Source organism: Streptomyces sp. NPDC104761, from assembly GCF_055583445.1.
In genome coordinates, this window is the sequence record NZ_JBVJNZ010000013.1 from 146,119 (window position 1) to 202,217 (window position 56,099).

A 56,099-nucleotide genomic window follows, 5' to 3' on the forward strand; every position below is an offset into this window, starting at 1 on the left:
GGCACCCACATATACAAGTAGGCCCGCCTCCCCCTACCCACTCGAAACCACACCCCCCCCCCCCCCCCCCCCCCCCCCTTCCCCCCCCCCCCCCCTCCCCCCCCCCCCCCCCCCCCCCCCCCCCCCCCAGCCCCCACGCAGCCGCAGCCGACCGACGCGGCCTGCCGCGGCACTAGAGAGCGGTCAGCTTCTTCGGCTCGGGTGATTGCCGGGGGAGCAGGGTCGGGTCCAGGGCCAGGACCGCTGCCACCGGGTGTTCGTCGTCCGGTTCGACGACCGGGGCCGGCTGCGGCACGCGGGTCAGCAGGACCACGCCCCAGGACGCCAGGCCCGCGCCCGTCAGGGCGAGCAGGATGCCCCAGGCGCCGTCCTGGAGGCCCTGGCCCAGCAGGGTCAGGCCGATGACCGCCGCGGCCACCGGGTTGGACAGGGTGACGACCGCGAGCGGGGCGCCGAGGCCGCCGCGGTAGGCCGTCTGGGAGAGCAGCAGGCCGCCCACCGCGAACGCGGCGACCAGCAGGGCGACCACGACCACCTCGACGCTCAGAGCCGGGCCGGAGCGGTCGGTCGCCGCCACCGTCACCGTCTGGGTGAGGGCCGAGGCGACGCCCGAGGCGAAGCCGGACGCGGTCGCGTGCCGCAGGCCGGGGCGGGCGCCGGGACGGGACAGGACGCCGATCAGGGCAGCCGTCGTACCGGCGACCGCGAGGGCCTCGGTGAGGCTCAGCACCTGGTGGGGTGCGGGTCCTGAGGCCGTGACCAGGAGGGCGCCGAGGCCCAGCAGGGTCAGCGCGGTGCCCCGCCACTCGGTGGCGGTGACCCGGCGGCCGGCCGCCCGGGCGCCCATCGGCACGGCCGCCACGAGGGTCAGTGCGCCGAGCGGCTGTACGAGGGTCAGCGGGCCGTACTTCAGGGCGACGACGTGGAGCAGGGCGGCGCCGGCGTTCAGGCCCACCGCCGCCCACCAGGCACCGGAGCCGAGCAGCCGCAGCAGGCCCGCGCCGGCGGTCTTCGCGGCGAGGCGCTCCTGGGCGACGGCGGCGGCCGCGTAGGCGACGGCCGAGACCTGGGAGAGGATGACGGCGACCACGGCCGCGGCGCTCATCGGCCCGCCCCCACCAGTGCGGGCTCCTCGGAGGCGAGCTGCCGGGTGCCGCGCCCGGCCGTGCCGGCCGTGCGGTGCGGCGAGCGAAGCGAGACGGGGGTCCCCCCGGACGAGCTCTGGGGGCGGATGAGGGCGAGGGCGGCGCCGAGCATCGTGGTGGCGATGATCGCGTCCAGCCAGTAGTGGTTCGCGGTGCCGACGATCACGAAGAGGGTGATCGCGGGGTGCAGCAGCCACAGCCAGCGCCAGCGGGAGCGGGTGGCGACGATCAGGCCGATCGCCACCATCAGGGCCCAGCCGAAGTGCAGCGAGGGCATCGCCGCGAACTGGTTGGAGAGGTGGTCGCTGGAGGGCGGGCCGTAGACCGAGGGGCCGTAGACCCGGGCGGTGTCGATGAGGCCGCTCGCGGCCAGCATCCGGGGCGGTGCCAGCGGGAACGTGAACGGCAGCACCAGGGCCGCCGCGGTCACCAGGGCGAGGACCCGGCGGGCCCAGACGTAGTGCGCGGGCCGCTTCAGGTAGAGCCAGACCAGGAAGGCCACCGTGGCCGGGAAATGAACGGTGGCGTAGTAGGTGTTGGCCAGGTGGACGAGGGTGTCGCCGTGCAGCAGTGCGGACTGCACGTCGACCTCCGAGGGCAGGTGCAGCGTCCGTTCCAGGTCCCAGATCCGGTGGGCGTTGTGCAGGGCCTCGGCGGTATGGCCGGTGGCCAGCTGCCGCCCGAACTTGTAGACGAGGAAGAGCCCCGCGACGAGCAGGAACTCACGGACGAGCGGCGGCCGGGCTATCGCGCCCGGCTCCGCTGAAGCAGGCTCGGACTGGGATCTCATCCCAGGCCCCCTCACTGACGGTGGTGCTGTGCGAGTCCCGGACGGTGGCCCGAACTCTTCGATACGGAAGCGTACCGATACGCCACTGTACCGATACGGTCGAGTACCGGTACAGTGGCGTATCGATAGACGTAGGCCACACTGGTTGTAGGTTTCCGCGCCGGCCGAACGGCGGGCGGGGCGGAAGTGATCCGCACGTGAGGAACGAGTGAGGAGCAGGGCACATGACGTCGCAGGCCGCGGACGGACCGGACATGGTCGCCGCCTCGCGCCGCTCCAAGATCACGCCGGAGCGTGAGCGGGAGTTCTTCGACGCCGTGCTCGAACAGATCCGCGAGTGTGGCTACGACTCCGTCTCCATGGAGGGCGTCGCCGCCAGCACCCGCTGCAGCAAGTCCACGCTCTACCGCCAGTGGAAGACGAAGCCGCAGTTCGTCGCGGCCGCGCTGCGGGCCAACCGTGAGGTGCGCTTCGCCGGCGTCGACACCGGGTCACTCGCCCAGGACCTGCGCGAGGTCGCGCGGGCCGCGGGCGACTGGTCGCGCAAGGACACCAAGCTGCTCTCCGCGCTGGGGCACGCCGTGCACTCGGACGAGGCACTGGCGCAGGCGCTGCGCGAGGCGCTCGTGGAACCCGAGATCGCCGCGCTCCAGCAGATCCTGCGCCGCGGGGTCGAGCGGGGCGAGGTGCCCGAGGGGCATCCCGCGCTGGACTACGTGCCCGCCATGATGTTCGGCGTGCTGCGGGTGCGGCCCGTGCTCACCGGCGAGTACGCCGACGCCGACTATCTCGTCCGTTTCGTGGAGGCCGTCGCGCTGCCCGCACTCGGACTGACCTAGGACCCAGGCCGCCGTCCACGGGATGACTGGACGGCGACCTGCTCGCGCCGCACCGTGGGGACGGGGGCGGCGCGCACCCCCCGGCCGGGTGGGGTGCCCCTTTGAGCGGAGGGGCGCTCCACCCGGCCGACTGCTGTTCCGGGCCGGAAGGGTCAGACGTTCGAACCGTTGCCGCTGCCCGAGGACACCTTGATGCCGCTGGTGATCGTGTCGATGATCGACTCCTTCTGGCCGACGTCGACGCCGAACCGGACCACCACGATCTGCTGGGCGTTCGCGGGCGACGGGAAGGCCAGCGACTCGACGTAGCCGTCGGCGCCCTTGCTGGTGATCGCCTTCCAGCGGACCAGGTACCCCTTCTGCCCGGCCACCGTGACCGCCTTGGAGGCCAGCACCTCGTGCGAGGTGATCGAGCCGTAACCCTTCCCGTACGAGTCCTGGGCGCTGGCCGAGATGTCCGCCTTGGCGACCTCCTCGGCCGTGTCCCCCTTGGTGCCCAGCACCACCGCGGGCGCCGAGTAGGCACCGCCGGCGGTGCAGCTCTGCGAGGTGTCGCCCGGGCACTTGTAGGCGTCGTCGGAGCTGACGGCGGCACCGTATTCCGTCGCCTGCCCGGTCCAGCCCTCCGGCACCGGGATGCTGATGGCGTTGATCGAGTCCGACACCGTGCCGCCGCCCTTGACCTTCGGCGCCTCGGACTGGCCCGGCGACGGCGACGCGCCGCCGTCGGTGCCACCGGAACCCGAGCCGCCGCCCGACCCGCCGAACGGGAAGCCCTGGCCGCCGCTCTGCCCGCCGCCCTGACCGCCGTTCTGCCCCTCGGGGCCACCCTGGCCGAACCCGCCCTGACCGCCCGACCCCTGCTGCGAGGCCTGCTGGCCACCGCCGCTGCCGTTGTCGGTCAGCGCCCACGCGCCGACCCCGATCGCGGCGAGGACCGCCACGGCGACGCCGACCGCGATGCCGGTACGCAGCCCGCGCCTGGCGGGGGCCGGCGGCTGCGCCGGGTACCCCGGATAGCCCGGGTACGCGGGGTAGGCCTCGCCGGCCGGATACGCCGGGTAGGCCGGCTGCGCCCCGTCGGCCGGCGGCTGCGGCGGGGGACCCCAGTCGGCGGCCGTCCCGGCGGGCCGGGTCTGCTCCGTCCAGGCCTTGCCGTCCCACCAGCGTTCGGTGGCCGGACCGTCACTTGTCTGCCCGGGATCGGGATACCACCCGGGGGGAGTCACCTGCGTCATGCTCCTACCGTATGAGGCATCGGTGAAAGTCGGATGAGAGGATCCGGCGATGTTCGCACGAGGCGTTCCGGCACACCTCATCCGAGCCGCAGCCGGACCGGTGGCGCCGCTGCCGGCGGGGGCAGACGCAGGCCGTTGCGTCCCGGGGTGAGCGAGCCCAGGACGCTCGGGTGGCGGGCGCCGGTGGCGGCCGGGGCCGTTCCCGCGAGACCGTGTGCGGTGAGGAAGCCGAGGACCGCGAAGGCGTACGCCTCCTTCGCCGCCGCGGGCAGCCCGAGTTCGTCCGAGAGGCGCACCGGGATCTCCGGGAGCAGGTCGCGCAGCGTCCGCATCAGCACCGGGTTGCGGGTGCCGCCGCCCGACGCGACCACCTCCGTCGCCGCCACGCCGCGCACCGCGTCCGCCACCGTCCGGGCGGTGAGACGGGTGAGGGTCGCCAGCGCGTCCTCGGCCGACAGGCCCTCGGGCGCCCGCCAGTACCCGGCGTGGAACAGCTCCTTGCCGGTCGTCTTCGGCGCGGGCAGCGCGTAGTACGGCTCCGTCAGCAGCTCCTCGAGCAGCGGCCCGTGCGGACGGCCGCGCGCCGCCAGCGCCCCGTCCACGTCGTACGTCAGCCGGCCGCCGGTGAACTCACGGACCGCCGCGTCCAGCAGCGCGCACCCGGGTCCGGTGTCGAAGGCCGTGCCGTCGGGCGCGGTGAGGTTGGCGATCCCGCCGAGGTTCAGTGCCACCGGCCTCCCCGGCCGCCCGCGCAGCCACAGCAGGTCGACCAGGCTGACCAGCGGAGCACCCTGCCCCCCGGCTGCCACGTCCCGCGACCTGAGGTCGGCGACGACCGGCAGCCCCGTCGCCTCCGCGATCCACGCCGGCTGGCCGAGCTGCAACGTGCCGTGCACCCGGCCGCCGTCCACCCAGTGGTAGACCGTCTGCCCGTGCGAGGACACCAACTCGGCCCGCCCTCCGCACAGTTCACGATCGGCCCGGACCGCGGCCGCCGCGAACGCCTGCCCGATCCGGGTGTCGAGCAGACACACCCGCGCCAGCGGCACGGCGGACGGCGGCAGCGCCCCCGCGAGCGCCTCCCGCAGCTCCTCGTCGTACGGCGTGCTCACCATCCCCAGCGGCTTCAGCAGCAGGGTGCCGTCCAGCAGCCGCAGTTCGGCCGCCGCCGCGTCCACCGCGTCGTACGACGTCCCGGACATCAGGCCGATCACCAGCATGGTCCCAACCCGCCTCTCGCCCCGCCTCTCAACCGGCCTTCGTCCGCGGCGGCCCGAGCAGCGCGAGCACGCTGACCGCGCAGGTCGCCGCCGCGTAGTAGCCGGGAACGTCGAGGTTCCCGGTGCGCCGTACCGCCTCCGTGATGATGAGGCCCGCACAGCCCGAGAACACGGCATTGGACAGGGCGTAGGCGAGTCCGAGGCCCGTGCAGCGGGCCCGCGCCGGGAACATCTCGGCCAGCAGCGCGGGCCCCGGCCCGGCCATCAGCCCCACCACCGCGCCCGCTCCGCACAGCGCCGCGCCCTTCACGGCGGCCGGGGTCCCCGGGTCCCGCAGGAGGTGGAGCAGGGGCAGCGCCAGCAGCACCACGAGCCCGGCGCCCGCCAGCATCACCGGCCGCCGCCCCGTCCGGTCGCTGAGCAGCCCCGCCGGCAGGATCGCCGCCGCGAACCCCAGGTTCGCCACCACGGTCGCCAGCAGCGCGGTGCGGAAGCCGGTGTGCAGGGCCGACTGGAGGTACGACGGCAGCACCACCAGGAAGGTGTAGCCGGCGGCCGACCAGCCCATCACCCGGGCGACGGCCGGCGCGATCGCCCGCACCGGCACCGGCACCCGCACCGGCACCCGCACCGCGCCGGCGGCGTCCGCGGCCGGCTCCCGGAACTCCGGTGTCTCGTCGAGACCGATCCGCAGCCACAGCGCCAGCGCACCGAGCGGCACCGCCAGCAGGAACGGCAATCGCCACCCCCAGGAGCCGAACTGATCTGCCGTCAGCAACACGGACAGCCCCACCGCCACCCCCGCCCCGCCCAGCAGCCCCAGCGCCACGGTGAACGACTGCCACGCCCCGTACAGCCCCCGCCGCCTCGGCGGCGCGAACTCGGTCAGCATCGCCACCGCCCCGCCGAACTCACCGCCCGCCGACAGTCCCTGAACCACCCTCAGGAACGTCAGCAGCCACGGCGCGAGCGCACCGGCCTGCGCGTACGTCGGCAGCACGCCGATCAGCGCCGTCGCGCCCGTCATCAGCGCCACCACCAGGATCAGCACCGGCCGCCTGCCCAGCCGGTCCGCCAGCCGGCCGAACAGCGCCGCGCCCAGCGGACGGAAGAAGAACGCCAGCCCGAACGAGGCGTAGGTGCGCACCAGACCCTCGGCCGCGCTGCCGCCCGCCGGGGTGAAGAACCGATCGGCGACGACGGTCGCGACATAGCCGTAGACACCGAACTCGTACCACTCGATGAAGTTCCCCACCGAGCCCGCCGCCAGCGCCCGGAGGGGCCGGTTCCGCTCGCGCACTGCACGGTCTTCGAAAGTCAGCCTCATGTTCCTGCCCGTTGACGGTCCGTTCGCTGCACAGCGGCAGGTCGGGACCGTCCCGCGTCGTCCGGCCGCACCCGCTTTCACCCGTCACGGCCACAGCTGCCCGGACCCGCCTCCGGACAGCCAACAGGACGGCTACGCTCGTGGTCTGTACGTCGTTCGGGCGACTTGGGGAGGTAGCAGGATGACGGAGGAGCAGTCCCCGGGAGGCGTCCGGGGTCCCCTCTGGGAGCGCGAGGAGGAGATCGCCGCCGTCACCGAGGCCCTCGAGCTCCTGTGCGCCGACCGGTCCACCGCCGGGAACCTGCTGGTGATCCGCGGTGAGGCCGGGCTCGGCAAGACCGCGCTGCTGGCCGAGACCCGCCGCATCGCCGAACGCCGTGGCTGCACCGTCTGGTCCACCCGCGGCGTGGAGACGCTGCGCAGCGTCCCCTTCCACGTGGTACGGCAGCTCCTCCAGCCCGCCCTGGTCTCCCTGCTGCCCGAGGAGGCCCGGGAGTACCTGGGTGACTGGTACGAGATCGCCGGCCCCGCCCTCGGCATCACCGACCCCGGCGACCGCCAGGCCGACCCGCAGGGCGTCTGCGACGGCCTGGTCGCCGCCGTCCGCCGGCTCGCCAAACGCGACTGGCCGCTGGTCCTGCTGATCGACGACGCGCACTGGGCCGACCAGGAGACGCTGGCCTGGCTGGCCGCCTTCGTCGAGCGCCTCGACGACCTGTCCGTCCTGGTCCTGGTGGCCCGGCGCCCCGGCGAGGTCAGCGGCGACGGCGCCCGCCACCTGGACGCCGTGGCCGCCGCGGCCGGCCGCCCCGTCCGCACCATCAGCGCCCTCACCCCGGACGCCGCCGCCGGCCTCACCCGAGCCACCCTCGGCGAGCACGCCGACGCCCCGTTCTGCCGCGAGGTCTGGGCCGTCACCGGCGGCAACCCCTACGAGACCGTGGAACTCCTCGCCAAGGTCCAGGACAGCGAACTCGAACCCGTCGAGGCCCGGGCCGGTGAACTGCGCGCCCTCAACCGGTCGGCCAGGGGCGGCGGACTCGTCACCCGCCTCGAAGGCCTCGGCGTCGACGCCACCCGGTTCGCCTGGGCCGCCGCCATCCTCGGCACCGGCATCTCCGTCGACCTCGTCGCCCAGCTCGCCAGCATGGCCGTGGACGACGCCGAGCGGTGCGCCGAACTCCTGCGCACCGCCCGTATCCTCACCGCGCCCGACCCGGCCGGCTCCCGGCCCCGCAGCGGTGACCTGGAGTTCGTCCACCCGCTGATCGCCACCGCCGTCTACAACTCCATCCCGCCCGCGATGTGCACCGCCATGCACGGCATCGCCGCCCAGATCGTCCTGGACGACGGCCGCGGCATCGCCGAGGCCTCCCGCCACCTGCTGAAGGTGCACCCGGACGACGACGAGGAACTCGTCGAACAGCTGCGGGACGCGGCCAAGGAACACCTCGCCGTCGGCGCCCCGGACGCGGCCCGCCGCTGTCTCGAACGCGCCCTGCGCGAACCGCCCCTCCCCGACGTCCACGCCCGCGTGCTCTACGAGCTGGGCTGCGCGACCCTGCTCACCAACCCCGCCGTCACCATCGGCCATCTGCAGAGCGCTCTCGGCATGCCCGGCCTCTCCGGTCCCGAACGCGTGGACGCCGTCTTCCGGCTCTCCCAGGCCCTCCTCCACAACGACCAGCTGGAGGAAGCCGTCCGCACGGTCGAGGCGGAGGCCGCCCGGCACGAGGAAGGACCCGCCAGGCTCCGGCTCCAGGCCGTCCAGTTCATGTGGGAGGGCATCGCCGGCGAGGCCGTCTCCGCACGCCGCTCCGAACGGCTCGCCGACCTGGCCGCCACCTGCACCGGCCGCGACAACTCCGAGCGCGCCCTGCTGATGCTGCGCGGCTTCGACCTGCTGATACAGGGCGAGAGCGCCGAGGAGGTCGTCGAGCTGTGCGACCGCGCCCTCGTCAACGGCCGGCTCGCGCCCGGTCTCGGCTGGACCGACACCGAGTGGGGCATCGAGCTCCTGCTGATGCTCGCCAACTCCTACGTCTACACCGACCGGCTCGACCGCGCGGAGAGCCTGTACAACGAAGCCCTGCGCGCCTACGAGTCCTCCGGCTGGAGCGGCGGCCACCTCGCCCTCGCCCATGCCTACGTCGGGCTCGGCCACCGCAGGCGCGGCCGGCTGCGGGACGCGGAGATCTCGCTGCGGGAGTCCCTGCGGATCGCCGAGCGGGTCGGCCGCCGGCTGCCCCTGTACTGGACCGCCACCTGCAACCTCGTCGACACGCTGCTCGCCCGCGGCCACGTCCAGCAGGCCTGGGAGACCGCCGAACAGTACGGCTTCGCGCCGCCGTACCCCTCCACGATCGTCATGCCGGACCCGCGGTCGGTGCGCGGCCGGCTGCTGCTCGCCGTCGGGCGCACGGAGGAGGCCGTGAACGAACTGGAGGCGGCGGAGAAGGCATCCGCCGCGCGCGGCCACTTCAACCCCGTGGTCGTGCCCTGGGCGCTCGACCTCGCCCGGGCCCTCGCGAACGAGGACCCGGCGCGGGCGGCGCACCTCGCGAGTGACGCGCGGCGGCAGGCCGAGCGATTCGGCACGGACACGGCGATCGGCGAGGCGCTGCGGTGCGCCGCCGCGCTGGAGACCGGGCAGCGGCAGGTGCGGCTGGCCTCGCAGGCCGTTGCCTATCTGGAGGCGTCGCCGTGCCAGTACGAGCATGCGGCGGCTCGGGTGGAGTACGGGATCGCCGCGCGGTCGGTGGCGGAGTTGAACCGGGGGCTGGCGCTGGCCCGGTCGTGTGGAGCCGATGGGTTGGTTGCGCAGGCTCGGGAGGTGCTGGATACGGGAAGGGGGCTGCGGTGACAGGTGCGTTGCGGGGTGCGGGTGTGGGGGCTGATCGCGCAGTTCCTCCCCCAGCCTTCGGCCGGGGGTACCCCCAGCGCCCCTTAGCGGCGCGCTACAGCGCGAGGAGTTGATCAGTCACCGCTGACAGGCGTTTCTGTACCTCTCGGCTGTATGTCGCCTCGTGTGCCCGCGCCCTGTTCGTGCCGTCGAAGTAGCCGCCCGTTCCCAAGTCCTGGGTGGCCAGGGCCAGGACGCCCGGGGCGCCGTCGGCCACCGTGCTCCAGGGCGCCACACCGCCCTCCCGCACCATCGCGGTGTCCATGAAGGTCGCCGGGTGCAGGACGTTCACCGAGACGCCCGTGTCCGCCAACTCCTCCGCCAGCGCGAAGGTGTGGGCCGCCAGCGCGAACTTGGCCCGGCAGTAGGCGGCGAAGCCCTGGTAGCCGCGGGTGAATTCGGGGTCGTCGAAGTCGAGGGGCTCCTGGCCCGCCGAGCCGACGTTCACGATGCGGGCGGGGGTGTGCGTGCGCAGCACCGGGAGCAGAGCGTGCGTCAGGGCGACCGGGGCCAGATAGTTGACGGCGAGACGCAGTTCGTGGCCGTCGGCACTCAGCTCGCGGCCCGAGCCGGGCGTACCGGCGCCGACACCCGCGTTGTTGACCAGGACGTCCAGGTCGGGATGTGCCTCGGCGACCCGCGCGCCCAGTTCGCGGACCTGCGCCAGCGAGGCCAGGTCCGCGACGAACGCCTCGGCTTCACCCTCGGTGCGCAGTTCCCCGACCAGTCGCTCGGTACGGCCGGGGTCGCGGCCGTGCGCCAGGACGACATGGCCCGCGCGGACCAGTTCGAACGCGACGTACCGGCCGAGCCCGGAGGTGGCACCTGTGATCAGGATGGTCGACATGCCCCCACCGTAGGCACAGGGCCCCCTCCTGTGCCTGTCCCCGGCAGGGTCACCCTTCCTCTTCCGCCAGCACCCGCTGGGCCGTCGCGAACGCCGAGTTCGCCGCCGGGACCCCGCAGTACACGGCGGTCTGCAGCAGCACCGCGCCGATCTCCTCCGGCGTCAGCCCGTTGCGCCGGGCCGCCCGCACGTGCATGGCCAGCTCGTCGTAGTGGCCGTGGGCGACCAGCGCGGTGAGCGTGATCATGCTGCGTTCGCGGCGGGAGAGCGTGGGGTCGGTCCAGATCTCGCCCCACGCGTAGCGCGAGATGAAGTCCTGGAAGCGGGCCGTGAAGGGGGTCTGCCGGGACTGGGCACCGTCCACGTGGGCGTCGCCCAGCACCTCGCGGCGCACCGCCATGCCGCGCCTGGCGCCCCCGTCGAGGTGGGAGCGGAGCGCGGTCAGGACGGCCTCGGGGCACTGTGCGGGCGCCAGATGGGCGGCGCCCGGCAGCTCGACCAGCGTGGCCGCGGCGACCGCGTCCGCGATCTCCCGCAGGTGCGGCGGCGGGGTCGCGGTGTCCTGACGGCCGGCGATCAGCAGGGTGCGCACGGCGATCTCGCCGAGCCGGTCCCGCAGGTCGAAGGCGGCCAGCGCGTCGCAGCAGGCGGCGTACGCCTCCGGGTCGGCCGCCCGCTGGTCCTCGACCAGCCGGGGCACCGTGAAGCCGGGGGTGAACCAGCGGCCGGGGGCGTTCTCCGCCAGCCACTCCACGCCCTGCCGGCGCACCCGCTCGGCCCGCTCCTCCCAGGCCCTGGAGCCGCCGAAGTGGGCCGAGGAGCAGATCGCCGCGAGGCTCTCCACCCGGTCCGGGTGGTGGACGGCCAGGTGCAGCCCCACGGCACCGCCCAGCGACACCCCCGCGTACGCGAACCGCCCGATGCCGAGCGAGTCGGCGAGCGTGAGCACCAGCTCGGCGAGGTCGCCCACGGTCGCCCCCGCCTTGATCAGGCCGGGTGCCGAACCGCCGTGCCCCGGCAGGTCCCAGCGCACCACCCGGTGCGCGCCGGACAGTTCGGGCGCCACGGCGTCCCACAGGGCGTACGAGGTGCCGAGCGACGGCCCCAGGAGCAGCGGAGGAGCCGAAGCGGGGCCCTCGACACGGTGGTTGAGGAGGTTCTCGGTCAACGTCGCTCCAGAGCACGGTCGGTGAGCACACCGGCGGAGCCGGTGTAGCGGGCGGGATCGGTCAGGCTGTCGAGATCGACGTCCTTCAGGCCGGGTTCTCCGGCGAGGAGTTCACGCAGCGTCCGGTGCTCGGTGTGGGTGCGGCGGGCCAGCTCGGTGAGCAGCTCCTTGGCGCGGGCCCGGCCGAGCACGGGGGCCAGCTCGGCGGAGAGCCGCTCCGAGACGATCAGCCCACCTGTGCGGCCGAGGTTCCGGCGCATCGCCTCCGGGTGCACCCGCAGCCCCTCCGCCAGCTCCGCCGCGTCCCGCGCCGCACCCCCCACGGTCCGCAGCAGATCCCGCACCGGCTCCCACTCGGCGTGCCAGGCACCGGCCGGCCGCTCGTCCTCCGCGGCCATCGAGCCGTACAGGACGGCCGAGAGCTGCGGGGCCCGCCGCGCGGCCGCCGCGACCAGCGTGGCGCGCACCGGGTTGGCCTTGTGCGGCAACGCCGAGGAACCGCCCCCGCTGCCCTCGGAGACCTCGCCGATCTCGGTACGGGACAGGACCAGCACGTCCGCAGAGATCTTCCCCAGCGCCCCGGCCGTGAAGGCGAGGCACCCGGCGAGGTCCGCGACCGGTGCGCGCAGGGTGTGCCACGGCAACAGGGGTGCGGCCAGGCCCAGTTCACGGGCGTACGCCGCGGGCAGCTCCTCGGCGTGCGCCGCGCCGTACGCCCCGAAGGCGGCCAGCGTGCCTGCCGCGCCGCCCAGCTGGGCGGGCAGCGAGTCCCGGACCGGGACCACGCGGTCCCGGGCGTCGAGAACCAGCGAACGCCAGCCGGCCGCCTTCAGCCCGAACGTCGTCGGTACGGCGTGCTGGGTGAGCGTCCGGCCCGGCATCGGCGTGTCGCGGTGTTCGGCGGCCAGCCGGGCCAGGGCCTGTGCGGTGCGGTCCAGGTCGGCGAGCACGAGGTCCAGGGTGCGGGCGGCGACCAGCATGGCCGCGGTGTCCATGATGTCCTGGCTGGTCGCTCCGCGGTGCACGTACGGCCCGTACTCGGCGCCCACCGCCTTCGTCAGGTCGGCGACCAGGGGGATCACCGGGTTGCCGCCGGCGCGGGCACGCTCGGCCAGGGCACCGACGTCGAAACGGCCGGGGTCGGCCGCCTCGGTCACCGCCGTCGCGGCCCCGTCCGGGACGAGGCCCAGAGCGGCCTGGGCGCGGGCGAGGGCCGCCTCCGCGTCGAGCAGCGCCCGCAGGCAGGCGCCGTCGCTCGTCGCGGCCGCGGCGGCCGAACCGGACCACCCGGGACCGAGCAGCCCTGCGTCACCGCCGTGATCCACCGAACTCACTGGAACTCCAGGAAGACCGTCTCGCCCTCGCCCTGAAGGCGGATGTCGAAACGGTAGGTCCCCCGGCCCTCGTCGGCGGCGATCAGCGTGTCGCGTCGCTCGCCCACCCGGGTGAGCAGCGGGTCGGCGGCGAGCGCCGCGTCGTCGCCCGGCAGGTAGATCCGGGTGAACAGGTGCACCAGCAGCCCGCGCGCGAACACGCACACGCTGAGGTAGGGCGCGCTGCCGCCGCGGGCGCCGGGCCGCAGCGTCCGCGCGTACCAGTGGCCGTCGGTGTCCGTCTGGATCCGGCCCCAGCCGGTGAACTCCACGCCGTTGCGGCCGAGGTAGTCACCGGTCGCCGGGTCGCGGCGGATCGACCCGTCGGTCGTGGACACGTTCCCGTCCGGGTCGGCGCCCCACAGCTCGATGAGCGCGTCGGGCAGCGGGGTGCCCTCCCCGTCGTAGACGTACCCGTGGACCGTGACCGTGTCCGGGTGCCCCAGCGGTGCGATGTCCTCACCGCCGCGGAACGGCAGCGCGTAGCCGTAGAACGGGCCGACCGTGTGCGACGGGGTGGGCAGCACGTTCCCCTGGCTGCTCGTGTCGATCTTCGTCATGGCAGGTCAGCGTCCTTCTTCGATCCAGGTGGCGTGCGGGCCGTCCAGCACGATGTCCCAGTGGTAGCCCATCGAGAACTCCGGCACGGACAGGCTGTGGTCGTAGGTCGCGACCAGGCGCCGGCGCGCCGAGTCGTCGGTCACCGACTGGATGATCGGGTCGTACGGGAACAGCGGGTCGCTCGGGAAGTACATCTGCGTCACCAGCCGCTGCGTGAACGCCGTGCCGAACATCGAGAAGTGGATGTGGGCCGGGCGCCACGCGTTGAGGTGGTTGCGCCAGGGGTAGGGGCCCGGCTGGATCGTGGTGAAGCGGTAGCCGCCGTCGGCGTCGGTGATCGTACGGCCGACCCCCGTGAAGTTCGGGTCCAGCGGGGCGTCGTGCTGCTCGCGCTGGTGCGCGTAGCGGCCGGCCGAGTTGGCCTGCCAGATCTCGATCAGCTGCCCCCGCACCGGCCGGCCGTCCCGGTCCAGGAGCCGCCCGGAGACGGTGATCCGCTCGCCGACGGGCTCCCCGCTGTGCTGCCGGGTCAGGTCGTTGTCTATCCCGGTGATGTCCCGCTCCCCGAACGCGGGGGAGTGCAGCTCCACCAGCTCCGGGTCCTGGGCCGTGTCGATCGCGACCAGCGGCTGCTTCGGATGCCGCAGGACGGAGGACCGGTAGGGGGCGTAGTCCCGGCGGGGGTGATGCTCGACGGGGGCGCCTTCGGCGACACCCTTCTCGTATGCGGCGTGTTCGGCGGCGATCTCGAGATCGATGTCGGCCTGGGTGAGTGTCATGAAAGTCCTAGGTGCGGGCGCCCCCTCAGGGGCGCGGGGGCTCTGTTGGTATGCGGTTCCGCCGCGTGGGCGCGACCAGCCACGACGCGCCCGCAGGTGCTCTACGGCCTATCGTTCGAGAACGAGCGCGAGCCCTTGCCCGACGCCGATGCAGAGGGTCGCGACGCCGGTGCCGGAGCCGCGCCGCGCGAGCTGGTGCGCGACGGTGCCGGCGAGGCGGGCACCGGAGGCGCCGAGCGGGTGGCCGAGCGCGGTCGCGCCGCCCTGCGGGTTGAGGATCGCCGGATCGAACTCGGGCCACTCGGCGACACACCCGAGGACCTGCGCCGCGAACGCCTCGTTGAGTTCGAGGACGTCGAGGTCGGCGAGGGTCTTGCCGGCCTTGGCCAGGGCCCGGTTGACGGCTTCGACGGGGGCGAGGCCGAAGTAGTCCGGGTCGATCCCGGACACACCGGTCGAGCTGACCCGGGCCAGCGGTTCGCGCCCGAGCGTCTTCAGCCCCTCCTCGTCGGTCAGCAGCAGGGCGGCGGCTCCGTCGTTGAGCGGCGAGGAGTTGCCGGCCGTCACCGTGCCGCCCTCGGTACGGAACGCCGGCCTCAGTTTCGCCATCGCGGCGAGGGAGGCGTCGGGCCGTACGCACTCGTCGGCGGCGAAGGGAACCGGGTCGCCCTTGCGCTGCGGGACGGGCACGGGCGTCAGCTCGGCGTCGAACAGGCCCTGTTCCTGTGCGGCGGTGGCCTTCTGGTGGGAGGCGAGGGCGAACTCGTCCTGCTGCTCGCGGCTGATCCTGTGCTTGTCGGCGATGCGCTCGGCCGACTCGCCCAGCGGGATGGTCCACTGCGGGGGCATCTTCGGGTTGACCATGCGCCAGCCGAGGGTGGTCGAGTAGAGCTCGGCGTGTCCGGCGGGGAAGGGACGGTCGTTCTTGGGCAGCACGTACGGCGCCCGGGTCATCGACTCGACGCCGCCGGCCACGGCGACGGAGGCGTCGCCCACCGCGATGGCGCGGGCGGCCTGGATCACGGCTTCGAGGCCGGAGGCGCACAGCCGGTTGACGGTGACGCCCGGCACGGACGTGGGCAGCCCGGCGAGGAGGGCGGCCATCCGGCCGACGTTGCGGTTCTCCTCGCCCGCGCCGTTGGCGTTGCCGAAGTAGACGTCCTCGATCCGGGCCGGGTCCAGTGCGGGGGTGCGGGCGAGGAGTTCACGGATGGCGTGGGCGGCCAGGTCGTCCGGGCGCACGCCGGCGAGCCCGCCGTTGTAGCGGCCGATCGGTGTCCGGACCGCGTCGACGATGTACACCGTGTTCACAGCAGTCCCTCCGGGACAGTGAGTTTCGCGTCGGTCTTGGCGGTGATCTCCTCGGCGCCGACGCCGGGTGCGGTCTCGACGAGGACGAGCCCCTCGTCGGTGACGTCGAGGACACCGAGGTCGGTGATGATCCGGTCCACGCACGCCTTCCCGGTCAGCGGCAGCGTGCACTCGGTGAGGATCTTCGGCGAGCCGTCCTTGGCGGTGTGGGTCATGACGACGATCACCCTGCGGGCCCCGTGGACCAGGTCCATGGCCCCGCCGATCCCGGTGACCAGCTTTCCCGGAACCGCCCAGTTCGCCAGGTCGCCCCTCTGCGACACCTGCATGGCACCGAGCACGGCGACGTCGATGTGCCCGCCGCGGATCATCGAGAACGACAGCGCCGAGTCGAAGAAGGACGCGCCCGGCAGGACCGTGACGGTCTCCTTCCCGGCGTTGATCAGATCCGGGTCGACCTGGTCCTCGGTGGGGTAGGGGCCGGTGCCCAGGATGCCGTTCTCCGACTCCAGGACCACCTCCACCCCCTCGGGCAGGTGGTTCGGGATCAGCGTCGGCAGCCCGATTCCGAGGTTGACGTACTGCCCGTCCTCCAGCTCGCGCGCCGCCCGCGCGGCCATCTCCTGGCGCGTCCAGGCCATCAGCTGCTCACCGTCCGCTGCTCGATCTTCTTGTCCGCCGCCTGCTCCGGGGTCAGGGCCACCACCCGCTGCACGAAGATCCCCGGCAGGTGCACCGCGTCCGGATCGATCTCCCCGGGCTCGACGAGTTCCTCGACCTCGGCGACCGTGACCTTCCCGGCCATCGCCGCGAGCGGGTTGAAGTTGCGGGCGGACTTGCTGAAGACGAGGTTCCCGTGCCGGTCGCCCCTGGCCGCCCGCACCAGCGCGAAGTCGGTACGGATACCGTGCTCCAGCACGTACTCGGTGCCGTCGAACTCCCGCACCTCCTTCGCCGGCGACGCCAGCGCCACCGAGCCCGTGCCGTCGTAACGCCAGGGCAGCCCGCCCTCCGCGACCTGCGTGCCCACCCCCGCCGGCGTGTAGAACGCGGGAATCCCCGCACCGCCCGCCCGCAGCCGCTCCGCCAGCGTGCCCTGCGGGATCAGCTCCACCTCCAGCTCACCCGCCAGATACTGCCGCGCGAACTCCTTGTTCGCCCCGATGTACGACCCCGTCACCCGCGCGATCCGCCCGGCCGCCAGCAGCACCGCCAGACCCGACTCCATCGCCCCGCAGTTGTTCGACACCACCGACAGGCCACCCACACCCCGCTCGTACAACGCCCCGATCAGCACGTTCGGCACACCGCTCAGCCCGAACCCGCCCACCGCCAAGGACGCGCCCTCGGGCACATCGGCCACCGCCTCCGCGGCCGTGGCGACCACCTTGTCCATCCGTGAAGCCTCATCTCTCAGCGAATTAATCAGGGCACTGAGTATTTCAGCGAGATGTCTGCCACGCTGCCACTGGCATCGGCACCAGTCAAGACCTGGCCCGGTGGCAGTCGGGTGTACAGACAGGGCGTGTGGCTGCGGGTATCGTTCAGTGCACCTACGAATTCGGACCACGGGGAGCGCACATGGCCGCGGTGGACCTCACCACCCACCCCGGGCACCTGGCCCGGCGGCTCCAGCAGGCCCACTACCTGCTGTGGAACACGATGGTCTCCGAGGAGATCACCTCGCCGCAGTTCGCCGTGCTGAACGCGCTCGTCGCCGAGCCGGGACTGGACCAGCGGACCGTGGGGGAGCGGGTGGGCCTGGACCGGTCGACCGTCGCCGAGGTCATCAGCCGACTGGGCCGGCGCGCGCTCCTCGACAAGGTGCGCGACCCGCAGGACGGCCGCCGCTTCCTGCTGCGCCTCACCGACGAGGGGGCGCGGGTCCACCGCAAGCTGAGCGTGCGCACCGCCCGGATGAACCAGGTCTTCCTGGCCCCGCTCTCGGCCGCGGAGCAGACCCAGTTCTTCGACCTGATCCAGCGGGTCTCCGATGCGGCGGAAGGCCTGCGCAACCCCACGGAGCCACTCGCCTCCCGGGCGTGAGCGGCGCCCGTGCGGCGGAGCCTCAGGACTTCGCGAACACCACCCACACCTGACCGTCGGCGAAGTTCACCGGGCTGCCGTCCGCGTTCGTGTACGTCGTTCCGCCGGTGGCCGCCGGGCGCGACCAGGTGGCTTCGAACGACCGCCCGTCCCGCAGCACCTCCGCCTTCCCCGAACCCACCGTCTCGGTGAACGGTGTGTTGTTGCCGAGGACGTCGTGGTACTCCGACGGCCGGACCCGCACGTGCTGCACCACGACCGTCGCCGCTGCCAGCCGGTTGCCCGCCGTCGTCGTCGCCGGCGTGCCGTCCATCGACACCAGCCAGCGGTTCCGGCCGCCGGACCAGGTGAACGTGAAGCGGGCCGCCGGGTACCGCACGGTGCGTGACGCGGTGACCGTGCCGCCGGCCGGGGCCGGACCGTAGCGGAAGCCGGTGGTGAGCGCCGCCCTGCCGGGCGCCCCGTCCGGCAGGAGCTTCGCCGGCCGCAGGTACAGGTTGTGCGGGGCCGGCCGGCCGCTGCCCCGGTGGTAGGCGCCGGACGCCTCCGCGGGCGACTCCGGCCGCAACGGCGCCCGGTCGATGAGGGGGAGCAGTTTCTTCTGGGCGCCGGAGAAGGCGAGCGTCGGCCGGGTGAACTGGCGCAGCAGCTCCAGGTCGGACTCGCGGGCGCTGCGGACCGGGCCGACGACCTCGGGGAGCTTGGTGGCGTACACCGCCATCAGCCGGCTGAGGCCGCCCTCCACCTGCTCCGCGTACACCACGTCCGCCGAGTCCAGCCCGGTCTGCGGTCGGGCCGCGGCCACGTTGTCGATCTTCACGGCGAGGACGGATCCGGTGGCAGGCTGTCCGCTCGGTGCCGGGGTGCCCTCGGTCGGCGTCGGGGTGCCCTGTGGCGCGCGGCCGTCGTCCGTCGTGCCGTGCCGGGTGCAGCCCGCCGTGAGGGAGGCCGTCGCCGCGACCGCCGCCAGTGCCGCCGTCAGCACGGTCCGGCGTGTCGGCGCCTCGTGTCGTCGCGTGTCCACCACTGTCCCCCCGCTCGTCCCACCCCGTTCGCGCTCTTGACTGATTGTGTGCTCAACAGGTCAGCGGGGGCCATACCTGGTCGAAACAGAGCGGTGGCGGTCAGGACCCCAGGATCTCCGAAAGGTCGTAGCGCACCGGCTCCTCCAGCTGGGCGTAGGTGCAGCTCTCCGGCGTGCGGTCCGGGCGCCAGCGGCGGAACCGGGCCGTGTGCCGGAAACGGGCCCCGTTCTCCATGTGGTCGTACGCCACCTCGGCCACCCGCTCCGGGCGCACCGGCACCCAGGACAGGTCCTTCTTGCCCGACCAGCGGCTCGGCGCGCCCGGCAGCCGGGCCGACTCGTGCGCCGCCTCCTCCGCCCAGGCCGCCCACGGGTGCCCGGAGACGTCGGCCATGCGCAGCGGCTCCAGCTCCTCGACCAGCTCGGCCCGCCGCTTCATCGAGAACGCGGCCGACACACCCACGTGCTGGAGGGCGCCCCGGTCGTCGTACAGGCCCAGCAGCAGCGAGCCCACCACGGGCCCGCTCTTGTGGAAGCGGTATCCGGCCACCACGACGTCGGCCGTCCGCTCGTGCTTGACCTTGAACATGGCACGCTCGTCCTGGCGGTAGCGCAGGGTGAGCGGCTTGGCGATGACCCCGTCGAGGCCGGCCCCCTCGAACTGCTCGAACCACTGCCGGGCCACCTCGACATCGGTGGTGGCCGGCGCCAGGTGCACCGGCGGGGTCACGCCCGTCAGGGCCCTGGTGAGCAGGGCGCGGCGGTCGGTCAGCGGGACGTCGAGGAGGGACTCGTCGTCCAGCGCCAGCAGGTCGAAGGCGACGAAGGAGGCGGGCGTCCGCTCCGCCAGCGTGCGCACCCTGGAGTCCGCCGGGTGGATCCGCTCGGTCAGCGCGTCGAAGTCGAGCCGGCCCTCCCGGGCGATCACGATCTCGCCGTCCAGCACGCACCGCTCGGGCACCCGCTCCGGCAGGGCCGCCACCAGCTCGGGGAAGTACCGGGTCAGCGGCTTCCCGGTACGACTGCCCAGCTCCACCTCGGCGCCGTCCCGGAACACGATCGCGCGGAAGCCGTCCCACTTCGCCTCGTACTGCATGTCCGGCGGGATCGTCGCCACCGACTTGGCGAGCATCGGCTTCACGGGCGGCATCACCGGCAGATCCATGCCACGACTGTACGAGCGCTCCCGTTCGTCCGCTCGTCGCGCGGCAGCTTCGGTACGGACCTGGGGACCGTGTCGAACCGATATGCGCGGTGGGGGTGGTGCGCCTACCGTGGCCGCATGGGCGATGCGGTGCAACTGGAGGTGGCCGGCCGGACCGTACGGCTGTCCAGTCCGGACAAGGTGTTCTTCCCGGAGCGCGGTTTCACCAAGCTGGACGTCGCCCGCTACTACGCGGCCGTGGCCCCCGGCATCCTGCGCGCCCTGCGCGACCGCCCCACCACCCTCCAGCGTTACCCGGACGGCGTCGAGGGCGAGTGGTTCTACCAGAAGCGCGCCCCCAAGGGCATGCCCGACTGGATCCCCACCACCCACATCACCTTCCCCAGCGGCCGTACCGCCGACGAGATGTGCCCCACCGAGGAGGCGGCCGTGGTGTGGGCCGCGCAGTACGGCACGCTCACCTTCCACCCCTGGCCGGTACGGCGCGGCGACGTCGACCGTCCCGACGAACTCCGCATCGACCTCGACCCGCAGCCCGGCACCGACTTCGCCGACGCGGTCCGTGCCGCCCACGAACTGCGGGCCGTCCTCGACGAGTTCGGCGGACTGCGGGGCTGGCCCAAGACCTCAGGCGGCCGGGGGCTGCACGTCTTCGTGCCCATCGAACCCCGCTGGACCTTCACCCAGGTCCGGCGCGCCGCCATCGCCGTGGGCCGCGAACTGGAACGCCGGATGCCGGACCGGGTGACCATCAGGTGGTGGAAGGAGGAGCGCGGCGAGCGCATCTTCGTCGACTACAACCAGACCGCCCGCGACCGCACCATCGCCTCCGCCTACTCGCTGCGGCCCCGCCCGAACGCCCCCGTCTCGGCGCCGCTGCGCTGGGAGGAGGTCGACGACGTGCAGCCCGCGGACTTCGACCTGGTCACGATGCCCGCCCGGTTCGCCGAACTCGGCGACGTGCACGCCGACATGGACGACCACGCCTACTCCCTCGACGCCCTCCTGGAACTCGCCCGCCGCGACGAGGACGAGCACGGCCTCGGCGACCTGCCCTATCCGCCGGAGTACCCGAAGATGCCGGGCGAGCCCAAGCGCGTCCAGCCGAGCCGGGCACGGCCCGAACAGCCTTCCTGACGACGGGAGCCGGCAACGTCCCGGCCCCGGCCGGCGGACGCGGCACCCGGTGCGGGCGCTGCGGCCGCCTCCCCGGCGCCCGGGACTATGCTGATCGCCAGCCGCCGAGGAGGAGGGCCGAGGTGTCCGAGGCAGTGTCGCGCCCCACACTGGAGGCCGTGGCCGCGCGGGCCGGGGTGTCCCGGGCCACCGTGTCACGGGTCGTCAACGGCGGGGACGGCGTGCGCGAGCCGCTCGTCGAACGGGTGCGGCGGGCGGTCGAGGAACTCGGCTACGTGCCCAACCAGGCGGCCCGCAGCCTCGTCACCAGACGGCACGACGCCGTCGCCGTCGTCATCGCCGAGCCGGAGACCCGGGTCTTCACCGACCCCTTCTTCGCCCTTCAGCTGCGCGGCATCAGCAAGGAACTGACCGCCCACGACAACCAGCTCGTCCTCCTGCTCACCGAGGGACGCGACGACCACGCCCGGGTGGCCCGCTATCTCGCCGGCGGCCACGTCGACGGCGCGCTGGTCTTCTCGCTCCACCTCGACGACCCGCTGCCCGGCCTGATCGAGGGCGCCGGCGTCCCCACCGTGTTCGGCGGGCGGCCCGGCTGGAGCGACGGCACGGACAGCGCCGCGTACGTCGACTGCGACAACCGGGGCGGCGCCGAGGAGGCGGTGCGTCATCTCGTCGGCCTGGGCCGGACCCGGATCGCGCACATCACCGGCCCGCTGGACCAGACGTCGGCGGCCGACCGGCTGCAGGGATACCGGGACGTGATGGGGGAGACCGATCCCCGGCTGGTCGTCGCCAGCGACTTCACCCCCACCGGCGGCGAGCGGGCCATGGGCGAACTCCTCGACCGCTGCCCGGACGTGGACGCCGTGTTCGCCGCCAACGACCTCACCGCGCTCGGTGCCCTGCGCGTCCTGCGCGAGCGCGGCCGCCGGGTGCCCGAGGACGTCGCCGTGATCGGCTTCGACGACGTGCTGCCCGTCGCCGAACAGACCGATCCGCCACTGACGACGGTCCGTCAGGACATCGAGGAGATGGGCCGGTTGATGGCCCGCCTGCTGCTGTCCACCCTGACCCGCGGCGGACCGGCGACCGGCGCGCCGTCCAGCATCGTCCTGCCCACGACGCTGGTACGGCGCGCGACCGCGTGACGGGCCCCGGCTCCGGCCTCAGGACTGCTGCGGTTCGCTCCTGATCACCGCGAAGCGGGCGCCGTACGGGTCGGCCAGCTTCGCCATCCGGCCCACCCCCTCCAGCGTGGTCGCCGGCATGCGCACCCGGCCGCCCGTCTGCTGGGCCTTCTCCACCACCGCGTCCGGGTCCTCGACCTCGAAGTACGGCAGCCAGTACGCGCCGGCCTGCGCCTCGGCCGGGTCCTCGGCCAGCGGCACCATTCCGCCGAACATCGACGCGTCGTCGCCGCCCGCCGGGTTGACACAGGTGTAGGTGCCGCCGGGGAAGGGCACGCCGGAGGTCTCCAGACCGAGCACCTTGTGGTAGTAGGCAGCGGCGGCCGCGATGTCCGGGGTGTACAGCTCGACCCAGCACAGCGACCCCGGCTCCCCGGCCACGTCGACGCCCTTGGTCGACGCCGGCTGCCAGATGCCGAAGGGCACCCCCGCCTGGTCGGTGAGGACCGCCAGGTGGCCCTGGCCCAGCACGTCCATCGGCTGCGCGAGGACACCGCCGTGCGCCTGCTCGGCCGCCTTCGCGGTGGCCTGCGCGTCCTCGCTCTGGAAGTACACCGTCCAGGACGGCGGGCCCTGCTCCGGGCCGGTCTGCATACCGCCGGCCACGGTCCGGCCGTCCAGCTGGAAGAAACCGTAACCGCCGGCGTCGGGGCCCGCCGACCGGAACTGCCAGCCGAAGAGACCGTTGTAGAAGGAGACGGCGCCGTCGATCTCGGGCGTGCCGAGGTCGATCCAGTTGGGAGCACCGTTGACGAATCGGGTGGTGAGCATCGTCGCCCTCCTCGGAAGGGTCCTGTTCTCTGCTGCGCCGAGTCTTCCACCGCCCACTGACAATCGCTGCCCGCCCACGCCCACCACGGCCCGGTTACCGAGGGTCACCCGACGCAATCGCCGAGTTTCGGATCCGTTCCGCGCGCCGCCGTGCGCGGGCGTGGCGCGCGGGAGCATGATCGAGGCTGAAGTGCTCTGTCGCCGGGGCGTTGAGCAGGCGTTGATCGAACGTTTTTCGCCGCCCGGCACGATCCTGGCCATGCACTTCGACACCGTCACCCCGCCCCGCACGCCCGTCCCGGCCTGGCAGGCGCAGGCGTTGTGCGCGCAGACCGGGGCGGACTTCTTCTTTCCCGAGCCCGGCAGCTCGGTACGCGAGGCCAAGCGCATCTGCGGCATGTGCGAGATGCGTGCGGCCTGCCTGGAGTACGCCCTCGACAACGACGAACGCTTCGGCGTCTGGGGCGGCCTGTCCGAGAAGGAACGCCTGGATCTGCGCCGCGCCTCCCGCTGAACCTGCCCGCCGGGACAATGCGGTACGACCACAGGCCCGGTCCCGGATACCATCCGGGGACGCGGCCGGACGTAGCGCAGAGGCAGACGCACCGCCTTGCCCAGGCGAACACGCCGGTTCGAATCCGGTCGTCCGGGCCGCGTGACGAGGTCCTGTAGAGCAGAGGCAGACTCGCCGTCATGGCATGACGGATACGCCGGTTCGAATCCGGCCGGGACCACGCTACGGCGGACACGGGGCGGGGCGGATGGGCGAGGCGATCACCGAGGCGGAACTGGCCGCCTTCCACGAGGTCGTGGGGAAGCTGCGGGCGCTGCCCGCCGACGACCCGGTGCGGCTGCGGGCCGAGCAGGTCGCCGCCTCCTTCGCCCGCGACGGACGGCTGCGCCGCCGCAGGACGCGGGGCACCGAGACCTCGCAGGCCGACGCCGCCGTGATGGCCGCGACCGCGACCGGTGCCCTGGACCGCCGCGAGGACGCGCCGCTGGCCGTGCCCGGCACCGGCGGCGTCTTCCGCAAGCCGCGCACCTGCTACGTCTGCAAGTCGCCCTATCGACAGGTCGACACCTTCTACCACCGGCTCTGCCCCGACTGCGCCGTCGACAACACCGCGCGCCGTGCCCTGACCACGGACCTCGGTGGCCGCCGCGCGCTGCTCACCGGCGGCCGGGTGAAGATCGGCTTCCAGCTTGCCCTGATGATGCTCCGCGACGGCGCCGAGGTCCTGGTCACCTCCCGTTTCCCGCAGGACACCGTGCGCCGCTTCGAGGCCGCCCCCGGCAGCGCGAAGTGGCTGGACCGGCTCACCGTCCTCGCCGTCGACCTGCGCGACCCGCGCCAGGTGCTCGGCCTGTGCGAGGAGTTGCGGCAGGAGGGCGAGCCGCTCGACATCCTCGTCAACAACGCGGCTCAGACCGTGCGCAGACCGCCCGAGTCGTACGCCCTGCTGGCCGCCGGCGAGAGCGACGCACTGCCCCCGGGGGCCCGGCAGGCTCCCGGATTCACCCCGATGCGCGGACTGGCGGGCTCGGCCGCGGCCCTGCCCGTCGCCCTGCGCGAGGCCGACGAGGCCGGGCTGCTGCCCGACCCGTCACCCGAGAACTCCTGGTCGGCCCGGCTCGGCGCCCTCGACCCGGCCGAGGTCCTGGAGACCCAGCTCGTCAACGCCCTCGCCCCGGCCCTGCTGTGCGACCGGCTGCTGCCGCTGCTGCTGGCCTCGCCCCGGCCGCGCCGCTACGTGGTGAACGTGACCGCGGTCGAGGGCCGGTTCGCCGTCCGCAACAAGACGGCCGGCCATCCGCACACCAACATGGCCAAGGCCGCCCTCAACATGCTCACCCGCACCAGCGCCGCCGAACTCGCCGAGCGGGGCGTCCACATGTGCGCCGTCGACACCGGCTGGATCACCGACGAGAACCCGTCCCCCAAGAAGGCCCGGATCGCCGGCGCCGGCTTTCGCACGCCCCTGGACGTCGTCGACGGTGCGGCCCGCGTCTACGACCCGATCGTGCGCGGCGAGGCCGGGGACCCGGTGTCCGGGGTGTTCCTGAAGGACTACCGGGAGGCGCAGTGGTGAACGAGGACCCTGAGGACCGGCAGGAGACCTTCGCCGGTGTCCCGCACGTCGTGCCGCGCCCCGCCGCCGAACTCGCCCCGCTGCTCGACTGGCTGCGGGCCGGCCGCCCGGCGGGGGAGCGGCTGGACTTCACCGCCGGCACCGCGCTGCCGGACGGCCGCCTCGACCTGTGCAAGCAGGACGTCGGCCCGGCGGGCGCCGCCCTGCTCGCCGAGGCCCTCGGTGAAGGGCCCACTCCGGTACGGCACCTGCTGCTCGGCACGGACGCGCTCGGCGACGCGGGCGCCGAAGCCGTGGCCGGTTCCGGCGCCGAGGTGGAGACGCTCTACCTGGGCTGCAACGGCATCACGGCGGGCGGCGCCTGCCGGATCGCCGACCAGCTGCGGGCCTCGCCGCAGGTCGTCACCGGGGTGTGGCTCAAGCGCAACCCGCTGGGCGGCCAGGGCGGCCGGGCCGCCGCCGAACTGATCGCGTCCGCGCGCTCCTTGCGCACCCTCGACCTCGTCCAGACCGGACTCGACCCGGACGGGGCGGCGGAGCTCGCCGACGCGCTGCTCGCCGCGGCCGGCAGCGGACGCCGGATCGAGCGGCTCTTCGCCGGCGGCAACCCGCTGGGCGCGGCCGGGGCACGGGCCCTGGCCGCCGTTGTCGCCGACGGGGGGCTCGGCGAACTGTACGTGTCCGCCGCCAGGTTGGGGGACGCGGGCGCGCTGGAGCTGGCCGACGCCCTGGACCGGGCTCCGTACGGGCGGCTGACCCGGCTCGCGGTCGCCAGCAACGGCATCGGACCGGCGGCCGCCGCCCGCCTGGTGACGGCAGCGGCCGGCGCCGGGGTGACCCTGCTCGACCTGGGGCGGGTACGTGCGGCGGCCGTCCTCGCCGCGGGCGACAACCGCATCGACCTGGCCGCCGCCGACACGATCGGCCGGGCCCTGTCCGCCTCCGAACACCGCCTCGCCCACCTGGTGCTGACCCACACCGGGATGCGCAGCCGCGAGGCCCACCGGCTCCTCGACCACGCGGCCCTGGCCGGCACGGCCACGCGTTACCGCCTCGGCGCCGGCATCGCCGCGAGCGTCAAGCGCCGCCTGGCCGGCCTCAGCGCCGGCATCCCGGCACCCACGGTCCCGGCCGACGTGGCCGCCGTACGCAGCGTGCACCGGACCGCACCGCCGCAGGCCTGACCGTCAGCTCCCGCGCAGGTCCGTGAAGACCTCCGTCCAGTACCGCTGCTGCCGCTCCGACGCCCCCACCAGGTAGGTCGCCCGCAACTTGGCCGGCAGCAGGGCCACCAGGCGGCTCACCGCCGCCCGGTGCCTCTTGAGCTGGGACAGCTCCGCGTTGGCGAGGATCTGGTGCACCACGTCGCTGTCGTCACCGCCCTCGCCGGAGTGCGCGGCGGCCCTGCGCAGCCGGTCCTCCCAGGCGTCGACGTCCCGGGCCAGCTCGCGCAGGCCCGTCACCGGGCGGCCCTTGAAACGGTCGACGAGGGCCGTCAGCGGCACCGGCGCGTACTCGCCGTCGCCGAGGTAGACCGTGGCCATCTCCAGCGGCAGCCCCTTGCGGTGCAGTTTGACGAGGCGCTCCAGGGTCCGCTTGGTGATCCAGGCCCTTCCCTCGTCGTCGATGTCGTGCTTCCACCACTCCAGGACCGTCTCCGCGTCCCGGCCGTACCGGGCGAGCAGCCACTCGTTGGCCGGGATGTCCTCGGGCTCGACCAGGAGCGACGCCGTGAACCGGGTCGCCTGGGCGATGTTGTTCCGCGACACCAGCAGCTTGCGGCCCAGGTGGTACGGCGGGTTCTGCACGGCTATCTGGGCCCGCAGGTTCTCGATCCGCTGTCCCGCCAGCGACCACTCCTGGGTGACCTCCATCAGCTTGGCGAACGCGGCCCGGTCCTTGGGCCGGTTGTACTCGTCCCACACGATCGCCTTGGGCTCCGGCCCCGTGAAGGGCGCGGCGAGGAGGTTGTCGAGCGTGCCGTCCGGGGACGGAACCGGCGCGCACAGGTCCTCGACGTTCGTCACCGGCAGCGAGAAGTACAGGGCGTCGCGGCCGAGCCCGTCGCGCACGGTCTCCAGGACCAGCTCCGTCTTGCCGCAGCCCGGCGGCCCCTGCAGCAGCACCGTCCAGCGGTTGCGCAGCGCCGCCCGCACCACCTGCCGCACCGGGTCCGCGACCGTCGCGGGGTTGGCGACGCCCACGCTCGCAGCGATCCGGTCCAGGATCTCGGCGGTGCGGTCCTGCCCCGGCCGTCCGTCCGGGCCCGGCTCGGCCAGCCGCAGCCGCTCGCCGCCGACCAGTGGCAGACCCCAGCGCAACGGGAAGCCCTCGCGCGCGTTGGCCAGTACGTGGTCGAGGGTGCGCGGGGAGAGCAGCTCGCGCAGGGCGGGGGAGAGGGACGCCCACAGGGAGAAGACCGGACGCAGGTCCCAGGGGCGGTACTTGGCCGCGAGATGGCGGCGCCACGACGTGTCGTTCGCGGTGATCCGGATCGTCACCATGCGGTCCAGCAGCGCCAGGTCGCCGCGGCGTGCCGAGGTCTCCGTCAGCGACTCGTTGTCGGTGAGGAACACGCCCACGCAGCCCAGGGCGCGCAGGTCGTGCTCGCCGAGCGTCCAGTTGCAGGCGACCTGCATGAGCTGCGACTGGATCGTGTCGCCCGCCTGCAGCGAGTCGTCGATGAGCAGCACGAACGGCCGGCCCGGCCGGAGCCGTCCCATCACCAGCTGGCGCAGCACCAGCTCTCCCGTGCGCGGGTCCCGGACCGGCGCGTTGACCAGCAGGTCGTCCGGGGTCAGGTTCGCCGCCGGCACGTACACCAGCGAGGTGTCCGGGTACGCGCGGGCTAGGTGCGAGAAGAACGTCGCCGTCTTTCCGATGCCGTGCTCGCCGAAGACCTGACCCGTCTGCCGCAGGTCGATCATCGCGTCGATGAAGGACTCCAGACGGGACGATGCCGGCCGCTGCGGCTGCTGTGTCTGCTCTGTCTCCGTGCTCATCTACCGCGATCCCGTCGTGACGCGATGGCAGTCCATCGCGGGCGTGTGCGTCTCGGGCCAGTCGTTGCCGCCCTCGGTGATCAGCCAGATCCATTTCTCCGGCGCGGCCGGGGTGATCGGCGGCGCGTAGCCGTCGGTGAGGACGAGGACCGCGTCCGGGTCCACCTCGCAGCGCCGGCCCGCCACCTCGGCACGGCCCTCCACGTAGTCCGCGACCGCCTGGAAGCTGGTGCCGCCTCCGCCGTACACCCTCTCGCCGGGCCGGAACGGCATCACCACGGCGTCGAAGGACAGCCAGTGCGCCGCCACCCCGTCGATCCGGCCGACGAGCCGGGTGAGCCAGTCGACCACCCGGTCCGGCACCGAGCCCGAGGTGTCGTAGGCGATGACGAGCACCTTCTCGCGGACCGGGCCGCGCCGGGCGAGCATCGGGTCCTGGCCGAGGGCCGCGAGCAGGGCGCCGCGCTTCTTCGGGTACACCAGCCGCTCGCCGTCGCGGAGCCGGGAGCCCAGTACGTCCACCAGCCAGCGCTGCCACCAGTCGACGGTCCGGGTGCGGGTGGTCCGGCCGCGCAGCATGCCCGCGCCCAGCTTCCCCCAGAGCCTCGCGGCCCGCGCCGACCCCTCCTCCGTGCGGTTCATGAGGTCGAGCAGCTCGCGCTCCGCGCCCGCGTGGCCGCGCCGGGCCGCCAGCAGGGAGTTGAGCAGCGCCGACGACGTCACCTCGTCCACGGTCGCCTGGTCGGCGGGGACCAGGCCCTCCACCAGGTGCGGGCACAGCGGCGGCGGCACCGGCGGCTCGTGCATGCGCTTCAGCTCGCCGTAGATCCGCAGGTCGGTCTCGGTGAAGGCGTCGTACGTCAGCGGCTCCAGGCCGTGGGCCGTCAGGTCGTCGCGGTAGGCGTCGTGGACCGCGCGCGGGTCGACGCCCGTGGGCCGGCCGTCCAGCACCGGCAGCTCCGTGCGGCCGAGGCGGATGAGGGCCACGTGGTTGACGGCGACCTCGGCGGCGAGCGCGAACACCGGGTCATCGCGCAGCTCCGGACCGGCCAGGAGGTGACGGTGCACCAGGTGCCGGGCCTCGTGGAACAGCACGAACTTCACGCCGTCCAGTCCCAGCCCGACGAAAAAGTCCGGGTTGTAGAGCAGCAGGCAGGTGCCGTCGCCCGAGGCGACCACGGCCGCCGTGTCCACCGCCGTCGTCGGGATCTGGTGCGGGCACTTCGAGTACAGCCACGAGGCGACCGTCGACTCCGTCAGCCCGAAGTCGAGCAGCGCTGCCTCCTTCAGGTGCCGCGCACGGGCCACGACCTCCGGATCCGCCGGGCGGTACGCCTCGAGTGCCCTGCGGTCGGCCAGGCCGACCATTGGAGGGCGTGACCGCCCCCGCTCTCCGTACGACATGTGCCGTCCCCCGCCGCGCAGTTCCCCCGGAGCTCCATTGGTACCAGCCGGCACCGACAACGGGCCAAGGCATTACGATCTGCCGCAAGGCGGGGCCGTAGCGCAGAGGCAGGCGCACTGGTCTCCAGAACCAGAACACGCCGGTTCGAATCCGGCCGCCCCGTCCCTCTAGCTCGTCCCTCTGGATCGTCCCCCTGGAGGGTCTCGCACGGGCTAGGCGATGGCTCCCGCCGTCCTGACCAGTTCCCCGGTCGTGCCGTGGAAGGTGTCCAGGAGCTGGGCCAGTACCGCCCAGGCCTCCTCGCGGTCGCCCAGGTGGTCCCGGACCAGCGGGCGCAGCGCGTCCTCGGTCTCGGCGGCGCAGCGCGGGAACATCACGTGGCCCAGGGAGAGCACCTTCAGGACGTCCAGGGCCGGTCCGTGGTCGAGGGCGTACGCGGCGGGGCCGTCCAGGATCCCCGCCCGGCGGACCCGGAAGTCGAACTTGCGGTGGGTACCGAACTGGGCGCGCAGGGAGGGCGGGCAGTCCGGGCGGACGGACAGGGCCCAGCGGACGTAGCCGGGCAGGGAGTACTCGCGGTCCGCCTCGGCGACCGTCTGCCAGTGCTCACGCCGGTAGACCATCGAGGTGGCCTCCCGCGCGGCGGCCATGGAGTCCGACTCGCGCAGCGCCGGCACCAGCCCGAGGCGGGCGACCCGCTCCGGGACCGGCGGCGCGGGGTAGTCGTCGCGCAGGACCGGATCGACCTCCACCACGAGCAGCCGCCCCGGTGCGAAGGGCACGCCGTCCAGGATCGCCCGCCGCAGTGCCGTGTCCCGGTCGGTGAGCAGCCGCCAGACGACGGCGTTGAGATCCGGGTCGTCCTCCTGGAGCATCCACAGCACGACCGAGGACGGCAGCGCCGGCAGCCCCCAGGGGATGCGGCGTCTGGCCTCGCGGGGATCCTCCGGCGCCGGCCGGGGCAGCCCGACACGCGCGCGTACCCGCTCGGCGTCCGCGGGGTCGATCAGGTCCAGCAGGAAGCCGACCGCCCGGCCGGAGATGATGTCAGCACGCATGCGCGCATGATGCCGCAGGCCACCGACAGGGCGCACCGGAGAATCCCGGCGCCCCTCGGTCGGGGCGTCAGGCGCCGGCGCGCGCCGCCATCCGGGCCTTGCGCGCGGCCAGCTTCTCGTCGAACTTCGTGGCCTCCGCGTCCAGTCCGCCCATGAACAGACCGAGTTCCTCCTGCGCCTTGAGGCCCTCAGGGCCGAGGCCGTCGATCTCCAGGACCCTCAGGTGGCGCAGCACCGGCTGGAGCACGTCGTCGTGGTGGATACGCAGGTTGTAGACCTCGCCGATCGCCATCTGGGCCGCGGCCCGCTCGAAGCCGGGGATGCCGTGGCCGGGCATGCGGAAGTCGACGACGACGTCCCGTACCGCCTGCATGGTCAGGTCGGGGGCCAGTTCGAACGCGGCCTTCAGGAGGTTGCGGTAGAAGACCATGTGCAGGTTCTCGTCGGTCGCGATGCGGGCCAGCATGCGGTCGCAGACCGGGTCGCCGGACTGGTGGCCGGTGTTGCGGTGCGAGATGCGGGTCGCGAGTTCCTGGAAGGCGACGTAGGCGATGGAGTGCAGCATCGAGTGCCGGTTGTCCGACTCGAAGCCCTCGCTCATGTGCGACATCCGGAACTGCTCCAGCTTGTCCGGGTCCACCGCGCGCGAGGCGAGCAGGTAGTCGCGCATCACGATGCCGTGCCGGCCCTCCTCCGCGGTCCAGCGGTGCACCCAGGTGCCCCAGGCGCCGTCCCGGCCGAACAGCGAGGCGATCTCGTGGTGGTAGCTGGGCAGGTTGTCCTCGGTGAGCAGGTTCACCACCAGCGCGGTCCGGCCGATCTCGGTCACCTTGGACTGCTCCTTGCCCCAGGCCTCGCCGTCCTCGAAGAAGCCGGGGAAGTTGCGCGCGTCCGTCCACGGCACGTACTCGTGCGGCATCCAGTCCTTCGCGACCTTCAGATGCCGGTTCAGCTCCTTCTCGACCACTTCCTCCAGGGCGTACAGCAGCCGCGCGTCGGTCCACACGGACGGGCTGCCGAGAGGGGGAGAAGTGATCGTCACGAGAACTCCAGGGGGACGCCGAACAAGAGCGGATGAACGGGAGAAGACCGGCGAGCGGGGCCGGAAACCTACGTGATCGTAGGCTACGAATCCGTAGGTTACGAAGCCGTAGGTTAAGTGCGCTGTAAAGATCGCTGATCAGGCCCGGTGCGCAGGCGAATCGGGACATGCCAAGCAGCCCCGGGACCCGCAGGTCCCGGGGCCGAAGAGGGGAAACGATCACCCGTCAGGCGTACAACTCCCGCAGCCGCACCGAGAGGCACGTCACACATCCCTCAAGTTTCTCGAACTCGGAAATGTCCACCGTGACCACCTCGTGGCCCAGGTCGGCCAGCAACTCCGCGGACTTCGGGGCGCTCGCCGACATCAGCAGCTTGCCGCCGCCGAGCAGCACCACATGGGCCCCCGCCTCTTCGGGCACCGCCAGGAAGCCCGGGAACAGCGACGGCCGGTCCACGTGCGGGATGTGCCCCAGAATCGTTCCGTCGGGCAGCGCGGTCACCGCCGACTTCAGGTGCAGCACCTTGCTCACGGGTACGGCGACCACCCGCGCACCCAGCGGCTCGAACGCGGCCCGCAGTTGCTGCACCCCGGCCGCGTTGGTCCGGCCGCCGCGGCCGACGTAGACGGTGTCACCGACCTTGAGGACGTCACCGCCGTCCAGGGTGCCCGGCTCCCAGATCCAGTTCACCGAGCAGCCGAGGCGGGCCACCGCCTCCTCGACGCCGGCCGTCTCCGCGCGCCGGGACTCGGCGCCGGGCCGGGTGATCAGCGCCACGTTCTTGTACATGACGACCGTGTCCTCGACGAACACCGAGTCCGGGCAGTCGTCCTCCGGGTCCACCTCGACGGTCTCCCAGCCGTGCGCGCGCAGCGTCTCCGCGTACGCCTCCCACTGTTCCTGCGCGAGCTCGACGTCGACCTTCTCCCGCTCGATGTGCGTCACCAGGCCTTCGGCAAGGCGCGGGCTGGGGCGGCGGATGAGGGCCTTCTTGCTGGGCACGTCGGGTCTCCGGGGTCGGTGATTCGGTCCGGCGCCCCTTGCCGGGGCGCCGGACCGCCATCATGCAGGGCGGATCGGTGTCGACAAAACCCCCGTTGTCAGGCTGTGCCCTCACCGAGACGCGCCACCTCGTCCGCAGTTGTGCCGGTCAGCTCCCCGTCCGCCATCAGCAGCCACCTCGTGATCCCGATCGACTCCAGGAACGGCAGGTCGTGACTGGCGACGATCAGGGCGCCCGCGTACGACTCCAGGGCCGTGGTGAGCTGCCTGACGCTCGCCATGTCGAGGTTGTTCGTCGGCTCGTCCAGCATCAGCAGCTGCGGCGCGGGCTCCGCGAGCAGCAGTGCGGCCAGCGCCGCCCGGAAGCGCTCGCCGCCGGAGAGCGTGCCCGCCTGCTGGTCGGCCCGGGCGCCCCGGAACAGGAAGCGGGCCAGCCGCGCCCGGATCCGGTTGTTGCCGGCGTCCGGTGCGAACCGGGCCACGTTCTCGGCGACGGTCAGCCCGTCGTCGAGAACGTCCAGCCGCTGCGGCAGGAAACGCATCGGCACGTGCGCGTGCGCCTCGCCCGCGACCGGCGCCAGCTCCCCGGCGATCGTCCGCAGCAGCGTCGTCTTGCCCGCGCCGTTGCGTCCGATCAGCGCGATCCGCTCGGGCCCGCGCAGGTCGAGGATCCCCTTCACCCGCGAGCCGTGCGCGAGCTCCAGGTTCTCCAGCGTCAGCACGTTCCGGCCCGGCGGCACGGCCGTGTACGGCAGTTCGACGCGGATCTCGTCGTCGTCCCGTACCGCCTCCACCGCCTCGTCCAGCCGCTCCTTCGCCTCGCTGAGCCGCTCCTCGTGCATGATGCGGTGCTTGCCGGCGGACTCCTGCGCGGCCCGCTTGCGCGCCCCCATGACGATCTTCGGCTCGCGCTTCTGCTCGTACATCTTCTGGCCGTACCGCTTGCGGCGGGCCAGTTTCACCTGGGCGTCGGAGAGTTCGCGCTTCTGCTTGCGGACGTCGGCCTCGGCGACCCGCACCATGCGCTCGGCCGCCTCCTGTTCGACGGCGAGGGCCTCCTCGTAGGCCGAGAAGTTGCCGCCGTACCAGGTGACCTCACCGCCCCGCAGGTCGGCGATCTGGTCGACCAGGTCGAGGAGTTCGCGGTCGTGGCTGACCACGATCAGTACGCCCGGCCAGGAGGCGACGGCCGCGTACAGCCGCCTGCGGGCGTACAGGTCGAGGTTGTTGGTGGGTTCGTCGAGCAGCAGCACGTCCGGCCGCCGCAGGAGCAGCGCGGCCAGCCGCAGCAGCACCGACTCGCCGCCGGACACCTCGCCGACGGTCCGGTCCAGGCCGATGTGGTCAAGGCCGAGTTCGCCGAGGGTGACCAGGGCGCGTTCCTCGACGTCCCAGTCGTCGCCGAGCGCCTCGAAGTGCCGTTCGGACGCGTCGCCCGCCTCGATGGCGTGCAGGGCGGCCCGCCGAGTGGCGATGCCGAGCACCTCCTCGACGCGCAGCGCGGTGTCGAGCGTGACGTTCTGCGGGAGGTGGCCGACCTCACCGGTCACCTTCACCGAGCCCTCGGCGGGGGTGAGTTCCCCGGCTACGAGCTTCAGCAGCGTCGACTTCCCCGAGCCGTTGACGCCGACCAGGCCGGTGCGGCCGGGGCCGAAGGAGATGTCCAGGCCGTCGAAGACGGGGGAGCCGTCGGGCCAGGCGAAGGAGAGGGACGTGATGGTCAGGGATGCTGACATGGGGCGCCTCGCGGTTGCTTGCGGTGTCGGGGGACAGACGCGTGTCGAGACACCGCGAGGCAGAAGCCGAGAGGGCCAGGGAGAGATCCTGCGCCGGGAGGACGGCTCACACGCCGAGGTCGAACGCCACAGACACACCTCACGGGTGTGACGCGGTGTCTCAGGACCTCAGACGAGCAACGTCCTTCTCCAATCGGCGGCAACAGGACCGGGATACACGGTAGGAGGGGCCACCTGGAGTGTCAACGCAATTAAGCACCGCCGGGAAACGGCTGGTCAGCAGGCGTCCCGCAGCAGCTCGGCCAGGTCGTGGTCCAGGTCCAGCTGAAGGTGTTCGAGACCGGTGGGCACCAGGTCGCCGGTGGCCTCCAGGAACCGGCGTATCTCGCCGGAGCGCACATGGACGACGGCGGTGCCCTCGGGAGCGTGGAACTCCAGCACGGTCCGGTCGTAGCCGTACGGCCGCACCCGGACGTCCCCGGTGCCCTCCGGCGCGTGCAGTCCGGCGGCCAGCAGCTCGCGGGAGAACGTCCAGCAGACGTCGACCCCCTCCAGGGTGGCCGGGGCCGGGAAGGTCATGCGCACGGCGAAGGGGTCCTCGCGGTCGTAGCGCAGGGTGGCGGGAATGCTCGGCATACGCGGTGACGCGGCGACCAAGCGGGCCTCTACGGGCTGCTCGATGACGGTGGACAACGCCTTGCTCCCTCGCGACGGTGGTACGAATTCCCGGGTGTGTGAGACCTGGCACTGGAAGAGACGAAGGAAGCGGCCGATCCGTGCACAGGAGGGGCGAGTGACCTCTGTCACCGCCCTTATTCACACCCGGGGCTTACCGGCCGCCAGGGTGCCGGGCCCTCTGGACGGCGTCGCGGCGGTCGGCTAGCTTCGCGCGCCATGAGGCGCTTGGGGAGCACGCGACGCAATGGACGAGCCCGACGCACCGGCCGAGCGGTCGCGGTGGGGGTGGCGTGCACCGCGGCGCTGGCCGCACTGACCGCCGGTTCCGCGCAGGCCGGCACCCGGGCACCGCACTGGGCGCTCAAGGACACCGGCACCCCCGGCGTGCGGTTCCGGGGCCTGGCCGCCGTCGACCGGCACACCGCCTGGCTGGCCGGAACCGGCGGCACCGTGCTGACCACCACGGACGGCGGGACCAGCTGGCGGAACGTCTCCCCGCCGGGTGCGGGCGACCTCCAGTTCCGGGACGTCGAGGCGTTCGGCGCGCGCCGCGCGGTGGTGCTGGCCATCGGCGAGGGCGAGGCGTCCCGGGTCTACCGCACCGACGACGGCGGCCGGACGTGGACGGAGTCCTTCCGCAACACCGACCCCGCCGCCTTCTACGACTGCATGGCCTTCTTCGACCGCCGCCACGGCCTCGCCATGAGCGACCCGGTCGACGGGAAGTTCCGCATCCTGTCGACGAACGACGGCGGCCGGTCCTGGCGCGTGCTGCCGGCCGACGGCATGCCGGCCGCCCTGGCGGGCGAGGCCGGCTTCGCGGCGAGCGGCCAGTGCCTGGTCACCTCCGGCCCGAAGGACGCCTGGCTGGCCACCGGCGGCGGCGCGCACGCGCGCGTGCTGCACTCCGCCGACCGGGGCCTGACCTGGACCGCGGCCGACACCCCGATCCCGGCGGGCGACCCGGCCAAGGGCGTCTTCGCCCTCGCCTTCCGGGACCGCGGCCACGGCCTCGCGGTCGGCGGCGACTACCGCCCCGACCAGGCCTCGCCGCAGGCGGCCGCGGTCACCCCGGACGGCGGCCGCGGCTGGCTGCCCGCCGGCACCCCGCCGCCCGCCTACCGCTCGGGCGTCGCCTGGCTCCCGCACAGCCGCACCTCGGCCCTCGCCGTCGGCCCCACCGGCACCGACCTGACCACCGACGGCGGCCGCACCTGGCGCACCGTCGACACCGGCTCGTACGACACCGTGTCCTGCACACCGGACCTGAGCTGCTGGGCGGCCGGCGAGCAGGGCCGGGCGGCACGCCTGGAGAACTGACCCGCGGGTACCCGTTCCCCGCCCACCGGAAAGGAGCGGTCATGCCACGCGGATCCAGCCCCAAGCGGGAACGGCAGTACGAGCACATCAAGGAGAGCGCGCTCGACCGGGGCGAGAGCGAGGGGCGCGCCGAGGAGATCGCCGCCCGGACCGTCAACAAGGAACGCGCCAGGTCCGGCGAGTCCAGGACCGCGAGCCGTACGTCCACGCAGGACATGTCGTCCGGCCGGCGCGGCGGGAAACGGTCCCACAGCGGCGCCCAGGGCCCGACCTACGACCAGCTCTACGAGGAGGCCGGACAGCGCGGCATCGAGGGCCGCTCGGACATGAACAAGGCGCAGCTGCAACGGGCTCTGAACGCCAGGAAGAGCTGAAGCCCGCCGGAGCGGGGGTGCGTCACGGCCCGTCACCGCACGCGCGCGTGGCACGCCGTACGCTCGTGCCCACCATGACGACGACCGTTCGCGTACCCGCGGGCTGGCCCGCGACCGAGGAACAGGCCCTGGCCGTACAGGACGAGCTGCGTGGGCGGGTGGTCCTGGACGAGCCGGGCCCGGCGCCCGGCACCGGCCGGGTCACCGGCGTCGACGTGGCCTACGACGACGAGCGCGACCTGGTCGCCGCGGCGGCCGTCGTCCTGGACGCGGCGACCCTGGAGCTCGTCGCCGAGGCGACCGCCGTCGGCCGGGTCTCCTTCCCGTACGTGCCGGGACTGCTCGCCTTCCGCGAGATCCCGACCGTACGGGCCGCCCTGGACGCCCTGCCCTGCCCGCCGGGCCTGGTCGTCTGCGACGGCTACGGCCTCGCCCACCCGCGCCGCTTCGGCCTGGCCAGCCACCTGGGCGTTCTCACCGGCCTGCCCACCATCGGCGTCGCCAAGAACCCGTTCACCTTCGCGCACGCCGACCCGGACGCCCCGCGCGGCAGCCACGCCCCCCTCCTCGCCGGCGCCGAGGAGGTCGGCCGCGCGCTGCGCACCCGGGACGCGGTCAAACCGGTGTTCGTCTCTGTCGGGCACCGCGTCAGCCTCGACAACGCCTGCGCCCACACGCTCGCGCTCACCCCGGAGTACCGCCTGCCGGAGACCACCCGCCGTGCGGACGCGCTGTGCCGCAGTGCGCTGCGTGAAGCCCAGGCCTGAGTAGCGATTCTGAGTACGAGTACGGATGCCGCCGTTACACTCCGGCGGCAGGCTGGCCGCATGACCACACACCGTGCTCCCGCATCCGTTGCCGCCCCCGCCCAGCCCGTCGGGCGCACGGTGACGGCCGCCCTGGTCCTCGCCGTGGTGTCGGGGTTCGGCTGGGTGGCCGGGATGCTCTACACCGTGATCCAGTGGCAGTCCTAGGGGTTCAGCGGGCAGCCGCCACCCGGAAGCGGATCCCGGCCGCGCGCAGCCGCTCGGTGAGCGCGTCGCCCATCGCCTGCGCGGTGGTGACCTGGCCGGCCGTCGGCGGCAGGTCGTCGAAGGCGAGCGAGAGGGCGGCCTCCGCGAACATCTTCGCCGTCTCGCCGTAGCCGGGATCCCCGCCCGAGACCTCCGTGAAGACCCGCCGTCCGCCGCCCTCGCCCACGAACCGGACCGTGAACCAGCTGCGCGCCCGCTTCTCCGCGTCCGGCCCGTCCCCGGGCCTGAGCCGGTCCGACAGCCAGCGCCTGGCGGGCGGCAGCTGGGCCGCCGCGGCGACCGCGCCGACGGCCGCGACCCCGCCGAGCGCCATCGGCAGGTGCCGGACGGCCGCGTAGTGCCGGTAGCGGAAGTCGGGGCCGTAGCGGTCCAGGGCTTTCGCCGAGCGGCGCACGATCTGGGCGTCGATCGTGGGCAGCGGCAGCGCCCAGGCGCCGACCTCGGGCGCGAACCGTGGGGCACCCGTCGGCGCGCTCGTCCGACGGTCCAGCAGCCGGGGCTCGTGCCGGGCGCGGTCCCGGGCGGCGGCGAGCATCTGCCGGGGGCGTGCGAACTGGTCGAGGACGGAGGCGAAGGTGCCGCCGGAGAAGGTGGCGTCCGCGGTGACGAACCCGTCCACGGTCAGCGGCACGCCCTCCGGCAGCTGCCGGACCGTGAAGTACGCGCCCAGGTCGTGCGGGACCGAGTCGAACCCGCAGGCGTGCACCAGGCGGGCGCCCGTCTCCCGCGCGCGGGCGTCGTGCCGGACGTACATCAGGTCCACGAACTCCGGCTCGCCGCACAGGTCCAGGTAGTCGGCACCGGTGTCCGCGCAGGCGGCGACCAGCTCCTCGCCGTAACGGCCGTACGGGCCGACCGTCGTGGCCACCACGCGCGCGTGCTCGGCGAGGGCGCGGACGGTGGCGGGCTCCGCGACGTCGGCACGCAGCACCCCGACCGCCGCGCCGCCCGGCAGCCGCTCGCGCAGGGCCTCCAGTTTGCGCTCGTCCCGGGCCGCGAGCGCCCAGCGCAGGCCCTCGGGCGCGTGCGCGGCGAGGTACTCGGCGGTGAGCTCGCCCACGAAGCCGGTGGCTCCGAAGAGCACCAGGTCATAGGGACGATCCTTTGTCTTCAGCCTGCTCATGACACCTCTCGGTCGCACAGCCCGTGCCGTAGTCGGTGGCTGAGGCTAGCGTGAGGAGTGCGGACGCACCCACCCCCCACCGGGGTATCTTGACTAAGCGCTTGCTCGTCCACTCTTGTGCCCAGTGGAACGTGTTCTTAGCATCGTCGGTGTTACATCAGTTATGTCACATGACTGGGGGCGGCATGACCATGGCAGGGACGCCAGGACACGGCCCGCTCTCCGGCGTGCGCGTGGTCGAGCTGGCCGGTATCGGGCCGGGCCCGTTCGCCGCCATGCTCCTCGCCGACCTGGGCGCGGACGTGGTCCGCGTCGACCGGCCCGGCGGCCCCGGGCTCGCGATCGACCCGGCCCACGACGTCACCAACCGCAACAAGCGCTCGGTGCTCGTCGACCTGAAGTCCCCGGACGGCCCCGCCCGCGTCCTCGACCTCGCCGCACGCGCCGACATCCTGATCGAGGGCTACCGCCCCGGCGTCGCCGAGCGGCTCGGCGTCGGCCCCGGGGACTGCCACGCCCGCAACCCCCGCCTGGTCTACGGCCGGATGACCGGCTGGGGCCAGGAGGGGCCCCTCGCGCACCGCGCGGGCCACGACATCGCCTACATCGCGCTCACCGGCACCCTCGGCATGATCGGCCGCCCCGACGAGCCCCCGGCCGTCCCCGCCAACCTGCTCGGCGACTACGCCGGCGGCTCCCTCTACCTCGTCGTCGGGGTCCTGGCCGCCCTGCACCACGCCCGCGCGACCGGCAGCGGCCAGGTCGTGGACGCCGCCATCGTGGACGGCACCGCGCACCTCGCCGCGATGATCCACGGCATGGTGGCCGCGGGCGGCTGGCAGGACCGGCGCGGGGCCAACCTGCTGGACGGCGGCTGTCCGTACTACGGCACCTACGAGACGGCCGACGGCGGCCACATGGCGGTCGGCGCCCTGGAGCCCCAGTTCTACGCGGAGTTCCTCCGGCTGCTCGGCGGGCTGGACGACCTGGCCGACGCCCGCAAGGACTGGACCCGCTGGGGCGAGCTGCGCGAGCGCGTCGCCGCCCGCTTCAAGGCCCGTACCCGCGACGAGTGGACGGCCCTCTTCGAGGACTCCGACGCGTGCGTGGCCCCCGTCCTCTCCCTCCACGAGGCCCCGCACCACCCGCATCTGGCCGCCCGCGGCACCTTCACCGACCACGGCGGCATCACCCAGCCGGCCCCCGCCCCGCGCTTCTCCGCGACGCCCACGGCCGTACGCACCCCGCCCGCCCGGCCCGGCGCCGACACCGCCGCGGTGGCCGGCGACTGGGACGTACCGGCACTCCTGGACGACCCCGACGCCGACCACGCCAACCGCGCCGACCGCGCCGACCACGCCGACCGCGCCGATCACGCCGATCACGACAAGGACGCCACCTGATGGAGCTCTCGACCTTCCTCGACTACGCGGGCGACCCGCGTACCGCCGCGGACCAGGCGGCCGCGCTGGAGTCGGCGGGCCTCGACGCGGTCTGGGTCGCGGAGGCCTACGGCTTCGACTCGCCCACGATCATGGGCTACCTGGCCGCCCGCACCGAACGGATGAAGATCGGCTCCGCGATCCTCAACGTGTACTCCCGCACCCCCGCCCTCATCGCCCAGACGGCCGCGGGCCTGGACGCGATCTCCGGCGGCCGCGCGATCATCGGACTCGGCGCCTCCGGCCCGCAGGTCGTCGAGGGCTGGCACGGGAAGGCGTACGACAAGCCGCTCGGCCGTACCCGCGAGACGATCGAGCTGACCCGGCGGATCCTGCGCCGCGAGGTCATCGACCACCACGGCATCACCGACATGCCCCGCCCCGGCGGCCTCGGCAAGCCCCTGAAGATCCTCACCAGGCCGGTCCGCCCCGCCGTCCCGCTCTACGTGGCCTCGCTCGGCCCCGCCAACGTCCGGATGACCGCCGAGATCGCCGACGGCTGGCTGCCCACCCTGTTCATCCCCGAGAAGGCGCACGAGGTCTGGGGGACTCCGCTGGCGGAGGGCGCCGCCCGCCGGGACCCGGCTCTCGGCGAGCTGCAGATCGTCGCCGGGGGCCTGCTCGCCATCGGCGAGGACGCGGCCGCCGCCCGGGACCTGGTCCGCCCCCGGATCGCCCTCTACGTGGGCGGCATGGGCGCACCCGGCAAGAACTTCTACAACGACCTCGCCGTCGCCTACGGCTACGAGAAGGAGGCCCGGCTCATCCAGGAGCTGTACCTCGACGGCCGGCAGCGGGACGCCGCCGCGGCCGTACCGGACGAGTTCTGCGAGCTCATATCGCTGTGCGGCCCGGAGGGCTACGTCCGGGACCGCGTCGAGGCCTTCCGCGAGGCGGGCGTGACCATGCTCGACGTCACCCCCGTCGGCCCGGACCCCGCCCGCCTGGTCGAGACCGTCAGGAACTGGCTCTGAACCTCCGTCTCCCGATCCTCTCCTGAAAAACCCTCGTTGAAAGGCTTGTCAGTGAGCACCGAAGCGTACGTGTACGACGCGATCCGCACCCCGCGCGGCCGCGGCAAGGCGAACGGCGCCCTGCACGGCACGAAGCCCATCGACCTGGTGGTCGGACTCATCCACGAGATCCGCGACCGCTTCCCGGACCTCGACCCGGCCGCCATCGACGACGTCGTGCTCGGTGTCGTCGGCCCGGTCGGCGACCAGGGTTCCGACATCGCGCGGATCGCCGCGATCGCCGCCGGACTGCCGGACACGGTCGCCGGCGTACAGGAGAACCGCTTCTGTGCGTCCGGCCTGGAAGCCGTCAACATGGCCGCCGCCAAGGTCCGCTCGGGCTTCGAGGACCTCGTCCTCGCGGGCGGCGTCGAGTCGATGTCCCGGGTGCCGATGGCCTCGGACGGCGGCGCCTGGTTCAACGACCCGATGACCAACCTGGCCGTCAACTTCGTGCCGCAGGGCATCGGCGCCGACCTGATCGCCACCATCGAGGGCTTCTCCCGCCGGGACGTGGACGAGTACGCGGCGCTCTCCCAGGAGCGCGCGGCGGCGGCCGTCAAGGAGGGCCGCTTCGACCGCTCCGTCGTCCCCGTGAAGGACCGTGCGGGCCTCGTCGTCCTCGACCACGACGAGCACCTGCGGCCCGGCACCACCGCCGACTCCCTCGCCAAGCTGAAGCCGTCCTTCGCCGACATCGGCGAGCTGGGCGGTTTCGACGCGGTCGCCCTGCAGAAGTACCACTGGGTCGAGAAGATCGACCACGTCCACCACGCGGGCAACTCCTCCGGCATCGTCGACGGCGCCTCCCTGGTCGCCATCGGCTCGAAGGAGATCGGCGAGCGCTACGGCCTCACCCCGCGCGCGCGGATCGTCTCCGCCGCCGTCTCCGGCTCGGAGCCGACCATCATGCTCACCGGCCCGGCCCCCGCCACCCGCAAGGCCCTCGCCAAGGCCGGCCTCACCATCGACGACATCGACCTGGTCGAGATCAACGAGGCGTTCGCGGCGGTCGTGCTGCGCTTCGTGAAGGACATGGGCCTGTCCCTGGACAAGGTCAACGTCAACGGCGGCGCCATCGCGCTGGGCCACCCCCTCGGCGCGACCGGCGCGATGATCCTCGGCTCGCTCGTCGACGAACTGGAGCGCCAGGACAAGCGCTACGGCCTCGCCACCCTGTGCGTGGGCGGCGGCATGGGCATCGCCACCATCGTCGAGCGCGTCTGACATCCCCGCGGAACCAAGAGACCTCACGGAGACACGAGCCATGACCGAGAGCACCACCATCCGCTGGGAACAGGACGACACCGGCGTCGTCACCCTCGTCCTGGACGACCCCGACCAGTCCGCCAACACCATGAACGCGGCCTTCGCCGCGTCCCTCGCCGCCGTCACCGACCGCCTGGAGGCCGAGCAGGACTCCGTCCGGGGCATCATCTTCACCTCGGCCAAGAAGACGTTCTTCGCCGGTGGCGACCTGCGCGACCTCATCCGGGTCACCCCCGAGACCGCCCAGGACCTCTTCGACGGCGGCCTCGCCCTCAAGCGCAACCTGCGCCGCATCGAGACCCTCGGCAAGCCGGTCGTCGCCGCCATCAACGGCGCGGCCCTCGGCGGCGGCTACGAACTCGCCCTCGCCTGCCACCACCGCGTCGCCCTCGACACCCCCGGCACCAAGATCGGCTGCCCCGAGGTCACCCTGGGCCTCCTCCCGGGCGGCGGCGGAGTCGTCCGCACGGTCCGCCTCCTCGGCATCGCCGACGCCCTGCTGAAGGTCCTCCTCCAGGGCACCCAGTACAACGCCACGCGCGCGTTGCAGAACGGCCTGATCCACGAGGTGGCCCAGTCGCCGGAGGACCTGCTGGCCAAGGCCCGCGCGTTCATCGACGCCAACCCCGAGTCGCAGCAGCCCTGGGACAAGCCGGGCTACCGGATCCCCGGCGGCACGCCCGCCAACCCGAAGTTCGCCGCCAACCTGCCGGCCTTCCCGGCGACCCTGCGCAAGCAGACCAACAACGCCCCCTACCCGGCGCCGCGCCGCATCCTCGCCGCCGCCGTCGAGGGCAGCCAGGTCGACTTCGAGACCGCCCAGGTCATCGAGGCCCGCTACTTCGTGGAGCTGGCCGCCGGGCAGATCTCGAAGAACATGATCCAGGCGTTCTTCTTCGACCTCCAGGCCGTCAACTCCGGCGCCAACCGGCCGCAGGGCATCGAACCCCGCAAGGTCACCAGGGTGGCCGTCCTCGGCGCGGGCATGATGGGCGCCGGCATCGCCTACTCGTGCGCCCGCGCGGGCATCGACGTCGTCCTCAAGGACGTCTCCGCCGAGGCCGCCCAGAAGGGCAAGGGCTACTCCGAGAAGCTCTGCGCCAAGGCCGTCGCCAAGGGCCGCACCAGCCAGGAGAAGGCGGACGCGCTGCTCGCCCGGATCACGCCCACCGCCGACCCGCAGGACCTGGCCGGCTGCGACGCGGTCATCGAGGCCGTCTTCGAGGACACCGCCCTCAAGCACAAGGTCTTCCAGGAGATCGAGACCGTCGTCGCCCCCGACGCCCTGCTCTGCTCCAACACCTCCACGCTCCCCATCACCGCCCTCGCCGAGGGCGTCGAGCGCCAGGCCGACTTCATCGGCCTGCACTTCTTCTCGCCCGTCGACAAGATGCCGCTCGTCGAGATCATCAAGGGCGAGCGCACCGGCGACGAGGCCCTGGCCCGCGCCTTCGACCTGGTCCGGCAGATCAACAAGACGCCCATCGTCGTCAACGACTCGCGCGGCTTCTTCACCTCCCGGGTCATCGGCCACTTCATCAACGAGGGCGTCGCCATGGTCGGCGAGGGCATCGAGCCCGCCTCCGTCGAGCAGGCGGCCGCCCAGGCCGGCTACCCGGCCAAGGTGCTCTCCCTGATGGACGAGCTGACCCTCACCCTGCCGCAGAAGATCCGCCGCGAGTCGCGGCGGGCCGTCGAGGAGGCCGGCGGCACCTGGACCGCGCACCCCGCCGAGGCCGTCATCGACCGCATGGTCGACGAGTTCGGCCGCCCCGGCCGCAGCGGGGGAGCGGGCTTCTACGACTACGCCGAGGACGGCAGCCGCGCCGCGCTCTGGCCCGGCCTGCGCGAGCACTTCACGAAGCCCGGCCACGAGATCCCGTTCCGGGACATGCAGGAGCGCATGCTCTTCTCCGAGGCCCTCGACACCGTCCGCCTCGTCGAGGAGGGCGTCCTCACCTCGGTCGCCGACGCCAACATCGGCTCCCTCTTCGGCATCGGCTTCCCCGGCTGGACCGGCGGCGTCCTGCAGTACATCAACGGCTACGAGGGGGGCCTGCCCGGCTTCGTGGCACGCGCGCGTGAACTCGCCGAGACCTACGGCGAGCGGTTCACCCCGCCCGCGCTGCTGGTCGAGAAGGCGGAGAAGGGGGAGACCTTCACGGACGGCCGCTGAGCCGGCGCCGAGCCGCGTGCGCGGAGCGGACCCTCCTCAGGACCCGTCTGCGGAGCCGTCGAGCCACTGGTGCACCTCCGCGCTGAGCGACCGCTGGAAGGCGGTCAGCAGTGCCTGGACCACCAGTGGCTGCATGTGCGCGGACAGCGACTTCACGTCCGCCTCGGTCCGCTCCGCCACCTCGGCCCGGAAGAGCTGGGACAGCTCCCGCGCGGCCGCCCGCGCGTGCTCGCTCAGGACCGTGCGTGCGGCCAGGATCGCCTTCTCGGACAGCGGGACGTCGAGGAGCTGCACGGCGAGCCGGAGCAGGCCGGGGTCGATGCGGTAGCCGTCCCCGGCGGGCCGTACGACGTCCATGGCGACGAGCCGTTCGAGGTCCTCCGCGTCCAGCGGCCGCCCGGCCCGCCGCCGCAGCTCGCCGGCCGTCACGGTCTCCTCGGTGTCCGGCGCCCAGGAGGCCACCACGGCCCGGTGGATGGCCAGGTCGTGGTGGCTCAGGCCGGGCGGCAGCTGCCTCAGGTAGCGCTCGATCGCCGCCAGCGTCATGCCCTGGTGCTGCAGCTCCTCGATCAGCGCCAGCCTGGCCAGATGGTCCCGCCCGTAGTGGCCCACCCGGCGCGGACCGATCACCGGAGGCGGCAGCAGCCCCTTGGTGCCGTAGAAGCGGACCGTGCGGACTGTGGTGCCGGCCCGCGCGGCCAGTTCGTCGATCGTGAGCGCCGGGTCCGTGGAATCTCCGTCGGTGTCGGTCGTCATGTGCAGCAGTATCGCTGTCACACCGGCACTGTGACACCGGACGGTGACCGAGATGTGTTCGTCCGATGTTCATCTTCACGCCAAGATTGTGACCTTGTGAGAATTGCCGCTCTGTGATCTGCGCCATCGCGTACCGCCTGGTGTCCGGGGGAAAGTGGCGTTTGGTCTGTGCACTCCACCGAGCGCGCCGACCGACTACATCCGGACACCCGGCGTGACCCGCTCGGGCGCACCAGAGAGTGGAACCCCCCTGTGAGCAAGGACTCCGTGGACACGGCACAGGCTGCCGCCACCCGGACCGACGCGGCCCAGGCGCCCGTGGACGCGGGTGACGCCGGCTACAGCAAGGGCCTCAAGGCCCGCCACGTCAACATGATCGCCATCGGCGGCGCGATCGGCACCGGCCTCTTCCTGGGTGCCGGCGGCCGTCTGCACAACGCGGGCCCGGCCCTCGCCCTCGCCTACCTGGTCTGCGGCATCTTCGCCTTCTTCGTGGTCCGCGCCCTCGGCGAGCTGGTCCTCTACCGGCCCTCCTCCGGCTCCTTCGTGTCGTACGCGCGCGAGTTCCTCGGCGAGAAGGGCGCGTACGTCGCCGGCTGGATGTACTTCCTGAACTGGTCGACCACCGGCATCGCCGACATCACCGCGATCGCGCTCTACACCCACTACTGGAGCATGTTCACGAGCATTCCCCAGTGGACGCTCGCGCTGGTCGCCCTCGCCGTCGTCGTGGCGGTGAACCTGATCTCGGTGAAGATCTTCGGCGAGATGGAGTTCTGGTTCGCGATCATCAAGGTCGCCACCCTCGTCGGCTTCATGCTGATCGGCATCTTCCTGCTCGCCACCCAGCACAAGGTCGACGGACAGACCCCCGGCGTGAGCGTCATCGGCGACCACGGCGGCGTCCTGCCGCACGGGCTGATGCCGGTCGTCCTGGTCATGCAGGGCGTGATCTTCGCGTACGCGGCCCTGGAGCTGGTCGGCGTCGCGGCGGGCGAGACCGCCGAGCCCGAGAAGGTCGTCCCGCGCGCGGTGAACTCGATCATGTGGCGCGTCGGCCTCTTCTACGTCGGCTCGGTCGTCCTCCTGGCCCTCCTCCTCCCCGGCTCGGTCTACTCGGCCGACGAGAGCCCCTTCGTCACCGTCCTCTCCAAGATCGGCGTCTCGGGCGCCGGTGACGTGATGAACCTGGTGGTCCTCACCGCGGCGATGTCCTCCCTCAACTCCGGCCTCTACTCCACGGGCCGCATCCTGCGCTCCATGGCGGTGGCCGGTTCGGCCCCGAAGTTCACCGCACGCATGAACCGCAGCCAGGTGCCCTACGGCGGCATCCTGCTGACCTGCGCGGTCTGCGTGCTCGGTGTCGGTCTGAACTACCTGGTGCCCAGCCAGGCCTTCGAGATCGTGCTGAACGTCGCCTCCCTCGGCATCATCAGCACCTGGGTGATCATCATGCTCTGCCACCTGGTCTTCGTCCGCCGCGCGAGGGCCGGCCTGGTCGAGCGCCCGGCGTTCCGCCTCCGCTTCAGCCCGGCGACCGAGATCACCACCATCGCCTTCCTGCTGGTCTGCCTCGGCATGATGTGGAACGACCCCGACGTCGGCCGCAAGACCCTCCTGCTCATCCCGGTGATCGCCGCCCTCCTGGTGGCCGGCTGGTTCGGCGTCCGCCGCCGGGTCTCCCAGGCGGCCGACAAGGAGCTGACCCAGCTCACGAAGTAGCAGCTCGGCGCTGTTGTCAGTGGCATCGCCTACGGTGGCGTCATGGGGGAGATCACATACATCCGAGGCGACGCCACCACCCCGTCGGGCAAGGGCGTCAAGGTCATCGCCCACGTCTGCAACGACCTGGGCGGCTGGGGAAAGGGCTTCGTGCTGGCCCTCTCCCGCCGCTGGCCCGAGCCCGAGAAGGCCTACCGAGCCTGGCACCGCGACCGGGCGAACAACGACTTCGGCCTGGGCGCCGTCCAGCTGGTCCAGGTCGAGCGCTACATCTGGGTGGCCAACATGATCGGCCAGCGGGGGACCAGGACCGGCAGCAAGGGCGTACCGGTCCGGTACGAGGCGATCGACACGGCGCTGGCCAAGCTCGCCGACGAGGCGCTCGAACGCGGCGCGTCCGTGCACATGCCCCGCATCGGCTGCGGCCTGGCGGGCGGAAAGTGGTCCCGGATCGAGCCGCTGATAGCGGAGCGGCTGGTGGCCCGCCGAATCCCGGTCACCGTGTACGACCACGGCCAGGACAGCGCCCCGTAAGGGGCGCGGGGAACTGCGCGACCAGCCACAACGGACCCGCAGCCCCCCACTCACCGCACCGGGCACCCCCTCAGTGCACGTCGTTCGTAGCCTCGATCCGCTTCCACGACTTCGGCTGCACCGGAGCCACCACGGCCCTGAACGCAGACGCAGGCGCCGCCGGCTTGGCCGGCTGGAACAGCCACGCGTCGAACAGCCCGGACAGCGACTTCCCCGACACCTTCTCCGCATACTCCTCGAAGTCGGCCACGGACGCGTTCCCGTACGCGTGCTCCTTCGGCCACCCCTTCAGGATCGCGAAGAACGCGTCGTCCCCGACCGCGTTCCGCAGCGCCTGGACCGCCAGCGCCCCCCGGTCGTAGACAGCGATGTCGAACTGGTCGTCGGGACCGGGATCCCCCGGCTTCACCGTCCAGAACGCGTCGTCGGCCGGATGCGACGCGTACACGTAGTCGGCCAGCTCCTGCGTCGTGCCCTCGCCCTCGTGCTCCGACCACAGCCACTGCGCATAGCGGGCGAACCCCTCGTTGAGCCAGATGTCCTTCCAGCCCTTGAGGGAGACGTCATCGCCGTACCACTGGTGGGCCAGCTCGTGCACGACCACCGACGTGTTGGAACCGTTCGCGAACTGCTTCGGGCTGTAGTAGACGCGGGTCTGCGTCTCCAGCGCGTACCCGGTGGTGGTGTTCGGCACGTACCCGCCGGCCGAGTCGAAGGGATACGGCCCGAAGTAGCCGGAGAGCCAGTCGACGAGCTCCCCGGTGCGTTCCACGCTCGCCCGGGCCGCCCCGTCGTTGTCGCCGAGGTCCTTGCTGTAGGCGTTGACGACCGGCACCCCGCCCTCGGAGGTGCTCGTCGTGATGTCGAACTTCCCGACGGCCAGGGTGGTCAGGTAGGTCGCCTGCGGCTTGTTCTGCCGCCAGTTGTACCGGGTCCAGCCGAGCTTCGAACTCGTCGACTGGAGAGAGCCGTTGGAGATGACCTGGGTGCCGTCGGGGACGGCCACCGACACGTCGTAGGTCGCCTTGTCCAGCGGGTGGTCGTTGCTCGGGTACCACCACCAGGCGGCCTCGGGCTCGTCCGCCGCGACCGCACCGTCCGGGGTGCGGTGCCAGGTGTTGAAGCCGTACGCGCTCTTGGTCGACGGCACCCCGCTGTAGCGGACGACGACGGTGACCTGCGTGCCCTTGGCCAGCGGCGACTTCGGGGTGACGACCAGTTCGTGCTGACCGGACGTGGCGAAGCCCGCCTTCACCCCGTTCACCCGTACCTCGCTGACGTCCAGCAGGAAGTCCAGGTCGAAGCTGGACAGGTCCTGCGTGGTCCGCGCCAGGATCGTCGCCGTACCGGACAGCTCGTCGGTGGCCGGCTGGTACTGCAGGCGGAGGTCGTAGTGGGAGACGTCGTAACCGCCGTTGCCGTAGTACGGGTAGTAGGGGTCGCCGATGCCCGGTGCGCCCGGGCTGTAGCTCGCGGCCGATGCCGGGATCGCCAGCAGCAGGGAGGCCGCCGCGAGGGCGCCCGGCGCGAGGATTCTGCGGTGCACGAGAACTCCAAGTCGGTAGGGGGCCGAGGCGCGTCCGCCGCACCGCGACGGGACGCCCCAAGTCGATGGAGCACGAAACTGTTCGGAGCCTATTCAGTCCCTGTGTCACCTGGCCTGTCCATGGCACCTGCTGTCACACGATCGCCATTCGGCCGTAATCCGCCCTGACGGTCCCCCAGATGCCCCCTTCTGCACGGGAGTTGACCCGGGTAGCGTCCGCCCCATGCCGAAACGCACGCGCTTCACGATCTGGAGACCGCTCGCCGTCGCGGCCGTCGCCGCCCTGATCGCCGCCTTCCTCACCCCGGCCGCGGCCCAGGCTTCCGGCGCCCTTCGCGAGAGCCAACCCGTCTACTCGTACGCCAACGCCATCCGCGAGGCCGTCTGGGTGGACACCGGCCTCGACTCCGACGGCGACGGGAAGACCGACCGGGTCGCCGCCGACATCGTCCGGCCCTCCGAACCCGCCGCGCAGGGCCGCAAGGTGCCGGTCATCATGGACGCCAGCCCCTACTACTCCTGCTGCGGACGCGGCAACGAGAGCCAGCTGAAGACGTACGACGCGGCTGGGAACGTCGTCCAGATGCCGCTCTTCTACGACAACTACTTCGTGCCCCGCGGCTACGCCGTCGTCGGCGTCGACCTGGCCGGCACCAACCGCTCCGACGGCTGCGTGGACGTCGGCGGCCGCTCCGACATCCAGTCCGCGAAGGCCGTCGTCGACTGGCTCAACGGCCGCGCCAAGGCCTACAGCAGCCGCACCGGAACCACCACCGTCAAGGCGAGCTGGACCAACGGCAGGACCGGCATGATCGGCAAGAGCTGGGACGGCACCATCGCCAACGGCGTGGCCGCCACCGGCGTCAAGGGGCTCAGAACGATCGTCCCGATCAGCGCCATCTCCTCCTGGTACGACTACTACTTCGCCCAGGGCGCCCCGCTCTACGACTCGGGCCCGGACTGGCTGGCGGGCGCCGTGGAGAGCGACGCCGCTTACGCGAAGTGCGGTGCCGTCCAGCAGAAACTGGTCGACGGCGCCCCGCGCAGCGGCGACTGGACCGGCCTGTGGACCGAGCGCGACTACGTCAAGGACGCTGCCAAGGTGACGGCCAGCGTCTTCCTCGTGCACGGCATGCAGGACCTCAACGTCCGCACCAAGCACTTCGGCCAGTGGTGGGACGCCCTCGCCAAGAACGGCGTCGAGCGCAAGATCTGGCTCTCCCAGACCGGGCACGTCGACCCCTTCGACTACCGGCGCGGCGCCTGGGTCGACACCCTGCACCGGTGGTTCGACCACGAACTCCTCGGCTACGACAACGGCATCGACCGTGAGCCGATGGCCGACATCGAGCGCCACCCCGACCAGTGGGTGACCTCCTCCGTCTGGCCGCCGCGCGGCACGCAGACCACCACCCTGCGCCCCGCCACCGGCACCCGGGCGGGCGTCGGCACCCTCGGCCTGCACAAGGGCTCCGGCACCGAGACGTTCACCGACGACCCGCAGCAGAGCGAGACCGACTGGGCCGCGCAACTCGCCACCCCGACCTCGGACAAGGCCGGCTTCCTCACCGCCCCGCTCACCCGGGACCTGCGGCTGTCCGGCTCGTCGAAGGTGACCGTCACCGCCACCCCGACCACCTCGACGGCCCACCTGACCGCCGTCCTGGTCGACCTCGGCCCGGACACCGTCCGGGACTACGCCGACGCCGCCGAGGGCATCACCACCCTCACCGACCGCACCTGCTGGGGCGAGAGCACGGCAGGCGACAGCGCCTGCTTCCTGAAGACGGCGGCGAAGACCAAGGCCGTCGACTACACCGTCTTCAGCCGCGGCTGGGCCGACCTCGGCACCTACGCCGACCCCGGCAAGGGCGTCCCGCTCACCCCGGGCAAGGCCTACACGATCACGCTCGACCTGGCGGCCACCGACCACGTCGTACCCAAGGGCCACCGTCTGGCGCTGATCGTCGCCGGTACGGACAAGGACCTCATCGACCCGCCGTCCACCACCCCGACGCTCAGCGTGGACCTGTCCCGTACGACGGCCAGGGTCCCGCTGGTCGGCGGCGCGGCCGCGTTCACCCGCGCCACCTCCGCCCGCTGGACCGCCCCCGAGGCGAGGACCCTGCACGGCCTGCGCGTCCCGCGCACCGTCCAGCGCGTCCCCGCGGGCTGACCGCTCAGGCGGCCGGGCCGGTGTCCACCAGCCCGGCCGCCTCCCGAGCACATCCCCAGGCGACCGTGACCCCGGCCCCGCCGTGCCCGTAGTTGTGGACCAGCACCCCGCCGTCGGGCCGCAGTTCGTGCTCCAGGCGGACCGCCGGGCGGTACGGCCGCAACCCCACCCGGTGGGCCAGCACCCGCGCCCCGGCGATCTCCGGCCGGACCTCGGCACAGCGCGCCACGATCCCGGCCGCCGCCTCGGGATCCGGCTCCAGCGACCAGGCGCCCTCCTCCGCCGTCCCGCCGAGCAGCAGCCCCCCGGGCTGCGGGAAGAAGTAGGCGGACGCACCCCCCGCCACCTCGTCGGACGTGTACCAGGTGGTGATGCCCGGGTTCTCCACCACTACCAGTTGCCCGCGCACCGGACGCACCGCCGGATCCGGGACCAGGGAACGGGCCCCGAGCCCGGTGCAGTTGACCACGACCGGCGCGGGCACCTCGTCCAGCGCGCCCACCGTCCGCTCCTCGACCGTCCCGCCCGCGCGCTCCAACCGCTTTTGCAGCCATGTCAGATGGACCGGCATGTCGATCAACGGCAGCCGGGCCGCCAGCCCTTCCGCGGTCTCGGCAAGCCCCGGCACCCGGGCCGCCCACGCACCCAGCCCGTCCAGCCGCAGGCCGCCGTGTACGCCCTCGACCAGGCGTACGCCCGTCTCCTCCGGGCGCGCCGCCAGCGCCTCGTACACGACAAGGGAGGCGAGCGACCATTCCCCGACCAGCGTCTCCGGCTCGATGCGGTACGGCCACCACAGCGCGCCGGCGACCGCCGAGGTCGTACGCCCGCCGGTCTCCCGGGCCCACACCCGCACCCGGCGCCCGCTCTCGGCCAGCACCACCGCCGTGGTCAGACCGACCACCCCACCACCGACCACGATCAGTTCGTCACTCAGCTCAGGCTGCACACCGTGACGTTAGCGGAATATGTCATGCCGCGCTCAGATCGTCCCGCTCTGGGGATACTCACAGCATGTCTGCCGCATACGCGACCTTCGGCCTGGCCCCGGCGACGCGCGCCGGCGGTGTCCGCGCCGACGGCGGCTACCAGCTCCACCGGAACTTCGTGGACTTCGTCGTCGACGGCCACCCGCTGCTGTTCCAGCTCTCCGACCTGGACGCCGTCTCCCCGCTCGCCTCCGACGTCCCGCCCGCGATCTTCACCGCCCAGGTCCGCAGCCTCCTACTGGAGTCCGAGCCCCCACTGCCCGACGGCCGGTACGTCGTCTACGGCTGCCCCGAGTGCCAGGACCTGGCCTGCGGCGCGGTCACCGCCGTCATCGAACACGACGGCGACGACTACATCTGGCGGGACTTCGCCTGGCAGACCTCCGAACACGCCGACCTGGAGCTCAACGGCTACCACGGCATCGGCCCGTTCCGCTTCCATGGCCCCGAGTACCGCGAGGCCCTCGGTGCGCTCCTGGCCGACTCCGGCCCGCCGCCCGGCCGCCGGGTGCTGCTGATCGGCGCCCGTGTCGCCCTCCTCGCCAAACTGGCCGCGGCCCTGCGCACCATCGGCATCGGCGCCGACATCACCCGCGACGCCGACGGCGTGCCCGCAGAGGAGCTCCGCGGCTACGCGGCCGTCGCCTTCGGCCCCGCGGCCGGCGAGGCCGAGCGGACCGCCGTACGCCAGGCGTTCGAGCGCGCGGGCGTCGAGGTGGCCTACGTCGAAGGACTCGCGCCGATCGTCCCGCTGCTCGTCGCCCAGATCGAACACGCCCTCGACCGCAGCCCGCTCCCGCAGCGCCGGCTGGCCGCTCTGGCCGCCGCCGACGGCACCGCCGGCGTCGAGGTCACCTCGCCCTGCCGGGTCCGGCTCACGTCGTACCGCCTCGACCGCCTCTCCCGCCCCCGTACCAACGAGCTCTTCGACGGCGTCCTGGAACCCGGCAGCCACCGCATCCCGCTGGACGACAGGGCGGCCAGGGGCGGCTCCTACGTCGTGGCCCGCACCTCCGGGAGCGTGCTGGTGGCCGCCCTGGAGCGCTGACCGGGGCAGAACGGGGCTGAGGACGGGCTGCCCGGCGCATTAGGATCGGCGTTCTGATGACTGCCACCCTCGTCGCCAAGAACCTCGCCGCCGGGCACGGCGACCGCTCGCTCTTCTCCGGGCTCGACCTCGTCGTCGCGCCCGGTGACGTGATCGGTCTGGTCGGTGCCAACGGCGCGGGCAAGTCCACCCTGCTCCGGCTGCTCGCCGGGCTCACCGCCCCCGAGCAGGGCGAACTGCGCCTCTCCCCGCCGACCGCGACCGTCGGCCACCTGCCGCAGGAGCCGGAGCGGCGGCCCGGCGAGACCGTCCGCGCCTTCCTCGCCCGGCGCACCGGGGTCGCCGAGGCACAGCGCGTGATGGACGAGGCGACCCAGGCCCTGGTGGACGGAGCACCGGGCGCCGACGACGCCTACGCCGTCAGCCTGGAGCGTTGGCTGGACCTCGGCGGCGCCGACCTGGAGGAGCGCGCCGACGACATCGCCGACTCCCTCGGCCTGGCCGTCGACCTCGACCAGCCGATGACCTCCCTCTCCGGCGGCCAGGCCGCCCGCGCCGGCCTCGCCTCCCTGCTCCTGTCCCGCTACGACGTCTTCCTCCTCGACGAGCCCACCAACGACCTCGACCTGGACGGCCTGGAGCGCCTCGAACGGTTCGTGACCGGCCTGCGCGCCGGCACGGTCGTCGTCAGCCACGACCGTGAGTTCCTCACCCGCACGGTCACCAAGGTCCTCGAACTCGACCTCGCCCAGCAGCAGATCCACCTCTACGGCGGCGGCTACGGCGCCTACCTGGAGGAACGCGACGTGGCCCGCCGGCACGCCCGCGAGGACTACGAGGAGTACGCCGACAAGAGGGCCGCCCTCCAGGACCGGGCCCAGATGCAGCGTTCCTGGATGGACAAGGGCGTCAAGAACGCCCGGCGCAAGGCATCCAACGACAACGACAAGATCGGCCGCAAGTTCCGCAGCGAGGCCAGCGAGAAGCAGGCCGCCAAGGCCCGCCAGACGCAGCGCATGATCGAACGCCTCGAGGTCGTCGAGGAGCCCCGCAAGGAGTGGGAACTCCGCATGGAGATCGCGGCGGCCCCACGCTCCGGCGCCGTCGTCGCCACCCTGCGGGACGCGGAGGTACGGCGCGGCGACTTCACGTTCGGCCCGGTCTCCCTCCAGATCGACTGGGCGGACCGGGTCGCGGTGACCGGCGCCAACGGCGCGGGCAAGTCGACGCTGCTCGCCGCGCTGCTGGGCCGGGTGGAGCTGGACGCCGGACAGGCGGCCCTCGGCCCGGGCGTCCTGGTCGGCGAGGTCGACCAGGCCCGCGAGCTCTTCCACGGCACCGAGTCCCTGCTGGACGCCTTCTGCGCGGCCGTCCCGGACACCGAACCGGTCGAAGTACGCACCCTGCTGGCCAAGTTCGGCCTCAAACAGGACCACGTGCTCCGGTCGGCGGCCACCCTCTCCCCGGGCGAACGCACCCGAGCGGCCCTGGCCCTCCTCCAGGGCCGCGGCGTCAACCTCCTGATCCTGGACGAGCCGACGAACCACCTCGACCTCCCCGCGATCGAGCAGCTGGAGTCCGCCCTCGACACCTACGAGGGCACCCTCCTCCTGGTCACCCACGACCGCCGCATGCTGGACGCGGTCCGCGTGACCCGCCGCCTGGAGGTCGCGTCGGGCAAGGTGACGGAACGCTGAAAGCGCCTCCGAACGGGCGCGGGACTGTGTCGACATGCGGCTCCGCCTCGTGGGCGCGAGCAACCACAACGCACCAGCAGCCGACCGACGACCCGACCCGGCCCCCACATACCCCGGCAGGAGACTGGCCATGAGCACATCGCCGAAGCGGTCGGCCCCGCGGATCGTGAACGAACAGGACGTCCTCGCCCAACTGCGCGGCACCCAGGACCGCATCGCCGACGCGATCACCGCCTTCGCCGGCACCATGACGTTCGTCTACCTGCACGCCCTGTGGTTCGCGGTGTGGATCGTCTGCAACGAGGGCGTGTTCGGCGAAGGCGCGATCTGGGACCCGTTCCCCTTCGGCCTGCTCACCATGATCGTCAGCCTGGAGGCGATCTTCCTGTCCACCTTCGTGATGGTGAGCCAGAACCGCCAGGCCGCCCGCGAGAACGTCCGCGCCGACCTGGACTTCGAGACCAACGTGCGCTCGGAGGTGTGGTCCATCCACATGGGCCGCGCCCTCGGCATCGACCCCGTGGAGGTCGAGAAGCGCGTCCAGGAACTGCTCGCGGAGAACCGCGCCCGGATGAACGGCACCGCCCAGCCGCCGAAGGAGACGTGATCCGTCAGGCGGTGACGTCGAGCCTGCCGTCGCAGGGGGAGACAGGGGGAGCGGGTGCCGGCGTCAGTGGACGGGAGCCGCCGGGCAGGCGGCTGTCCACGCTGTGGGCGGCACTCACTGCCTGACCTGTCTCAGTAGCCGTGAGCCCTCATGGGACGCGCACAGGTGCGACGCCGAGTTGGCATGCTCCTTTCGCCTCGGGGTCACCGACCGCCTCGCCCTGCCTCCTCGGCCGCCCGCTCCACGCGGTCCCGGTGCTCGGCCCAGGCCGCCGCGTCGCCGGGCGCCATGTTGGCACCGTTCACCCGCTGCCCCGTCGCGCCGTCGACGAGCTCGCGCACGATGTCGGCGTGACCGGCGTGCCGCTGGGTCTCGGCGACCATGTGGGTGAGGACGCGGTGGAGGGTGATCTCCTTCGGCGGGTCG

The 56,099-nt window shown here is 72.9% G+C and carries 50 protein-coding genes and 3 tRNA genes (1 of these 53 running past the window's edge); 25 read left to right on the top strand and 28 right to left on the bottom strand.

Annotated elements, in window-relative coordinates:
• Positions 1–172: 172 nt before the first annotated feature.
• Together ACZ63F_RS31145 and ACZ63F_RS31150 are read right to left on the bottom strand one after the other, a co-directional pair.
• Positions 173–1,105: a DMT family protein gene (locus ACZ63F_RS31145; RefSeq protein ID WP_469715970.1), complete on the bottom strand. Its 933-nt coding sequence runs from the start codon at positions 1,103–1,105 to the stop codon at positions 173–175.
• Positions 1,102–1,935, bottom strand: a complete 834-nt coding sequence (locus tag ACZ63F_RS31150; protein ID WP_469715973.1) for a phosphatase PAP2 family protein — start codon at positions 1,933–1,935, stop codon at positions 1,102–1,104. The genes ACZ63F_RS31145 and ACZ63F_RS31150 overlap by 4 nt, the downstream gene beginning before the upstream one ends.
• Before the next feature lie 224 nt (positions 1,936–2,159).
• Here ACZ63F_RS31150 and ACZ63F_RS31155 point away from each other — a divergent pair, with 224 nt between their 5' ends.
• On the top strand, positions 2,160–2,774 hold the full coding sequence (locus ACZ63F_RS31155; RefSeq protein WP_351955874.1) for a TetR/AcrR family transcriptional regulator: 615 nt from the start codon (positions 2,160–2,162) through the stop codon (positions 2,772–2,774).
• Positions 2,775–2,926: 152 nt separating this feature from the next.
• On the opposite strand, the gene ACZ63F_RS31160 is transcribed toward ACZ63F_RS31155, so the two are convergent.
• The 3 genes from ACZ63F_RS31160 to ACZ63F_RS31170 all read right to left on the bottom strand — a co-directional run bounded on the left by ACZ63F_RS31160 (position 2,927) and on the right by ACZ63F_RS31170 (position 6,559).
• Positions 2,927–4,012, bottom strand: a complete 1,086-nt coding sequence (locus ACZ63F_RS31160) for a DUF2510 domain-containing protein (RefSeq protein ID WP_469715975.1) — start codon at positions 4,010–4,012, stop codon at positions 2,927–2,929.
• 77 nt (positions 4,013–4,089) lie between these two features.
• Entirely contained in the window at positions 4,090–5,232 is a 1,143-nt protein-coding gene (locus ACZ63F_RS31165) for an anhydro-N-acetylmuramic acid kinase (RefSeq protein WP_469715978.1), read from the bottom strand.
• Positions 5,233–5,260: 28 nt separating this feature from the next.
• Positions 5,261–6,559, bottom strand: a complete 1,299-nt coding sequence (locus ACZ63F_RS31170) for an MFS transporter (protein ID WP_469715981.1) — start codon at positions 6,557–6,559, stop codon at positions 5,261–5,263.
• A 181-nt stretch (positions 6,560–6,740) separates the two neighbouring features.
• On the opposite strand from ACZ63F_RS31170, the gene ACZ63F_RS31175 reads away from it, so the two are divergent.
• Complete coding sequence (locus ACZ63F_RS31175; RefSeq protein ID WP_469715984.1) at positions 6,741–9,422, top strand: ATP-binding protein; 2,682 nt, start codon at positions 6,741–6,743, stop codon at positions 9,420–9,422.
• A 94-nt stretch (positions 9,423–9,516) separates the two neighbouring features.
• Here ACZ63F_RS31175 and ACZ63F_RS31180 read toward each other — a convergent pair whose 3' ends face one another.
• The 8 genes from ACZ63F_RS31180 to ACZ63F_RS31215 all read right to left on the bottom strand — a co-directional run bounded on the left by ACZ63F_RS31180 (position 9,517) and on the right by ACZ63F_RS31215 (position 16,896).
• On the bottom strand, positions 9,517–10,308 hold the full coding sequence (locus ACZ63F_RS31180; RefSeq protein WP_469715986.1) for an SDR family NAD(P)-dependent oxidoreductase: 792 nt from the start codon (positions 10,306–10,308) through the stop codon (positions 9,517–9,519).
• A gap of 49 nt (positions 10,309–10,357) precedes the next feature.
• Entirely contained in the window at positions 10,358–11,476 is a 1,119-nt protein-coding gene (gene pcaDC / locus ACZ63F_RS31185) for a bifunctional 3-oxoadipate enol-lactonase/4-carboxymuconolactone decarboxylase PcaDC (RefSeq protein ID WP_469715989.1), read from the bottom strand.
• Complete coding sequence (gene pcaB, locus ACZ63F_RS31190; RefSeq protein WP_469715992.1) at positions 11,473–12,810, bottom strand: 3-carboxy-cis,cis-muconate cycloisomerase; 1,338 nt, start codon at positions 12,808–12,810, stop codon at positions 11,473–11,475. The genes pcaDC and pcaB overlap by 4 nt, the downstream gene beginning before the upstream one ends.
• Positions 12,807–13,409 (bottom strand): protocatechuate 3,4-dioxygenase subunit alpha, encoded by a 603-nt coding sequence (gene pcaG, locus ACZ63F_RS31195; protein WP_469715995.1) that lies wholly within the window; start codon positions 13,407–13,409, stop codon positions 12,807–12,809. The genes pcaB and pcaG overlap by 4 nt, the downstream gene beginning before the upstream one ends.
• Before the next feature lie 6 nt (positions 13,410–13,415).
• Entirely contained in the window at positions 13,416–14,189 is a 774-nt protein-coding gene (gene pcaH / locus ACZ63F_RS31200) for a protocatechuate 3,4-dioxygenase subunit beta (RefSeq protein ID WP_469715997.1), read from the bottom strand.
• Positions 14,190–14,297: 108 nt separating this feature from the next.
• Positions 14,298–15,500, bottom strand: coding sequence for a thiolase family protein (locus ACZ63F_RS31205; protein ID WP_469715999.1), 1,203 nt, complete (start codon positions 15,498–15,500; stop codon positions 14,298–14,300).
• A complete protein-coding gene (locus tag ACZ63F_RS31210; protein ID WP_469716000.1) occupies positions 15,497–16,141 on the bottom strand; it encodes a CoA transferase subunit B in 645 nt (214 codons plus the stop codon). Before ACZ63F_RS31210 ends, ACZ63F_RS31205 begins: the two co-directional genes overlap by 4 nt.
• Positions 16,141–16,896, bottom strand: a complete 756-nt coding sequence (locus ACZ63F_RS31215; RefSeq protein WP_352360333.1) for a CoA transferase subunit A — start codon at positions 16,894–16,896, stop codon at positions 16,141–16,143. Before ACZ63F_RS31215 ends, ACZ63F_RS31210 begins: the two co-directional genes overlap by 1 nt.
• 185 nt (positions 16,897–17,081) lie before the next feature.
• On the opposite strand from ACZ63F_RS31215, the gene ACZ63F_RS31220 reads away from it, so the two are divergent.
• Positions 17,082–17,546 carry a MarR family winged helix-turn-helix transcriptional regulator gene (locus ACZ63F_RS31220; RefSeq protein WP_469716001.1) on the top strand — a complete coding sequence of 155 codons (465 nt, stop codon included), beginning with the start codon at positions 17,082–17,084 and terminating at the stop codon, positions 17,544–17,546.
• A gap of 22 nt (positions 17,547–17,568) precedes the next feature.
• Here ACZ63F_RS31220 and ACZ63F_RS31225 read toward each other — a convergent pair whose 3' ends face one another.
• On the bottom strand, positions 17,569–18,570 hold the full coding sequence (locus ACZ63F_RS31225) for a DUF3048 domain-containing protein (protein ID WP_469716003.1): 1,002 nt from the start codon (positions 18,568–18,570) through the stop codon (positions 17,569–17,571).
• Between the two features lie 100 nt (positions 18,571–18,670).
• The gene (locus tag ACZ63F_RS31230; RefSeq protein WP_469716005.1) at positions 18,671–19,735 is read right to left on the bottom strand and encodes an ATP-dependent DNA ligase; all 1,065 of its coding nucleotides are present in this window, start codon (positions 19,733–19,735) and stop codon (positions 18,671–18,673) included.
• 117 nt (positions 19,736–19,852) lie between these two features.
• Between ACZ63F_RS31230 and ligD the strand changes: the two genes are divergently transcribed.
• On the top strand, positions 19,853–20,872 hold the full coding sequence (ligD, locus tag ACZ63F_RS31235) for a non-homologous end-joining DNA ligase (RefSeq protein ID WP_469716007.1): 1,020 nt from the start codon (positions 19,853–19,855) through the stop codon (positions 20,870–20,872).
• Between the two features lie 122 nt (positions 20,873–20,994).
• Positions 20,995–22,023: a LacI family DNA-binding transcriptional regulator gene (locus tag ACZ63F_RS31240; protein ID WP_469716009.1), complete on the top strand. Its 1,029-nt coding sequence runs from the start codon at positions 20,995–20,997 to the stop codon at positions 22,021–22,023.
• 18 nt (positions 22,024–22,041) lie between these two features.
• On the opposite strand, the gene ACZ63F_RS31245 is transcribed toward ACZ63F_RS31240, so the two are convergent.
• Positions 22,042–22,833 carry a VOC family protein gene (locus ACZ63F_RS31245; RefSeq protein ID WP_469716010.1) on the bottom strand — a complete coding sequence of 264 codons (792 nt, stop codon included), beginning with the start codon at positions 22,831–22,833 and terminating at the stop codon, positions 22,042–22,044.
• A gap of 259 nt (positions 22,834–23,092) precedes the next feature.
• Between ACZ63F_RS31245 and ACZ63F_RS31250 the strand changes: the two genes are divergently transcribed.
• From ACZ63F_RS31250 to ACZ63F_RS31270, 5 genes are all read left to right on the top strand, one after another.
• Positions 23,093–23,347 carry a WhiB family transcriptional regulator gene (locus tag ACZ63F_RS31250; protein WP_351955896.1) on the top strand — a complete coding sequence of 85 codons (255 nt, stop codon included), beginning with the start codon at positions 23,093–23,095 and terminating at the stop codon, positions 23,345–23,347.
• Positions 23,348–23,412: 65 nt separating this feature from the next.
• Positions 23,413–23,484 (top strand) — tRNA-Gly (locus ACZ63F_RS31255).
• Between the two features lie 11 nt (positions 23,485–23,495).
• Positions 23,496–23,567, top strand: a tRNA-Ala gene (locus tag ACZ63F_RS31260).
• A gap of 27 nt (positions 23,568–23,594) precedes the next feature.
• Entirely contained in the window at positions 23,595–24,923 is a 1,329-nt protein-coding gene (locus tag ACZ63F_RS31265; RefSeq protein ID WP_469716012.1) for an SDR family NAD(P)-dependent oxidoreductase, read from the top strand.
• Positions 24,920–26,107 carry a leucine-rich repeat domain-containing protein gene (locus tag ACZ63F_RS31270; RefSeq protein WP_469716014.1) on the top strand — a complete coding sequence of 396 codons (1,188 nt, stop codon included), beginning with the start codon at positions 24,920–24,922 and terminating at the stop codon, positions 26,105–26,107. The genes ACZ63F_RS31265 and ACZ63F_RS31270 overlap by 4 nt, the downstream gene beginning before the upstream one ends.
• A 3-nt stretch (positions 26,108–26,110) precedes the next feature.
• On the opposite strand, the gene ACZ63F_RS31275 is transcribed toward ACZ63F_RS31270, so the two are convergent.
• Together ACZ63F_RS31275 and ACZ63F_RS31280 are read right to left on the bottom strand one after the other, a co-directional pair.
• Entirely contained in the window at positions 26,111–27,925 is a 1,815-nt protein-coding gene (locus tag ACZ63F_RS31275; protein WP_469716015.1) for an AAA family ATPase, read from the bottom strand.
• Positions 27,926–29,293: a DUF2201 family putative metallopeptidase gene (locus ACZ63F_RS31280; protein WP_469716016.1), complete on the bottom strand. Its 1,368-nt coding sequence runs from the start codon at positions 29,291–29,293 to the stop codon at positions 27,926–27,928.
• Between the two features lie 126 nt (positions 29,294–29,419).
• Here ACZ63F_RS31280 and ACZ63F_RS31285 point away from each other — a divergent pair.
• Positions 29,420–29,493: transfer RNA gene (locus tag ACZ63F_RS31285), tRNA-Trp, on the top strand.
• A 49-nt stretch (positions 29,494–29,542) separates the two neighbouring features.
• Here ACZ63F_RS31285 and ACZ63F_RS31290 read toward each other — a convergent pair.
• From ACZ63F_RS31290 to ssgD, 5 genes are all read right to left on the bottom strand, one after another.
• Positions 29,543–30,388 carry a hypothetical protein gene (locus ACZ63F_RS31290; RefSeq protein WP_469716018.1) on the bottom strand — a complete coding sequence of 282 codons (846 nt, stop codon included), beginning with the start codon at positions 30,386–30,388 and terminating at the stop codon, positions 29,543–29,545.
• A 67-nt stretch (positions 30,389–30,455) separates the two neighbouring features.
• Positions 30,456–31,430: an acyl-ACP desaturase gene (locus ACZ63F_RS31295; protein ID WP_469716020.1), complete on the bottom strand. Its 975-nt coding sequence runs from the start codon at positions 31,428–31,430 to the stop codon at positions 30,456–30,458.
• A 226-nt stretch (positions 31,431–31,656) separates the two neighbouring features.
• Entirely contained in the window at positions 31,657–32,433 is a 777-nt protein-coding gene (ddaH, locus tag ACZ63F_RS31300; RefSeq protein WP_469716022.1) for a dimethylargininase, read from the bottom strand.
• 98 nt (positions 32,434–32,531) lie between these two features.
• Positions 32,532–34,169, bottom strand: coding sequence for an ABC-F family ATP-binding cassette domain-containing protein (locus tag ACZ63F_RS31305; RefSeq protein ID WP_469716024.1), 1,638 nt, complete (start codon positions 34,167–34,169; stop codon positions 32,532–32,534).
• Between the two features lie 276 nt (positions 34,170–34,445).
• Positions 34,446–34,862: a spore wall synthesis regulator SsgD gene (gene ssgD / locus ACZ63F_RS31310; protein WP_469716026.1), complete on the bottom strand. Its 417-nt coding sequence runs from the start codon at positions 34,860–34,862 to the stop codon at positions 34,446–34,448.
• A 201-nt stretch (positions 34,863–35,063) separates the two neighbouring features.
• On the opposite strand from ssgD, the gene ACZ63F_RS31315 reads away from it, so the two are divergent.
• From ACZ63F_RS31315 to mmpA, 4 genes are all read left to right on the top strand, one after another.
• A complete protein-coding gene (locus ACZ63F_RS31315) occupies positions 35,064–36,167 on the top strand; it encodes a WD40/YVTN/BNR-like repeat-containing protein (RefSeq protein ID WP_469716027.1) in 1,104 nt (367 codons plus the stop codon).
• A 41-nt stretch (positions 36,168–36,208) separates the two neighbouring features.
• Positions 36,209–36,541, top strand: a complete 333-nt coding sequence (locus tag ACZ63F_RS31320; RefSeq protein WP_469716029.1) for a plasmid stabilization protein — start codon at positions 36,209–36,211, stop codon at positions 36,539–36,541.
• A 74-nt stretch (positions 36,542–36,615) separates the two neighbouring features.
• Positions 36,616–37,308 (top strand): endonuclease V, encoded by a 693-nt coding sequence (locus tag ACZ63F_RS31325; RefSeq protein WP_469716031.1) that lies wholly within the window; start codon positions 36,616–36,618, stop codon positions 37,306–37,308.
• A gap of 60 nt (positions 37,309–37,368) precedes the next feature.
• On the top strand, positions 37,369–37,515 hold the full coding sequence (gene mmpA / locus ACZ63F_RS31330) for a morphogenic membrane protein MmpA (protein ID WP_469716033.1): 147 nt from the start codon (positions 37,369–37,371) through the stop codon (positions 37,513–37,515).
• 4 nt (positions 37,516–37,519) lie between these two features.
• On the opposite strand, the gene ACZ63F_RS31335 is transcribed toward mmpA, so the two are convergent.
• Complete coding sequence (locus ACZ63F_RS31335) at positions 37,520–38,698, bottom strand: saccharopine dehydrogenase family protein (protein WP_469716035.1); 1,179 nt, start codon at positions 38,696–38,698, stop codon at positions 37,520–37,522.
• Between the two features lie 185 nt (positions 38,699–38,883).
• Between ACZ63F_RS31335 and ACZ63F_RS31340 the strand changes: the two genes are divergently transcribed.
• From ACZ63F_RS31340 to ACZ63F_RS31355, 4 genes are read left to right on the top strand one after another with little or no spacing between them, the layout of a single operon-like run.
• Positions 38,884–40,101: a CaiB/BaiF CoA transferase family protein gene (locus ACZ63F_RS31340; RefSeq protein ID WP_469716037.1), complete on the top strand. Its 1,218-nt coding sequence runs from the start codon at positions 38,884–38,886 to the stop codon at positions 40,099–40,101.
• The gene (locus ACZ63F_RS31345; RefSeq protein ID WP_469716039.1) at positions 40,101–41,114 is read left to right on the top strand and encodes an LLM class F420-dependent oxidoreductase; all 1,014 of its coding nucleotides are present in this window, start codon (positions 40,101–40,103) and stop codon (positions 41,112–41,114) included. The genes ACZ63F_RS31340 and ACZ63F_RS31345 overlap by 1 nt, the downstream gene beginning before the upstream one ends.
• Before the next feature lie 51 nt (positions 41,115–41,165).
• Positions 41,166–42,380, top strand: coding sequence for an acetyl-CoA C-acetyltransferase (locus ACZ63F_RS31350; RefSeq protein WP_457696707.1), 1,215 nt, complete (start codon positions 41,166–41,168; stop codon positions 42,378–42,380).
• A 40-nt stretch (positions 42,381–42,420) separates the two neighbouring features.
• The gene (locus ACZ63F_RS31355) at positions 42,421–44,598 is read left to right on the top strand and encodes a 3-hydroxyacyl-CoA dehydrogenase NAD-binding domain-containing protein (RefSeq protein ID WP_469716041.1); all 2,178 of its coding nucleotides are present in this window, start codon (positions 42,421–42,423) and stop codon (positions 44,596–44,598) included.
• Positions 44,599–44,634: 36 nt separating this feature from the next.
• On the opposite strand, the gene ACZ63F_RS31360 is transcribed toward ACZ63F_RS31355, so the two are convergent.
• Complete coding sequence (locus ACZ63F_RS31360) at positions 44,635–45,354, bottom strand: MerR family transcriptional regulator (RefSeq protein ID WP_469716259.1); 720 nt, start codon at positions 45,352–45,354, stop codon at positions 44,635–44,637.
• Positions 45,355–45,606: 252 nt separating this feature from the next.
• Here ACZ63F_RS31360 and ACZ63F_RS31365 point away from each other — a divergent pair, with 252 nt between their 5' ends.
• Together ACZ63F_RS31365 and ACZ63F_RS31370 are read left to right on the top strand one after the other, a co-directional pair.
• On the top strand, positions 45,607–47,076 hold the full coding sequence (locus tag ACZ63F_RS31365; RefSeq protein WP_469716043.1) for an amino acid permease: 1,470 nt from the start codon (positions 45,607–45,609) through the stop codon (positions 47,074–47,076).
• 42 nt (positions 47,077–47,118) lie between these two features.
• Positions 47,119–47,610, top strand: coding sequence for a macro domain-containing protein (locus ACZ63F_RS31370; RefSeq protein ID WP_469716045.1), 492 nt, complete (start codon positions 47,119–47,121; stop codon positions 47,608–47,610).
• Positions 47,611–47,680: 70 nt separating this feature from the next.
• Here the strand turns inward: ACZ63F_RS31370 and ACZ63F_RS31375 are convergent, their stop codons facing one another.
• Positions 47,681–49,156, bottom strand: coding sequence for a M1 family metallopeptidase (locus ACZ63F_RS31375; protein WP_469716046.1), 1,476 nt, complete (start codon positions 49,154–49,156; stop codon positions 47,681–47,683).
• Between the two features lie 223 nt (positions 49,157–49,379).
• Here ACZ63F_RS31375 and ACZ63F_RS31380 point away from each other — a divergent pair, with 223 nt between their 5' ends.
• Positions 49,380–51,332 (top strand): Xaa-Pro dipeptidyl-peptidase, encoded by a 1,953-nt coding sequence (locus ACZ63F_RS31380; protein WP_469716048.1) that lies wholly within the window; start codon positions 49,380–49,382, stop codon positions 51,330–51,332.
• A gap of 4 nt (positions 51,333–51,336) precedes the next feature.
• Here ACZ63F_RS31380 and ACZ63F_RS31385 read toward each other — a convergent pair whose 3' ends face one another.
• Positions 51,337–52,257: an FAD-dependent oxidoreductase gene (locus ACZ63F_RS31385; RefSeq protein ID WP_469716262.1), complete on the bottom strand. Its 921-nt coding sequence runs from the start codon at positions 52,255–52,257 to the stop codon at positions 51,337–51,339.
• An 89-nt stretch (positions 52,258–52,346) separates the two neighbouring features.
• On the opposite strand from ACZ63F_RS31385, the gene ACZ63F_RS31390 reads away from it, so the two are divergent.
• The 3 genes from ACZ63F_RS31390 (at position 52,347) to ACZ63F_RS31400 (ending at position 55,673) form a co-directional block, all read left to right on the top strand.
• Positions 52,347–53,369 (top strand): oxidoreductase, encoded by a 1,023-nt coding sequence (locus ACZ63F_RS31390; protein WP_469716050.1) that lies wholly within the window; start codon positions 52,347–52,349, stop codon positions 53,367–53,369.
• A 56-nt stretch (positions 53,370–53,425) separates the two neighbouring features.
• Positions 53,426–55,066 carry an ABC-F family ATP-binding cassette domain-containing protein gene (locus tag ACZ63F_RS31395; RefSeq protein ID WP_469716052.1) on the top strand — a complete coding sequence of 547 codons (1,641 nt, stop codon included), beginning with the start codon at positions 53,426–53,428 and terminating at the stop codon, positions 55,064–55,066.
• 130 nt (positions 55,067–55,196) lie between these two features.
• Positions 55,197–55,673, top strand: a complete 477-nt coding sequence (locus ACZ63F_RS31400) for a DUF1003 domain-containing protein (RefSeq protein ID WP_352360272.1) — start codon at positions 55,197–55,199, stop codon at positions 55,671–55,673.
• 203 nt (positions 55,674–55,876) lie between these two features.
• Here ACZ63F_RS31400 and ACZ63F_RS31405 read toward each other — a convergent pair whose 3' ends face one another.
• Positions 55,877–56,099 carry the end of a DinB family protein gene (locus ACZ63F_RS31405; RefSeq protein ID WP_469716054.1) on the bottom strand. 371 nt of this gene lie beyond the right edge of the window, so only the last 223 of its 594 coding nucleotides appear in the window; its start codon lies beyond the right edge, outside the window; the stop codon is at positions 55,877–55,879.

Excerpts from the sequence above, each read along its gene's own strand:
- ACZ63F_RS31245 (WP_469716010.1), bottom strand. The coding sequence starts at position 22,833 with ATGCTCACCACCCGATTCGTCAACGGTGCTCCCAACTGGATCGACCTC.
- ACZ63F_RS31360 (WP_469716259.1), bottom strand. The coding sequence starts at position 45,354 with ATGACGACCGACACCGACGGAGATTCCACGGACCCGGCGCTCACGATC.
- pcaG (WP_469715995.1), bottom strand. The coding sequence starts at position 13,409 with ATGACGAAGATCGACACGAGCAGCCAGGGGAACGTGCTGCCCACCCCG.
- ACZ63F_RS31280 (WP_469716016.1), bottom strand. The coding sequence starts at position 29,293 with ATGGTCGGCCTGGCCGACCGCAGGGCACTCGAGGCGTACCGCCCGGCG.
- ACZ63F_RS31370 (WP_469716045.1), top strand. The coding sequence starts at position 47,119 with ATGGGGGAGATCACATACATCCGAGGCGACGCCACCACCCCGTCGGGC.
- ACZ63F_RS31390 (WP_469716050.1), top strand. The coding sequence starts at position 52,347 with ATGTCTGCCGCATACGCGACCTTCGGCCTGGCCCCGGCGACGCGCGCC.
- ACZ63F_RS31210 (WP_469716000.1), bottom strand. The coding sequence starts at position 16,141 with ATGGCCTGGACGCGCCAGGAGATGGCCGCGCGGGCGGCGCGCGAGCTG.
- ACZ63F_RS31380 (WP_469716048.1), top strand. The coding sequence starts at position 49,380 with ATGCCGAAACGCACGCGCTTCACGATCTGGAGACCGCTCGCCGTCGCG.
- ligD (WP_469716007.1), top strand. The coding sequence starts at position 19,853 with ATGGGCGATGCGGTGCAACTGGAGGTGGCCGGCCGGACCGTACGGCTG.
- ACZ63F_RS31320 (WP_469716029.1), top strand. The coding sequence starts at position 36,209 with ATGCCACGCGGATCCAGCCCCAAGCGGGAACGGCAGTACGAGCACATC.
- ACZ63F_RS31145 (WP_469715970.1), bottom strand. The coding sequence starts at position 1,105 with ATGAGCGCCGCGGCCGTGGTCGCCGTCATCCTCTCCCAGGTCTCGGCC.
- ACZ63F_RS31400 (WP_352360272.1), top strand. The coding sequence starts at position 55,197 with ATGAGCACATCGCCGAAGCGGTCGGCCCCGCGGATCGTGAACGAACAG.
- ACZ63F_RS31290 (WP_469716018.1), bottom strand. The coding sequence starts at position 30,388 with ATGCGTGCTGACATCATCTCCGGCCGGGCGGTCGGCTTCCTGCTGGAC.
- ACZ63F_RS31335 (WP_469716035.1), bottom strand. The coding sequence starts at position 38,698 with ATGAGCAGGCTGAAGACAAAGGATCGTCCCTATGACCTGGTGCTCTTC.
- ACZ63F_RS31355 (WP_469716041.1), top strand. The coding sequence starts at position 42,421 with ATGACCGAGAGCACCACCATCCGCTGGGAACAGGACGACACCGGCGTC.
- ACZ63F_RS31180 (WP_469715986.1), bottom strand. The coding sequence starts at position 10,308 with ATGTCGACCATCCTGATCACAGGTGCCACCTCCGGGCTCGGCCGGTAC.
- ACZ63F_RS31305 (WP_469716024.1), bottom strand. The coding sequence starts at position 34,169 with ATGTCAGCATCCCTGACCATCACGTCCCTCTCCTTCGCCTGGCCCGAC.
- ACZ63F_RS31220 (WP_469716001.1), top strand. The coding sequence starts at position 17,082 with ATGGCCGCGGTGGACCTCACCACCCACCCCGGGCACCTGGCCCGGCGG.
- ACZ63F_RS31170 (WP_469715981.1), bottom strand. The coding sequence starts at position 6,559 with ATGAGGCTGACTTTCGAAGACCGTGCAGTGCGCGAGCGGAACCGGCCC.
- ACZ63F_RS31165 (WP_469715978.1), bottom strand. The coding sequence starts at position 5,232 with ATGCTGGTGATCGGCCTGATGTCCGGGACGTCGTACGACGCGGTGGAC.
- ACZ63F_RS31395 (WP_469716052.1), top strand. The coding sequence starts at position 53,426 with ATGACTGCCACCCTCGTCGCCAAGAACCTCGCCGCCGGGCACGGCGAC.
- ACZ63F_RS31345 (WP_469716039.1), top strand. The coding sequence starts at position 40,101 with ATGGAGCTCTCGACCTTCCTCGACTACGCGGGCGACCCGCGTACCGCC.
- ACZ63F_RS31275 (WP_469716015.1), bottom strand. The coding sequence starts at position 27,925 with ATGAGCACGGAGACAGAGCAGACACAGCAGCCGCAGCGGCCGGCATCG.
- ACZ63F_RS31215 (WP_352360333.1), bottom strand. The coding sequence starts at position 16,896 with ATGGACAAGGTGGTCGCCACGGCCGCGGAGGCGGTGGCCGATGTGCCC.
- ACZ63F_RS31230 (WP_469716005.1), bottom strand. The coding sequence starts at position 19,735 with ATGGATCTGCCGGTGATGCCGCCCGTGAAGCCGATGCTCGCCAAGTCG.
- ACZ63F_RS31340 (WP_469716037.1), top strand. The coding sequence starts at position 38,884 with ATGACCATGGCAGGGACGCCAGGACACGGCCCGCTCTCCGGCGTGCGC.
- ACZ63F_RS31150 (WP_469715973.1), bottom strand. The coding sequence starts at position 1,935 with ATGAGATCCCAGTCCGAGCCTGCTTCAGCGGAGCCGGGCGCGATAGCC.
- ACZ63F_RS31265 (WP_469716012.1), top strand. The coding sequence starts at position 23,595 with ATGGGCGAGGCGATCACCGAGGCGGAACTGGCCGCCTTCCACGAGGTC.
- ACZ63F_RS31250 (WP_351955896.1), top strand. The coding sequence starts at position 23,093 with ATGCACTTCGACACCGTCACCCCGCCCCGCACGCCCGTCCCGGCCTGG.
- ACZ63F_RS31315 (WP_469716027.1), top strand. The coding sequence starts at position 35,064 with ATGAGGCGCTTGGGGAGCACGCGACGCAATGGACGAGCCCGACGCACC.
- pcaH (WP_469715997.1), bottom strand. The coding sequence starts at position 14,189 with ATGACACTCACCCAGGCCGACATCGATCTCGAGATCGCCGCCGAACAC.
- ACZ63F_RS31155 (WP_351955874.1), top strand. The coding sequence starts at position 2,160 with ATGACGTCGCAGGCCGCGGACGGACCGGACATGGTCGCCGCCTCGCGC.
- ACZ63F_RS31325 (WP_469716031.1), top strand. The coding sequence starts at position 36,616 with ATGACGACGACCGTTCGCGTACCCGCGGGCTGGCCCGCGACCGAGGAA.
- ACZ63F_RS31160 (WP_469715975.1), bottom strand. The coding sequence starts at position 4,012 with ATGACGCAGGTGACTCCCCCCGGGTGGTATCCCGATCCCGGGCAGACA.
- ACZ63F_RS31175 (WP_469715984.1), top strand. The coding sequence starts at position 6,741 with ATGACGGAGGAGCAGTCCCCGGGAGGCGTCCGGGGTCCCCTCTGGGAG.
- mmpA (WP_469716033.1), top strand. The coding sequence starts at position 37,369 with ATGACCACACACCGTGCTCCCGCATCCGTTGCCGCCCCCGCCCAGCCC.